49 protein-coding genes and 2 tRNA genes (2 of these 51 running past the window's edge) are annotated in these 57,671 nt (G+C 37.3%); 19 read left to right on the forward strand and 32 right to left on the reverse strand.

Features of this window, described 5'->3' with window-relative positions; genetic code table 11:
* From H3T44_RS00550 to H3T44_RS00565, 4 genes are all read left to right on the forward strand, one after another.
* Window positions 1-374, forward strand: partial view of an aminopeptidase P family protein gene (locus H3T44_RS00550; protein WP_198195539.1) — the end only. Its footprint begins 1,384 nt before the window's first position; 374 of the gene's 1,758 nt are visible here — the last part of the coding sequence; the start codon falls outside the window, past its left edge; the stop codon is at window positions 372-374.
* Between the two features lie 96 nt (window positions 375-470).
* Complete coding sequence (locus H3T44_RS00555; RefSeq protein WP_198195541.1) at window positions 471-1,499, forward strand: isocitrate/isopropylmalate dehydrogenase family protein; 1,029 nt, start codon at window positions 471-473, stop codon at window positions 1,497-1,499.
* 159 nt (window positions 1,500-1,658) lie between these two features.
* Window positions 1,659-1,994: a DoxX family protein gene (locus H3T44_RS00560; protein ID WP_110438064.1), complete on the forward strand. Its 336-nt coding sequence runs from the start codon at window positions 1,659-1,661 to the stop codon at window positions 1,992-1,994.
* A gap of 81 nt (window positions 1,995-2,075) precedes the next feature.
* A complete protein-coding gene (locus tag H3T44_RS00565) occupies window positions 2,076-3,092 on the forward strand; it encodes a HoxN/HupN/NixA family nickel/cobalt transporter (protein ID WP_198185290.1) in 1,017 nt (338 codons plus the stop codon).
* 6 nt (window positions 3,093-3,098) lie between these two features.
* Here the strand turns inward: H3T44_RS00565 and H3T44_RS00570 are convergent, their stop codons facing one another.
* Window positions 3,099-3,563, reverse strand: coding sequence for a hypothetical protein (locus H3T44_RS00570; protein WP_198195543.1), 465 nt, complete (start codon window positions 3,561-3,563; stop codon window positions 3,099-3,101).
* A 29-nt stretch (window positions 3,564-3,592) separates the two neighbouring features.
* Window positions 3,593-4,264 carry a glycine zipper domain-containing protein gene (locus tag H3T44_RS00575; RefSeq protein WP_232347464.1) on the reverse strand — a complete coding sequence of 224 codons (672 nt, stop codon included), beginning with the start codon at window positions 4,262-4,264 and terminating at the stop codon, window positions 3,593-3,595.
* Window positions 4,265-4,541: 277 nt separating this feature from the next.
* On the opposite strand from H3T44_RS00575, the gene H3T44_RS00580 reads away from it, so the two are divergent.
* Window positions 4,542-6,065 carry a carboxylesterase/lipase family protein gene (locus tag H3T44_RS00580; protein WP_198195545.1) on the forward strand — a complete coding sequence of 508 codons (1,524 nt, stop codon included), beginning with the start codon at window positions 4,542-4,544 and terminating at the stop codon, window positions 6,063-6,065.
* A 63-nt stretch (window positions 6,066-6,128) separates the two neighbouring features.
* Here the strand turns inward: H3T44_RS00580 and H3T44_RS00585 are convergent, their stop codons facing one another.
* The 7 genes from H3T44_RS00585 to H3T44_RS00615 are packed head-to-tail and all read right to left on the reverse strand — an operon-like array spanning window position 6,129 to window position 18,392.
* Complete coding sequence (locus H3T44_RS00585; RefSeq protein WP_198195552.1) at window positions 6,129-7,703, reverse strand: SUMF1/EgtB/PvdO family nonheme iron enzyme; 1,575 nt, start codon at window positions 7,701-7,703, stop codon at window positions 6,129-6,131.
* Window positions 7,700-8,926, reverse strand: a complete 1,227-nt coding sequence (locus H3T44_RS00590) for an ABC transporter permease (protein WP_198195554.1) — start codon at window positions 8,924-8,926, stop codon at window positions 7,700-7,702. The genes H3T44_RS00585 and H3T44_RS00590 overlap by 4 nt, the downstream gene beginning before the upstream one ends.
* The gene (locus H3T44_RS00595) at window positions 8,919-9,629 is read right to left on the reverse strand and encodes an ABC transporter ATP-binding protein (RefSeq protein ID WP_198195556.1); all 711 of its coding nucleotides are present in this window, start codon (window positions 9,627-9,629) and stop codon (window positions 8,919-8,921) included. Before H3T44_RS00595 ends, H3T44_RS00590 begins: the two co-directional genes overlap by 8 nt.
* Entirely contained in the window at window positions 9,629-11,581 is a 1,953-nt protein-coding gene (locus tag H3T44_RS00600; protein ID WP_370552712.1) for a vWA domain-containing protein, read from the reverse strand. Before H3T44_RS00600 ends, H3T44_RS00595 begins: the two co-directional genes overlap by 1 nt.
* Window positions 11,578-12,813: a sel1 repeat family protein gene (locus tag H3T44_RS00605; RefSeq protein WP_198195557.1), complete on the reverse strand. Its 1,236-nt coding sequence runs from the start codon at window positions 12,811-12,813 to the stop codon at window positions 11,578-11,580. The genes H3T44_RS00600 and H3T44_RS00605 overlap by 4 nt, the downstream gene beginning before the upstream one ends.
* 1 nt (window position 12,814) lies before the next feature.
* A complete protein-coding gene (locus H3T44_RS00610) occupies window positions 12,815-15,451 on the reverse strand; it encodes a virulence factor SrfC family protein (RefSeq protein WP_198195558.1) in 2,637 nt (878 codons plus the stop codon).
* 16 nt (window positions 15,452-15,467) lie between these two features.
* Window positions 15,468-18,392, reverse strand: coding sequence for a virulence factor SrfB (locus tag H3T44_RS00615; RefSeq protein WP_198195559.1), 2,925 nt, complete (start codon window positions 18,390-18,392; stop codon window positions 15,468-15,470).
* Window positions 18,393-18,658: 266 nt separating this feature from the next.
* On the opposite strand from H3T44_RS00615, the gene H3T44_RS00620 reads away from it, so the two are divergent.
* Window positions 18,659-20,026, forward strand: a complete 1,368-nt coding sequence (locus H3T44_RS00620) for an MFS transporter (protein ID WP_198195560.1) — start codon at window positions 18,659-18,661, stop codon at window positions 20,024-20,026.
* Here the strand turns inward: H3T44_RS00620 and H3T44_RS00625 are convergent, their stop codons facing one another.
* From H3T44_RS00625 to thiD, 3 genes are read right to left on the reverse strand one after another with little or no spacing between them, the layout of a single operon-like run.
* Window positions 20,027-20,950 (reverse strand): retroviral-like aspartic protease family protein, encoded by a 924-nt coding sequence (locus H3T44_RS00625; RefSeq protein ID WP_198195561.1) that lies wholly within the window; start codon window positions 20,948-20,950, stop codon window positions 20,027-20,029.
* Window positions 20,947-21,930, reverse strand: a complete 984-nt coding sequence (locus H3T44_RS00630; RefSeq protein ID WP_198195562.1) for a tyrosine recombinase XerC — start codon at window positions 21,928-21,930, stop codon at window positions 20,947-20,949. Before H3T44_RS00630 ends, H3T44_RS00625 begins: the two co-directional genes overlap by 4 nt.
* Window positions 21,931-21,976: 46 nt before the next feature.
* Complete coding sequence (gene thiD, locus H3T44_RS00635; RefSeq protein ID WP_198195564.1) at window positions 21,977-22,777, reverse strand: bifunctional hydroxymethylpyrimidine kinase/phosphomethylpyrimidine kinase; 801 nt, start codon at window positions 22,775-22,777, stop codon at window positions 21,977-21,979.
* Between the two features lie 153 nt (window positions 22,778-22,930).
* Between thiD and H3T44_RS00640 the strand changes: the two genes are divergently transcribed.
* Complete coding sequence (locus H3T44_RS00640) at window positions 22,931-25,180, forward strand: primosomal protein N' (RefSeq protein WP_232347465.1); 2,250 nt, start codon at window positions 22,931-22,933, stop codon at window positions 25,178-25,180.
* Window positions 25,181-25,332: 152 nt separating this feature from the next.
* On the forward strand, window positions 25,333-26,316 hold the full coding sequence (locus H3T44_RS00645) for an MYG1 family protein (RefSeq protein WP_155565528.1): 984 nt from the start codon (window positions 25,333-25,335) through the stop codon (window positions 26,314-26,316).
* A gap of 62 nt (window positions 26,317-26,378) precedes the next feature.
* On the opposite strand, the gene gabD is transcribed toward H3T44_RS00645, so the two are convergent.
* Window positions 26,379-27,845 (reverse strand): NADP-dependent succinate-semialdehyde dehydrogenase, encoded by a 1,467-nt coding sequence (gene gabD, locus H3T44_RS00650; RefSeq protein ID WP_198195565.1) that lies wholly within the window; start codon window positions 27,843-27,845, stop codon window positions 26,379-26,381.
* A 230-nt stretch (window positions 27,846-28,075) separates the two neighbouring features.
* Here gabD and H3T44_RS00655 point away from each other — a divergent pair, with 230 nt between their 5' ends.
* A complete protein-coding gene (locus tag H3T44_RS00655) occupies window positions 28,076-29,173 on the forward strand; it encodes a branched-chain amino acid aminotransferase (protein ID WP_198195566.1) in 1,098 nt (365 codons plus the stop codon).
* A 58-nt stretch (window positions 29,174-29,231) separates the two neighbouring features.
* On the opposite strand, the gene H3T44_RS00660 is transcribed toward H3T44_RS00655, so the two are convergent.
* Genes H3T44_RS00660 through H3T44_RS00675 form a run of 4 tightly spaced genes read right to left on the reverse strand, consistent with a single transcriptional unit; the run spans window position 29,232 to window position 33,497 of the window.
* Window positions 29,232-29,756, reverse strand: coding sequence for a hypothetical protein (locus H3T44_RS00660; RefSeq protein ID WP_198195567.1), 525 nt, complete (start codon window positions 29,754-29,756; stop codon window positions 29,232-29,234).
* 5 nt (window positions 29,757-29,761) lie between these two features.
* Window positions 29,762-31,024, reverse strand: coding sequence for a hypothetical protein (locus H3T44_RS00665; RefSeq protein ID WP_198195568.1), 1,263 nt, complete (start codon window positions 31,022-31,024; stop codon window positions 29,762-29,764).
* A 5-nt stretch (window positions 31,025-31,029) separates the two neighbouring features.
* Window positions 31,030-31,782 (reverse strand): hypothetical protein, encoded by a 753-nt coding sequence (locus H3T44_RS00670; protein ID WP_198195569.1) that lies wholly within the window; start codon window positions 31,780-31,782, stop codon window positions 31,030-31,032.
* Window positions 31,779-33,497, reverse strand: a complete 1,719-nt coding sequence (locus H3T44_RS00675) for a serine protease (protein WP_198195570.1) — start codon at window positions 33,495-33,497, stop codon at window positions 31,779-31,781. Before H3T44_RS00675 ends, H3T44_RS00670 begins: the two co-directional genes overlap by 4 nt.
* A 304-nt stretch (window positions 33,498-33,801) precedes the next feature.
* Here H3T44_RS00675 and H3T44_RS00680 point away from each other — a divergent pair, with 304 nt between their 5' ends.
* The 4 genes from H3T44_RS00680 (at window position 33,802) to H3T44_RS00695 (ending at window position 35,633) form a co-directional block, all read left to right on the forward strand.
* Window positions 33,802-34,299 carry a hypothetical protein gene (locus tag H3T44_RS00680; RefSeq protein WP_198195571.1) on the forward strand — a complete coding sequence of 166 codons (498 nt, stop codon included), beginning with the start codon at window positions 33,802-33,804 and terminating at the stop codon, window positions 34,297-34,299.
* Between the two features lie 2 nt (window positions 34,300-34,301).
* A complete protein-coding gene (locus tag H3T44_RS00685) occupies window positions 34,302-34,733 on the forward strand; it encodes a hypothetical protein (protein WP_198195572.1) in 432 nt (143 codons plus the stop codon).
* A 46-nt stretch (window positions 34,734-34,779) separates the two neighbouring features.
* Window positions 34,780-35,196, forward strand: a complete 417-nt coding sequence (locus tag H3T44_RS00690; protein WP_198195574.1) for an outer membrane protein assembly factor BamE — start codon at window positions 34,780-34,782, stop codon at window positions 35,194-35,196.
* A gap of 65 nt (window positions 35,197-35,261) precedes the next feature.
* Window positions 35,262-35,633: a DUF1499 domain-containing protein gene (locus tag H3T44_RS00695; RefSeq protein WP_198195575.1), complete on the forward strand. Its 372-nt coding sequence runs from the start codon at window positions 35,262-35,264 to the stop codon at window positions 35,631-35,633.
* Window positions 35,634-35,636: 3 nt separating this feature from the next.
* Here H3T44_RS00695 and H3T44_RS00700 read toward each other — a convergent pair whose 3' ends face one another.
* Both H3T44_RS00700 and H3T44_RS00705 read right to left on the reverse strand, forming a co-directional pair.
* Window positions 35,637-36,035, reverse strand: a complete 399-nt coding sequence (locus H3T44_RS00700; RefSeq protein WP_122123663.1) for a hypothetical protein — start codon at window positions 36,033-36,035, stop codon at window positions 35,637-35,639.
* Window positions 36,035-36,643, reverse strand: a complete 609-nt coding sequence (locus H3T44_RS00705; protein WP_162988587.1) for a hypothetical protein — start codon at window positions 36,641-36,643, stop codon at window positions 36,035-36,037. Before H3T44_RS00705 ends, H3T44_RS00700 begins: the two co-directional genes overlap by 1 nt.
* A 467-nt stretch (window positions 36,644-37,110) precedes the next feature.
* On the opposite strand from H3T44_RS00705, the gene gpt reads away from it, so the two are divergent.
* The 4 genes from gpt (at window position 37,111) to H3T44_RS00725 (ending at window position 38,182) form a co-directional block, all read left to right on the forward strand.
* Window positions 37,111-37,584 carry a xanthine phosphoribosyltransferase gene (gpt, locus tag H3T44_RS00710; protein ID WP_110438092.1) on the forward strand — a complete coding sequence of 158 codons (474 nt, stop codon included), beginning with the start codon at window positions 37,111-37,113 and terminating at the stop codon, window positions 37,582-37,584.
* Between the two features lie 67 nt (window positions 37,585-37,651).
* Window positions 37,652-37,729: transfer RNA gene (locus H3T44_RS00715), tRNA-Pro, on the forward strand.
* A gap of 59 nt (window positions 37,730-37,788) precedes the next feature.
* Entirely contained in the window at window positions 37,789-38,097 is a 309-nt protein-coding gene (locus H3T44_RS00720) for an NADH dehydrogenase ubiquinone Fe-S protein 4 (RefSeq protein ID WP_122123665.1), read from the forward strand.
* Between the two features lie 11 nt (window positions 38,098-38,108).
* A tRNA-Arg gene (locus tag H3T44_RS00725) sits at window positions 38,109-38,182 on the forward strand.
* A 23-nt stretch (window positions 38,183-38,205) separates the two neighbouring features.
* Here H3T44_RS00725 and H3T44_RS00730 read toward each other — a convergent pair.
* Window positions 38,206-38,868 carry a L,D-transpeptidase gene (locus tag H3T44_RS00730; protein WP_198185271.1) on the reverse strand — a complete coding sequence of 221 codons (663 nt, stop codon included), beginning with the start codon at window positions 38,866-38,868 and terminating at the stop codon, window positions 38,206-38,208.
* 523 nt (window positions 38,869-39,391) lie between these two features.
* Here H3T44_RS00730 and putA point away from each other — a divergent pair.
* On the forward strand, window positions 39,392-43,033 hold the full coding sequence (putA, locus tag H3T44_RS00735; RefSeq protein WP_198195576.1) for a bifunctional proline dehydrogenase/L-glutamate gamma-semialdehyde dehydrogenase PutA: 3,642 nt from the start codon (window positions 39,392-39,394) through the stop codon (window positions 43,031-43,033).
* Window positions 43,034-43,155: 122 nt separating this feature from the next.
* Here the strand turns inward: putA and H3T44_RS00740 are convergent, their stop codons facing one another.
* The 6 genes from H3T44_RS00740 to H3T44_RS00765 all read right to left on the reverse strand — a co-directional run bounded on the left by H3T44_RS00740 (window position 43,156) and on the right by H3T44_RS00765 (window position 50,383).
* Window positions 43,156-44,529: a 4Fe-4S binding protein gene (locus H3T44_RS00740; protein ID WP_198195577.1), complete on the reverse strand. Its 1,374-nt coding sequence runs from the start codon at window positions 44,527-44,529 to the stop codon at window positions 43,156-43,158.
* A 26-nt stretch (window positions 44,530-44,555) separates the two neighbouring features.
* A complete protein-coding gene (locus H3T44_RS00745) occupies window positions 44,556-45,386 on the reverse strand; it encodes an FTR1 family protein (protein WP_110438097.1) in 831 nt (276 codons plus the stop codon).
* A gap of 11 nt (window positions 45,387-45,397) precedes the next feature.
* Window positions 45,398-45,727, reverse strand: coding sequence for a cupredoxin domain-containing protein (locus tag H3T44_RS00750; protein ID WP_155568187.1), 330 nt, complete (start codon window positions 45,725-45,727; stop codon window positions 45,398-45,400).
* 130 nt (window positions 45,728-45,857) lie between these two features.
* Window positions 45,858-46,388 (reverse strand): iron transporter, encoded by a 531-nt coding sequence (locus H3T44_RS00755; protein WP_122123669.1) that lies wholly within the window; start codon window positions 46,386-46,388, stop codon window positions 45,858-45,860.
* Between the two features lie 479 nt (window positions 46,389-46,867).
* Window positions 46,868-48,094 carry an autotransporter strand-loop-strand O-heptosyltransferase gene (locus H3T44_RS00760; protein WP_122123670.1) on the reverse strand — a complete coding sequence of 409 codons (1,227 nt, stop codon included), beginning with the start codon at window positions 48,092-48,094 and terminating at the stop codon, window positions 46,868-46,870.
* 12 nt (window positions 48,095-48,106) lie between these two features.
* Complete coding sequence (locus H3T44_RS00765; RefSeq protein WP_198195578.1) at window positions 48,107-50,383, reverse strand: Hint domain-containing protein; 2,277 nt, start codon at window positions 50,381-50,383, stop codon at window positions 48,107-48,109.
* Window positions 50,384-50,929: 546 nt separating this feature from the next.
* Here H3T44_RS00765 and galE point away from each other — a divergent pair.
* Window positions 50,930-51,946: a UDP-glucose 4-epimerase GalE gene (galE, locus tag H3T44_RS00770; protein ID WP_198195579.1), complete on the forward strand. Its 1,017-nt coding sequence runs from the start codon at window positions 50,930-50,932 to the stop codon at window positions 51,944-51,946.
* Between the two features lie 66 nt (window positions 51,947-52,012).
* On the opposite strand, the gene H3T44_RS00775 is transcribed toward galE, so the two are convergent.
* From H3T44_RS00775 to H3T44_RS00800, 6 genes are all read right to left on the reverse strand, one after another.
* Window positions 52,013-52,495 (reverse strand): YbhB/YbcL family Raf kinase inhibitor-like protein, encoded by a 483-nt coding sequence (locus tag H3T44_RS00775; RefSeq protein ID WP_110438103.1) that lies wholly within the window; start codon window positions 52,493-52,495, stop codon window positions 52,013-52,015.
* 155 nt (window positions 52,496-52,650) lie between these two features.
* Window positions 52,651-53,400 (reverse strand): DNA repair protein RecO, encoded by a 750-nt coding sequence (gene recO, locus H3T44_RS00780; protein WP_198195580.1) that lies wholly within the window; start codon window positions 53,398-53,400, stop codon window positions 52,651-52,653.
* Between the two features lie 28 nt (window positions 53,401-53,428).
* Entirely contained in the window at window positions 53,429-54,334 is a 906-nt protein-coding gene (tsf, locus tag H3T44_RS00785; protein ID WP_110438105.1) for a translation elongation factor Ts, read from the reverse strand.
* Window positions 54,335-54,465: 131 nt separating this feature from the next.
* Window positions 54,466-55,254 carry a 30S ribosomal protein S2 gene (gene rpsB / locus H3T44_RS00790; RefSeq protein ID WP_110438106.1) on the reverse strand — a complete coding sequence of 263 codons (789 nt, stop codon included), beginning with the start codon at window positions 55,252-55,254 and terminating at the stop codon, window positions 54,466-54,468.
* 306 nt (window positions 55,255-55,560) lie between these two features.
* Entirely contained in the window at window positions 55,561-57,393 is a 1,833-nt protein-coding gene (recQ, locus tag H3T44_RS00795) for a DNA helicase RecQ (protein ID WP_198195582.1), read from the reverse strand.
* 26 nt (window positions 57,394-57,419) lie between these two features.
* Window positions 57,420-57,671 carry the 3' portion of an OmpA family protein gene (locus H3T44_RS00800; RefSeq protein ID WP_122123676.1) on the reverse strand. The gene runs 138 nt beyond the window's last position, so 252 of the gene's 390 nt are visible here — the last part of the coding sequence; the start codon falls outside the window, past its right edge; its stop codon occupies window positions 57,420-57,422.

Genomic DNA, 57,671 nt, shown 5'->3' on the forward strand with positions numbered 1-57,671 from the left:
ATGGAACAGGTCATGGTGTTGGAAGTTATCTTTCCGTACATGAAGGTCCCTGTCGAATATCATCACAACCCTTTCCTATTTCCCTAAAAGAAGGAATGATTCTTTCCAATGAACCAGGATACTATCTTGCTGGACATCATGGTATCCGTCTTGAAAACCTTTTACTTGTTTGCAAGGCTCCTTATGATAACTTTTTGAAATTTAAACCCTTAACGCTTGTCCCTTTTGACTGGAAAATCATAAATTCAACTTTGTTAACCCCACAGGAAAAAAATTGGTTAAACAATTATCATAAACAAATTACCGATTTGATCTATCCTCATCTGAATAAAAACGAGCAAACATGGCTCATGAAAATGTGCACGTTCATTTGATAGTTGATGCCTTTATTAACCCCGAGATCGATGATAAAAAATATATGAAATTAACATAGATTTAATTTTTATTTAGAATCATTCAAAGGTACAATCATGTCAAATCTATCTCTAATTCCAGCCACCCTTATCCCAGGCGATGGTATAGGTCCCGAAATTGTTGGTGCAACTATCGAAATTCTCGATGCCATTCAGGCACCATTCAAATGGGACAGACAACTTGCGGGCATGGCTGGCGTGGATGCATCAGGCGATCCATTACCTCAGTCAACAATCGAGAGTATTCACAAAACTGGCCTGGTATTGAAAGGACCCCTGACAACACCTGTAGGTAAAGGTTACCGTTCAATCAATGTTACCCTACGCAGGGAATTCGGACTTTATGCAAATGTTCGTCCCACCAAAACTCTTATTCAGGGTGGCAGATTTGATAATATTGACATTGTTGTAGTACGTGAAAATCTCGAAGGTTTTTATGCTGCCATGGAAAATCATATCCCTGTTGATAATGATCTGAAAGCTATCGCCACATGTGCAGGTTACACCTCACGTAAAGAATGCCGGAGAATTGTTAAATTTGCCTTTGATTATGCAGTGCAAAACAATCGTAAAAAGGTTACACTTGTTCACAAGGCCAATATTCTTAAAGAATTATGCGGTCTGTTTCTTGAAGAGGGTCGCAAGGTTGCCAAGGAATACGAAGGCAAAATTGCCTGTGAGGAACGTATTGTTGATGCCTGTTCGATGGAACTGGTTATAAAACCCGAAACCTACGATGTAATCGTTACAACCAATCTCTTCGGGGATATTTTATCAGACCTGACATCAGGTTTAACAGGTGGGCTGGGTCTTGCACCAGGCGCTAATATCGGTGAAAAAGCGGCAATGTTTGAGGCTGTTCATGGTTCCGCTCCAGATATAGCAGGTAAAAACTGCGCCAATCCTATCGCTGTGTTGAGAGCCGCAGCCTTAATGCTGAAACATGTTAAACGTGATGATCTTGCAAAAAGAATTGATAAGGCAATTCATAAGGTTGTTGTCGAGGATAAAATCAGAACCCGTGACCTGGGAGGTAATGTAACGACAAAAGAAATTACGGCGGCATTAAAACAAGCTGTAGCTTAATTTATCATAATCTTCGATTTATATAGATTTTCTTACAGGCATTTTGTAAAATATATTTACAGTTTTAAATAAGTTCATTTCAAATTTATTTACTTAATTTCTTGGAATGGTAATTGTTACACTTATTTACAAAATATTCATATTTAGGAGATTATAATTATGGCTAAATGTTGCAAAAAAATCTTTAAAACCCTTGTTGGTTTGGGATTTGCTGCATGTGGAACAAGCAAGGTTTTAGGCGCTAGCATCCAAGAAAAAAGATTTTCTGAAATGAATTGGTCTCAAACCAATATGAAAATAGTTGGTGGCCTTGAAGTTGCTGGGGCATCAATGCTTTTATGCAAAAAAACCTCTAAATTGGGCGCTCTTACCCTATTGGCAGCTGCAACATGCATGTTTGCTGCAGGTCTGAAACATAAAAGAAAACAGGATCTCGCTCTTGATGGCGTTGGTATCTTTGCCGCTCTCTCGCTTTTACGGTGTAAAAAAAATTAAAATCTGAATCTTAATGCCCCTTTTATTTAAGGTTAAATTACTTTAATAAAAGGGGCTTTAATGTATATCTCAAGGATTTTGATGCGAATTTCTCCTAAACGTCCGATAAAATCAGTCATTTCCATTTATTTTTTCTTGATACTTGCAAATATACTTGCATGGATTTGGGCGCTGAAATCATTTTACCAATCACCACTTCTTCTCAACACAGCATTTTTGGCTTGGGTATTCGGTTTACGTCATGCAGTGGATGCAGACCACATTGCTGCCATTGATAATGTTGTCAGACAATTTACCCAACATAAAAAACCTTCCCTTGCCACTGGATTATGGTTTGCTCTTGGTCATTCAAGTATAGTTATTCTTTTTTGTCTGCTCGTTGCAGTTTTTGCCAATCGGTTCAAAACACAAATTGATGAATTCCAATTAATTGGTGGCACCCTAGCGACTTTGGTATCCGGCAGTTTCTTGTTGATCATAGCATTTATCAATTTTTTTATATTTTTGAAAATTTGGAAAATATTCAAAGATTTTCGTGCAAATAAATCCTATTCAATCGAGGATATGGATAATATACTCGCTTCAAGAGGATTTTTATCGAGAATTTTAAAACCCGCCTTTCGCATGGTGTCCAAGGAATGGCATATGTTACCATTGGGTTTTCTTTTCGGTTTGGGATTCGATACCGCAACCGAGATCGGTTTATTGGGAATTGCCGCCATACAGGCAGCTAAAGGCATGGCCACGTGGGATATTATGGTTTTTCCGCTTTTATTTACTTGCGGAATGACCTTGATTGACACTACAGACAGTATTGTTATGACAGGTGCCTATAATTGGGCATTTAAAGAACCACTAAGGAAATTATGGTACAATCTAACCATGACTGGCCTTTCAATTTTTATAGCAACAGTCATTGGTGGGATTGAGATACTAGGATTGTTACAGGAAAAATTCAAGCTTTCCGGATTTTTTTGGGATCAAGTTCAAGAATTACAAGAAAATCTAGGGTCGGCAGGTTTCATAATTATCAGTATATTTATACTCTGCTGGATCTCATCCTTTACAATATTTCATAAATTTAGGAAAGCTACCTAATTTTCATTACATTTTACCCAAGATTGCTGACAGAGCATTTAGATCCTGTTGTGAAGGATCATCATTTACCCTGGATCTTCTTGCATTGTAATTATCCAGCAATTTTTGTTTCTGATTTAACTGCTGTTGCGTCAAACTATGATTCGCTCGAGCATCCTGCAATTTTTTCCGTACAGCCCAAGCCTGATTATCTATTTGAGTCAATTGATTGCGTCTTTGTTCTAACCTGGACTGCAATTCAATGGATTGTGAATGAGCCTGAGCCGCATTCTGTTGCTGGTTTACCGCATTTTGCTGTTCATATTGCAATTGATTATTCAAATTCTGGGAGCGTTTATTATAACCATTACCAACAGAACATCCCAATCCGCTAAAAAAATTGGTTTTATCAGGATCACAACTTTGAGGATTGGAACAGTTTGTCAATATCATGAATGAAGTTAAGGGTATGATAAATTGATAGAATTTCATTAATAAATCCTTTTGAAAATTTATTTTAATCAACCTGCAGGTTGATTGTTCATGCCATTCACTAGAATATTTTCAGCATATTTTAAACGGCTAACTGCTGCATCTGTTGATTGTGCTTCCTGCTCAAAACGATTATCATGAGCTATCTGAGCGTATTGGTGCATTTGTTCACTTTGTTTAGAATAATAATTTATCTTATTGTTTAATTGGGCTTTTTGATTATTAAAATGAGATAATTGTTGTTTATATTGTCTAACAGTAATTTTTTTTGACGCTATCTGTTTATTAAGGTTTGCCAGTTGTCTCTGTAACTGAGCAACCTGCAGCGATGCCTGTTGCGCGTCATTACTTGCATTCAAAGCTATCTGATGAGCAGCGGCAATTTGTTTGTTTAATTGATCTTCCTGTAACTGCTGATTTTCTGTACGATGTGCAACAGCATATCCAGCACCGGTTCCCAATGCCGCTCCACTTAATGAACCAATCAAAGCCCCCTTACCATGACCAGCCAAACCTCCCACCAAAGCCCCAAGAGCTGCACCGCTCAATGCTCCTGTCCCAAGCGTTTGATTGAATTGGGAATTTCTTTGCATTTGTCGATTTTGTTCGGGAGATAGATTTGGATTATAGGCAGGTGTACACGCCATTAATGAAAAACAGGAACAGCCAATAATAATTTTAGTAAAATAGGATCTGGACATACGTTACCTTAATATTTTATTAAATACAAATAATCTAAACCAAATGGGTTCATGATCCAATCCTTTAATAAATTTTGGAATCACGATAATTGTTGTAAGGTGATAATTATATCATAAAAGAGATATTTATTTATACTATTTGAGTTAACTGACCTATAAACATTCAGATTTGTTCATTTCATATAAAAGTACAATACGCATGTATGAATACCCTTTTTTAAAAAAAGTAATATTTCAATTTTTTCTCACATTTTTATCATCTTTGGCACTTATTACAATGACTTCAGCATCAACATCACATCCTTTTATTGAATTAAATAATCAAGGAAAACTTCAGGGATATTTTGATAACCAACTAGCTATTTTCAAAGGGATTCCATATGCCACGCCTCCTGTTCGTTCATTCAGGTGGTTTCCCCCACAGCCTGTTCAGCCTTGGCAGGGAATCAAAACAACCACTGAATATGGACCAAATTGCAGTCAGTATCCCAATCGATGGGATAAGAAAGAAACCTTTCCTATAACAAGCGAGGATTGCTTATATCTTAATATCTGGATGCCAAAATCCTTTTTTGAAAAAAACGAAACCCAAAAAAAATATCCTGTAATGGTCTGGATTCATGGCGGTGGTTTTGTGTCCGGCGGAAGTAATCAGGAAATCTTCGATGGCAGTTCAATGGCAAATGAAGGGGTTATAGTTGTCACTTTCAATTATAGACTTGGACGTTTTGGTTTTTTTGCACGTCCGGACTTGCAGCAAGAAAATGAGGAGAACAAATGGGCAAACTATGGAATTATGGACCAAATTGCAGCTTTACAATGGGTACAGAAAAATATTTCCTCTTTTGGGGGGGATAGCGATAATATCACCTTATTTGGCGAATCTGCCGGCGGCGCCTCAATTATATCCCTAATGACCATTTCAGAGGCAAAAGGTTTATTTAATAAGGCCATTATTCAATCTGGAACAGGGCATTCACGCTTTTTCTCACCCAGAACCATTAATGACGCAGAAAAAACAGGCCTAAATTTCGCAAAAAAAAATAATATCCAAAACGATGAATATGCTTTGGAAAATTTACGTAAGCTACCTGCTGAAACCATTGTCGATAAATTGAATTTAGATGATCTACAACCTGACTATTTTTCAGGATTGGTTATTGATGGTATCATGTTGAAGCAATCCCTTGATAGTGCTTTTGAAAAAGGTGATTTTTACCCTGTTCCTACATTAATCGGTGATACGAGTGGTGATGGTTTTATGATTAACCAATCCGGTTTGAAAGATTTGGCAGAAAAGCTGGGAATGAATATAAAGGATCTCAATAAAATTTATAATCCGGATGGAAAACTATCCGAAACCAGAATTTTGCATCAATTTATGGCCGATATTCAAATTCTTGAACCGACCCGGTTATTGACACAACAAATTGCCAGTAAAAATGTTCCTGTCTATCGCTATCGTTTTTCCTATATTACCAGTTCGGCCCGTCCTTATACTTCCTATGGGGCACCACATGCATCAGAATTACCCTATGTTTTTGGAACGTTGAACAAAGTATACTCATCCTTGACACCTCAAGACAATGCCATGTCAGAAGCAATAAAAAAATACTGGGTCAATTTTGCAAAATATTCAAAACCTAAAGTAGACGGATTATCGGAATTTTCCGAATTTAAAATTCATCCTGATAAATTACTCAATTTTTCAACAACCGGTATCAAATTTGAAACTGATCCATTTCAATCGAGATTGGATTATATTGAAAATGCATTAAAAAATAAAAAAAAACCTGACTAAGAGATCAAATCCGTATTGTCTTATAATTCTTTCTCGAGGTCTGTAAAATTAAATTTATAGACTTCAATTATTGTTTTTATTATTGATGTTCACAGAATCTCTTGCCTGATTTGACTGAATATTTTTCATATCTTGCAGCACATATACATTTGTCCACTTACTCTTTGGTAAAGAGAGCAATACCTGTATTCGATTGGCAAAAAACGCCAGATTATTGAGTTTTCTAGCTTTATATGCTGTTTCAATCATGGTGAATTGTTTTTTTCTATCAATAATCGATGATGAATCTGCTATTTTACGGATAGTTTCCAAATACCCGTCAATTGAATTATTTAAGATTTGTTTATGATTGATAATATTTGATTTTATATCGTTTTTTTGTTTTTGGCTCAACATATTCAAAAGCGATAATTCCTTTTCCAAAATCAATATTGTATGTTGATTCTCCCAAATATTTAATGCCAAAGCGGATGCCGCTTCAATTTGGGCACGCATGGTTGCCGCCAAGAAATCATTACGAGCTCTGGCATCCTGATCCAGTTGTGTTGATATCTGTTCAAGCCCAGCCTTTAAGGATGCCTCTGTTGTCTGTTTCTTAAGCTTATCAATCAGCTGATGCGTATTGGCTGTCACTTTTTGGGATTTTTGCAATAATTGATCAAACTCAGATGAAGCCTGATTGGTTTCTTGCAGGCTACCCAATGTAGGTGCGGAAATAACAACTCTAAAACCCATGGTTGCGAGATGTGTCGGTTGATTGGTATTTTGGTCATACAAAGGGATCTCCTCACGTAATGCCGTATTGAGATCCGATGGATTAAATGTATAATTTCCACCTTTTACTATTATTCCACCTGTTAATCCATGCTGACGTCCCACACGATTCAAATGATAATAATCCTGCATCATTTGCCCCACTTCTCCCAACATATCATATAACCCCAAAGGATTTGGTTTCATGCTACCTACCGTTTGAACCTGACCATTTGCCAGTTCCGAACCAGCCATAACATATTCTTCAATTCCTTCTGGCATTGGCCATGTTGGTGCAAGAAAATCCGTTTCGCTAACCTTGTTGCCTCCCTGAGCAGCATAATACCATTCCGCTTCTGTAGGTAAACGGATATAACCATATTTATTACCACGTTTTGGCAATGAATTTTTAGCATGTTGCAATAGCCAAACAGACCAATTTTCCGCAAAATTTTGAGCCTCAAACCATGAAATATTATTGACTGCTTTCTGTCCTGACTGATCGGGTTGTTTACATGAATCCTGATCTAGAATGGCATCATATTGATTTCTTGTAACGTCATATTTCCCAATATAATAGAAATTACTTCCATTCACCCTGCTAGAAAATGGTGCTGCAAGCTGCGCTTGCCTTATATAATCGCTATAACCTTGCTGGGTTTCAGATTGTCCTATCTGAATTGGTAAATCATCCAAAACTCCACCTTCTGTCGGCACTTCAACCTTACGAAAAACCATTTTACCTCCACAAGGCAATGGCAAGACAAAATCATCCTTCATTGGATGGATATCTATAAATTTACTTGGCCATGATGCGTTTATTGCTTTTGAAATAGTAGGAAAAAATCCAATACCAAGTCCAATAATCAAAACAATTTGTTTCATAAAGCAATTACCCCTTCCCATGGCTGTATTTTGGCTGCTCTCTTTCCCGATAAAAAACTGATTATTAAACTTGCCCCAAAGGTTAAACAGATAGTTGCCAAAATCAATTCCTTATTCAACAAAAATAAAACATGATTTTGTGGTAGAATATTTTTAAATAAATGATTGATCAGTTCTCCTGCTCCTATCGCGGCAACGAACGAAATCGCCAGACCGCAAAATGCAAGAATAAAAGATTGAAAAAGTGGAAAAAAAATTAAATCCAATGAACAAAACCCAGAATAGCGCAATAAAGCCAGAGATCTGTGTTTACGTTCGGTATTTGCCCAAAGGCCAGATCCCAATGAAATACATAAACCGCCCCCTCCTAATGACGCAATTAAGATGAAAAGATATTGCAAGCGTTGTGTTAACGATAATAATCCAGAAACATCTCCTGCTCTTGATATGATATCTATATTGTTATTACGTAGATTCCTGTCTAATTTTGGCACATCAGTCAAATTTTTGGCATATAACCGGAAACCAGAATACACGATATTTGGCGGTATTTTGAAATTATTAACTTGAACGGGCCAGTTTTCAATACCATCCTGATAGGTTTCAACTGCAACAGCCAATGACAAGGATACAAAGGCGCAATCCTTATCTGTAACGGAGGGTGGCAATACAGATACGACTTTCAAAGGAAAATTTACTTGCTGTTTAGTATTATGATATATTCTTTCAAGAATGGCATTTACTTGGTCTCCCTCATGAATATGCAAATAGCTGGCCGCTGAGGCTGATAAAAAAATTGCATCATTTTTTTGCATAAAAGCAGAAATATTACCTAACAAGGGGTCACCTTTGGCTGAAGGTACTAACATGATATGCCTGCCATCACCATTATTCTTGTCAGCCATATTTTCCATAAACAAACTTGCTGCCAATGTACGGGTTCGAGGGATGATAAATGCAATATCGTTATTTGAATTAATGTTCTTTATATCACCAAGGGAAAAACTACGATTGGATATTGTGACTATTTCCCTGACATGAGGATCTTCAAGCAATGATTGCCTAATACTGGTTAATACACCACTTCTTAATCCAGCAATGACAATTAAAGGGGCCAAAACCGCGACAATGCCCAGAATATGGCATAATGATAAAATTGGTTCATTTTTCAAGTCTTTCCAGGCAAGTTTAGCGGATAAAAATAAATGCAGATTTTTATGCATGGATCCGTAACCGAGTTATTTTCGTTTCATTGTCAATATAACACGCCATCTCCTTTAGACCATATTGTAACGCCCTTTTAACATCATGTGAGGTCATGATTAAAACGGATCCAGCCTCTGTTACTGTCTCAACCAATAAATGTAAAATTTCGTCGGCTAGAGTGGGATGAACAGAAGCCGTGGGTTCATCCGCCAAAACAATCATGGGTCTATTGATTAATGCTCTTGCAACAGCCACCCTTTGACGCTGGCCAACAGATACCTGACATGGCTTTTTAGATAAAATTGGTCCAATTTCAAGAAAGGTAATCAACTGATCAAACCAGATTTTGTTCTTTTTTCCAATAATCGATAAGGGTAGAGTTATATTTTCCTTTACAGTTATAAAAGGAATTAGGCCCGCTGTTTGCGGAACAAAACCAAAATATGCTGACCTTAAATAAGCCAATTGATCCCGTCTGTAATTATTCCATAATTTTAAAATATCATTTTGTTCAAAATAGAAATTACGTCCTTTTGTCGGTTTCAAGGATAAGGATAACATTCCCAATATCGTACTTTTACCACATCCTGAAGGACCGGAAATGATTATACGATCACCATGTTTAATTTCTGCATGATCAATATTGATTTTGATTCCGTCAGAAAATTCATATGCAACATTATCAAGAAAAATAAAGGGATTTCCCGAAAATTCTCTCATCAAGGCAAGGCTTCCAAGGGAACAGGATAAACCGCATCACCAGGATCTTTGCTTCCAGTTAACTGTACCCAAAGATCAGGATGAGACTCATATTCCTGATAAAGTCGTAAACGGCTTTCAACATTATTCAGAACTGTTCTCTGCGCAATTGCTCCCATTGCAAGCCAATCCTGTTCCGAAATGTTCATGATATCCGACTTATAAGGTAAACCTTGCAAATATTCTCCCAGTAATCCGCCAATATTTTTAGATTGGGAAATTTTTTGCGGATCACGGGCTGCTGTTGCAAAAGCTGAACGAAGTTGGGTAAAAAACGTCTGTGGTTCGGTTCTTCCCGCTAATCCTGTTTTCAAGATGATCTGTAAGGATTGGGCTAAATCTGACAACTGGTTTTTGGTTAAGAGAACACGTACTTCAATGGCCTTTTTAACTGGATTAGTCAAATCCCGATCTGTTGTATAACTTGAAATCACATCAGGAACGGAAGTATTTTCCTCCTTACCCATATAGGCAAGACGCATAGCCTGGCTGACAACTTTGATTTGATCCTCTGCTTTTTTAGATTGAGCATTTTTCTTTGACGGATTCAATCCTGCTATAGGTCTACCTGTTGTATCCGCCACCTGTTGCAATAATGCCATTGTGAGGGTCTGAATCACTTCTGAAAAAGCCTCTGGTGTCCCCCCCCTAACAGGAAAATATAAGGATCCAGCCGTACCAAACTGACTTAGCTTTCTATATTGGCTTGCGGCCCTGGTATGATTATTGATTTTCTGACCTGCAGGCGTTAATAAATGAACAACAAATACAGCAACACCTTTTGATTCAGCAAGCTGTTTGATTTCTTCAATTCCCAGTTTAGTTATACTGTGAGGATCATTTGCCTCCCTTGCACCTGCATCCGTCACCAGAATAATATATTTACCAGCTGATTGATTCCAGTCAATTTCATCAAGTGCGGTTTTAATTCCAGCGATAGCATCCTCGTCAAAAGACTTTGACGAAACTTTTGCATCATGAACAGAAGCTATGGCATTGTTAACACTATCCACAGGTTGCTTGAAATCAGGTCTTGCAAAAACCTTTGTTTCATATTCCAGTGACGGATTATCTTTTAAACTGTCCCGAAAGGCAACCAATCCAAAACGAAAATTATTTTTAACCGCTGTATTTTTTATTGAATTAATCAATGATTTAACCGCTGCCTGAGTTTGTTCAATATAGGGTTCCATACTTACAGTCGTATCCATAACAAACACCAAACTGGCCTTGAAATTCCTCAAATTCGCTGGCGATGAATCAGGTTTATTTTTTTGTGACGGAGCGGAAACAACATGAAGCAAACGTAATGGAGGACCACTTGGACGATCTATCTGCTGGGCATCAAGAATTGGCAACAAATAGAAATTATGAGTGATATCTACATATGTTTCAGGTTCCATGGCTATCACCGGGCCAGGATTACCGGCCAGCGCATTTTTTGCTAATTCCTTGGCTTTATCCCCACCAGATTGATCCAGCAATATCTGTTTTTCATCCTGCTCATTTTTCATGAACAATGAACGCTCTCGTCCAGCCGGATTGGTAAAGGCACCAACCATTGTATGCGCCCAGTTAATTACTTTATCAGCTGGCACCCATCCTACAATATGACCCTGGGTATCGCTTCCAACCTGCAACCAATCTTCATTTCCCTGTGTATCTTTCTGACGTTTATAAACATAAAAAACCTTAAAGCCCTCAATCGGTTTCGCATTCTGATTTGAGGGTGAATCTGATAAGACAACACCAGGTCTAGTTATGATTTTTTGATAAAGATTATGTTTTCCTTCCATAAGCAATGGTGTGGAGGATGGGGAAACAGCAGGATCAGCAAAAATAACTGAGGAACTTTCTATTGCTGAAAAATACAATAGCGAAAGAATTAATGATTTATTCAGAATTTTTCTCACTGCCAAAAATCCTTTAACGTAAGACGAGCCATTTCATCCCCAGTTTCAGCTTTTTTACTTAACCAGTCGTACAATGCCTGACGTGGGGCAACAACTTCTCGAGAGCCTTTTTGGGCAGCCATCTGGAAATATCGTGCCGCTTCACGCATATCAGGACTGGGAATGGGACCATCCACCTTGAAATTTACAGGACTGTAAAGTAAACCCAACTTGACCATTGCTTCACTTTCCCCCTTGGATGCTGCATTTTCCAGTAACAAAATTCCATCATCAGCCTGCTTATTTTCTAACCGCCTTTCCCCCTCTTTAGTAATAGCCAATGTGCTGGGTGCTTTGCTAAGAACATCCTGTAGTGGCATTACTTCCAAATTTTCCGCCTTGTTTTGGGAATTGGATTTGGTTGATTCAGGAAAAGATTGCTTCTGGGAATTTTCAGATTGTTTTCCATCATCATTATTCTTTTTATCATTACTCTGTTTTATTACAGGTTTGTTTTCTATAGTTTTTTCCTTAACAGAAGGATTTTTATTGGGAACATGATGTTTTTTTATATAAATTCCTGTTCCAATGCTGAATAACGACAAAAGACCCAAACCTGATCCTAAAATTATCCAGGGTAGTTTGCTTCTGGTCTTGTTTGATTCTCCATGCAGATTTTCACTATTCAATAAATCCTCTTTCTGTGGAAAAACGGAGCGTTTCTTTTGTATCTCTGGATTTATAACCGGTAAATCAGGTTTGTTTTCATTCTGATTAACTCGATTATTTTCAGTATCCATTACAACAGTTTCTATATCCGGTTCAGCTCCCGATTGATCCAGGGAAACAGTGGGGTCTTCTTGTTGCCCATTTATTTTATTAACTATTTCTAAATTTTCTTTCTCTTTCCCGGGACTGCTGACATCATCTATTTTTTTATTTTCAACAACTTTTCTGGAAACACTTCGTTTGCCGATAATGGGAGGCCAGATTACGGTTTGGACAAGATCCAGTTCCGGAACCTTGATCTGGCATGGGCTCCCCGCCTCCAGTAAATCACATAAACGGTCAGCTTCAATAAATAAAACTAGATCATTTCCTTGTTGTTCCTGACGTATAACCTTTTGAACAGGAATTGAGGGAAATTGTGGAAACGTAATATTAAAATTCTGTCCCTTCAAATCTGCCTTACTTATTACGGTAATAGCGGCTTCACCTGGTCCTGATGCTGAAATTTTTAATACCGAATTCATTTTATAAACCTTTTAATACGGTTATGATACGCCCCAGGGCTTCATTTGCAGCTGGATCAATTCCATCAAGACTGGACGCGCCAGCATTTTCTTCAAATCGCTGTACCATGGCTGAAATCCAATCTCGAACAAAACGTTCGTGATATGGAACGGGATGTTCAGGTAAAATCAATATATCATTGGGTGCCTCTCTTGGTTCGAATACATGATGCTCACCCTTTAATCCTCTTGTCATGGGTCTTTCGGATAATGGTACGGAATGATAACCCAAATAATAAACAAAATTACCAATTTCCATTTCTGCCAACAAAACCTGTGTTTCACCCTTTAATGAACCACTGGTGAAAAGCGCCGCATTGCGTCTTAATTGTTCAGCAAGCCTATCCCTGAGATTTAACCGTCTTGCAAGCAAGGATATCTCTGCCGTTAATGCGGTTAATTGTTCTGTTGAAATATAAAAATGCTGTTCAACCTGATCATTACGAGAAAAATCATCCATAATATGATTCCATTTGGACAATACTAAATCGGCATATTGTTCATGACGATCTTTTGCCTGTCCCGTATCCACTTCTTTTTCCTGTTTTTGATCCGATAAATCGGCATCTGGAAACATATCCTGAAAAAGATCGTCTACATCACTTGTTCGACCGATCAACAATCTCTGGTTGGAAAGCTGCATTTCCATACTATGCCATGCTTCCATCATATCCTCTCGCCTAACCTGGAGTGACCGTAACAAAGATCCAAACATTTGTGATTTGACTGATTGCATCAATGATAGAGCTATTGATTGAGCCTCCGATGAAGCCTTTTTAATAGCTTCTTCCGTATTGCCACTATGATAATAAGGTGAAATAAAACGTGCCAGGTTAACAGCAAGATGTTCGATCTGTCCATTAATCTGTTCAACTTTTAACCGTGCGTCACATACTTTTCCCAATGCACCGGCAAGATAGGTGATACCTCCATCATTTGGCTGCAAAACAGCATTCCATGCCTTTTCAGGATCAGCCACATAACGCTTGATTTCAGGATTGCTCAAATAAGCCTGTTTCATCGTTTCAACTAAATTTTTTGCCCGTTCAGCAATTCCAGCTTCTTCCTTATGTCCGTTAACGACCGTATAATCCATAACAGCTGGGAAACTTATAGAGGGACTGCGTAACCAGTAAAGATTATTGAAAGGATGATTATCTCTCCAATTCTCAATCCAACTGCACGTTTTAAAAAAGTCAATTAGACTTGCATTAATTCTGGCTGTCCATCTTGTGCTTGATGAAGGAGATTCTCCTGCTTTTTGTTCAAACTCCCGATCAAATTTTGTTAAAACAACAAACAAATTATCTCTTTGTTTATTACGTTCTTCTTCCGTCGCACCTATACTGTTTTTTATCCATCCATCAATCATACCTGGCAGGGTTGAAACATTCTGTATGGAATCACCAATACACAATAACATTGCCGAAATTTCACGTTCGGCTTCATAGCGTTGAAAAAGATAGGCCACCTTTCCCCGAAGAAATAAACGCCCCAAAGCTTCTGGTGCCTGGAGAAACGCTTGTGGATCGTAAATCATTTCTCTTGATCTTGCGCCAGGAAAATCAAGCAAATCCGTTTCCTTGAGAAATGCCCATGGAGCATCACTTCCTATTGGAACGGTTAATTCTGCCGTCAATGCCGTTACAATTGAACGGTCAATTGATTGTCTTTCCCCTTTTGAAGTCAAAACGGTAATTTTATCCTGGGAATTCATTCCAAGCGTGAATAGGGTTTCAACATTCAATATACTTTTCTCTCTTGGCTTCAGTGCTTCTGTAGAGCAATAGACATTTTCCGTTTTTCCCAAATTTCCTAAAACTGTAAATAAATTTCTTCCTAAATTAGTAAATTGTCCCAGATTGTTCCATAATGGTGAAAACAAGACAGCCGATTCATGAGCTGGAATATACGGAACGGTTTCCCTCAGTTGCTGCCAGTAAATTTCTCTTAATTTTTCAAATCTATGATGGTCGGGATATTGTTTTTTTAAATATTCGTATAGAACCTCTATATCATCAATATCTATAATTGAATTAATGATCTTGTCTTGCATAAAAGGTTTCATGGACTGAAACAAATTCTGTAGTGACTGATCGTCAATTTCGGCATCTTTTGTCTTAAAATCCTCAATTGATGTATTGGTCAATATTTTTATGACATCAACCGCTGACAACAATCGTAATGGAACAGGCATATTTTCATCAATAACGTCAATTTTCCGCGTCGTAAAACGAGATACAAGCCCCGTTGATTCATTACCCCCTTGTGGATTCATATCTGTTAAGAAATTAAGATTCTCTTTTTGATAATACGCTATCAATGCCTGTCCTGGTTCTGTCGCCAAACTTGAAACAAGATAGGATTTACCTGCCTGAGACGCTCCAAAAACCGCCACGGCAGGTGGCTGGTAAGCTGCATTGTCAAGTTGTCTGGCCTGCCGACGAAATCGCCTAAGGGTATATTTGACTGCATCCCCATCTCCCCTAATGGCTTTTGGATTATCTTCAAACCAGTGTAAAGCCATATCAGCAGAACATAATACATTCCCGGTTCTTTTTTGCAGATGCCTGGTCATTTCTTGAATATCGTTTGGCATATTAAATAATCTTTCTCTAGGCTAAGGTAAAGCGACCTGTATCACGCCAATAACCTTCGGAATTCATCATGGTTTGCAATCTCAAGACCAAAAGCCGGGTGGGATATTGCTCGCCATTCCGATCTGTTATTTCAACAATCCTGAATTGTTCGCGATCTGAATAATCATTTTTTAGATTTTCCTTTTCTTGATCGATATCCTGACGCTTAATTGTTACCGTCAAAGGCAGGGCAATTTTATTGAGAGCATTGAAATTATTTATTTCCAAAACATATAATGGCGACGCTGGCCATCTTTCAATTCCAAGCTGACGAAAACCAATCTTGGTGGTATTTTCAAAATCATCAATCTTGAAACCTACATCTTCTTGAGGCTTCCTTTCGGGTAAATCTATATTTGAAAGCCAAACATTTTTATTCCTCAACTGACCATTTTTTTCCAAACGACCAATAAAACGTACAGTGGAATACATATGCAAATCACGTGATCGTAATACAAAATTCTGTAACTTCCCTTCCGCCTGTAAACATAAAGATGCACCAACTACAACGGTGGTTTTTGGATCACTTATACGGTTCTGAGCATCACGGAAAGGATAATATGCACCAACGCGATAATGGTACATACCTATAATACGGTGAACCGGAACCGGCATGGCGGCCATAATCATATCAACAATTCTGCGTAATCTTGAAGGTCTACCTGAAATCAACAAGACATCACAATCATAGGTCCAAATTGCTTCGCACAATTTCGCTATGACATCACCCATAACATATGTGATCGAGGCCTCAACCTGTTGCACCTTGGCTATGATTTCCAAGTCGGTTATTTTAAAATTTTCTGCTCCTGCCTTTTTGGCAAGGGTCTGAATGTAATTTTGGGATCGCTCGATATTTTCCTTGTCCTCACCAAGAACATCGCCAATATGGAATGCATCAAGTATATCGATTGTTCGATCAGTTACATTTTCATAACGGGACAATATTGCCAATGCAACCGGCTCCAAAACATTATTGACAAAAAGCTGTCTTAAATGACGCTCCTGTTCTGATTGCCCTCCCCAGTCCTGTCCAATGGCGGAACTAAAAAATGCCTGGGTGTCAATTACGCCCGCTTTACGTAGGGAATTTTCCATTATTGGTAAAATGATATGCGTTATGATATGTTCAAGAATATCATCCCCTGCTATTTTAAAGCTTTCCCTAAATTCCTGATGTGGACAAATTGTCTCACCCACAGGCACAGAATAGGAACTTATCATCAAGTCAGTCGTTCCACCTCCAATATCCAAGCTTGCTATCCTAATTTTCGGTATCCGGTTATCAGTTTCCCTATCTTTATCGACATGACCGTTTAATTGCATGAACTCATCCACATTTCCACCGAGACGTTCGGTAATCTCGTTATATAACCAAACGATTTGGGTTGCTGTTGCCTCATCAAGATGCGTGTGAATTTTTGGCCGTTCATTTGTAGATATACCCAGCATTTCGCAATATAAATCAATGGCTGCAATCGCACGATTACGTAAGATTTTCTGTTCCGCTACCGGCATACCGGGAGGTAAAGTCAATGTTACAGACCGAAGATGTCTCATTAAAGTTTTATTTTGTCTTTGTTCACGATTTTGAGGCGAATTCATCTGTAATCTCGCTTGAAACAAAATTTCCACAAGCATAAAGGTAAATAATGAACTCCGTGAAAAATTTGGTTGTGTGGTGATATTCTCCCCTATTAAACGTTCCTCCTCAGTCAAAACACGACCATCCGGTGAAATCATTGCCATAAATGCCCCCGTAACTGGAGGATCGATTATTCTGCCCGAAATACCCATGGAACGGCTATTGTAACGCCAGCTTTGCAAAGATAAACGCGTGTCCCATATATATCTTTTAGGAGATGTGATACCGGTTATACCTTCATTTCCAATTCTTGTCCCTGCCAAATGTGCCGCCTCATAACCGACCCTGACCGGACTTGGCCAATAAAAGGCAGACACCCTTCCGGAACGACGGGAGAGAAGATCACTTCCAAAATTTGCACGAGCAAATTCTATACAGCTTGGAAATGGTTTGTCATATTTAAGATTGGGACGTGAAAGATCTCTAAGAATCAAAGGATAGCTATTTGAAAAATTAACATCCTGTCCCGGATGATCCTCAACTAAAATTCCACAGCTCCTTGAATTTCCCAAATCCAGAATTAGGTCTACCTCAACCGGGACTTGTGATGTTATTCCCTTACCACCATCCAGCAAATGCACTGATGGTATGATTTGCAAGGAGGTTAAAATCTGCAGGAATGCCTGATAGACAGCGTAATGCCAACAATATCGTTCTTCATATAAAGAGCTATTGACAACATTTTCCTGTTTGATTTTCAAAAGCCAATCACCAACCCATCCTTCATTCAAAAACCATGCCACATCAGTAAAATTAGAAACGAATTTATAACAGTCCTGTCTTTGGCTATCTTCTATAGTGGGTGCATTATAAATTTCATTATTATCCTGTGTTTGCAAACTTGTATCAAAGACAAGATCAAATTGATACAAATCCTCCTTTATCTGTGTAAGATATCCACGTACCCAATTTGCCGGTCCATTTCGAAAATGCTCATCACCTGTTTCTTCACCCGATATGAGCGCAAAAAAAGGCAGAGGTATCCATTGATGCAGAAACATTTGCATCATCCCTTTCCAGGAAACCTCATAAATCTGATTTTCAGGAGGAACCTGACCGGATTGAACATCCCTCAACACACCTGTTTCGGGATCCTCCCTAAGGGAATGCAAGATATAACGTGGTGTACCATCATCATATTCACCATTACGCTCTTCCCAAAACCAGCAACGAACATTTTTTAATTGCGCAACAGGAATTTTAATAGACCAAAACTGTATTCCACTGTCAGGAATTAAAGTGATGATACGAGACATATGATTCTCAATCCCCTGAGAAATATTAGGACACAAATTGATAGATTAAACTATAACAGCTATTATAAAATAAAAAATAAATAATTGAATTGTTTTAACGACCGAGTTTTTATGAAATAATTTTGAAAATCTATTTAAATATAAATTTCAACCAATTAAAAAATAAATAATATTCTGAGTATGATTGAACACTATATTAATTGAGCTTCATATCTTGACTATATAAATCAAATACCGTACCTAAATAACTAGGTATATTAATAATCATGAACATTCCGATTGAAAACAATCAAAAACGGTTTTTACCCATTGTCGCAGCAATATCATTTTTCATGGCTGCACTTGATTCAACTGCCGTCAATACAATAATTCCCTACTTATCCAATTTTTTTAACACACCTTTATTCAAAACAAAAAATATCATTATTTATTATATGGTGGCTGGGTCTCTTTTCATTCCCCTTACGGGATATCTATGCCAAAAATATGGATGTCGCATAATTTTTTGTCTTTCACTGGCAATTTTTACATCTGGTTCTCTTTTATGCGGACTTTCCCATAACTTGAATGAATTGTTAATCGCAAGGATTATTCAGGGTTCTGGAGGAGCACTTATGCTGCCGATTGGTCGATTGGCAATTATCCAGACCTTTTCCAAAGACGAACTGGTAAAAGCATTAAGTATGGTAACCCTTCCCGCTTTGACTGGTCCCTTGATCGGTCCCATAATTGGGGGGATGATCACTTCTTATTTTCATTGGTCCCTAATATTTTTAATCAATATACCCTTCGGTATTCTTGGAATTATATTTGCCTTACGAATTTTCCCCGATATCAAGGATAAATCAATTAAAATGGATTATACAGGGTATGGAATATTTGCCATTTCAATAGCCTTTCTTACCTATGCGCTCAGTCTATTTAGTGAAACCAAACAATATAAAATTCCAACCCTGATTCTCGTTCTGGGCATTCTTTTAATGATATTTTACTGGATAAAATCCTATAATCATAAACACCCTCTATTTCATCACAACCTTTTTAAAGTAAGAAGCTTCACAATTGGAATTTTCGGTAACATCGTTGCACGTATCGGATGCGGCGCCGTGCCATTCATGCTGCCATTGATGTTACAAATTCTATTGGGACTTTCACCCGTAAAATGTGGTTTTGCAATGTTACCATTGGCCATTGCTTCTTTTGTAGGAAAATCTTTCATCGATCAGATTATAAAACAGACCGGTTACCGACGTTTTCTGTTTATCAACACTATACTGCTCAGTTTTTCATATATTTCGTATGTAGCTGTAACAAGTTCATCCAGCTGGACATTACTGGTTGTTCTCATGCTCATTACTGGATTTATAAATTCCATTCAATTTACAGCCATGAATACAGTTACCGTTATTGATCTATCTTTTCGTAAACAACCTTCAGGAAGCGGTCTATTATCCACAGTCATGCAACTTTCCATGGCTTCTGGTGTTGCCGTCTCTGCAATACTTTTAAATGTAGATCAATCTTTGCATCCCAATTCCGCTCCTGCAATGCATTTTCATTTTACATGGTTTTGGTTGGGTATAACGACACTTTTCAGCTCTTTTATCTTTTGGTTTTTGCCAAAAGGAAAATAATTATTCTTCCCTATTATTTATAAAATACAATTTTTCACGTTTATAGGATATCCATATTTTATTTAGTGCAAACCAGTCTGAACCAATCAGCATATCTGCTTCATCATGCAATGGGGATACGGTCAATGTAGGTTTGATTTCAACCTGTCCACCAATTTCGAAACGCTTAAATTGATACCAGTGATAAACAACCTCTTTTGAACCAATCGAGCTTGCCAGTCCACCCGGACGTGTGGCCAGCTCATCTTCATGAATTCCCATTTCTTTTACTTTTTGAAGGGCAACTATTCGGGATCGTGCACCACTGTCAATTAGGGCTTCTAGGGGAAACTGATCAATTCTTACCTTTGTAAACACACGAAAACCTTTTTTGTCCAAATCAGTAATATGACCTTTTTCTTGCCAAAAAGGTGGTACCATACATAATAATGAATGGCTGTTCACCTCCCATAAATTCAGCTTTCCTGTTTTTAATGAAAATTCAACATCAAAATTTGATAATATATCTCCACCGATCAATCCTGTAATGGCAGGTTTAATTCTTGGAAATTGAGGTAAATTACCAACTGGTATAGATAAAGCGCCCAGATTGTACGTTCCTATGTGCATATTTCGGATAAAAACATTTTGTACTGTTTTACTTCCCCCTTTTGAACCCAGTATTACTGTTTTTTGGCCTGGATCCACAGGTAAATGCAACCTTGAAGCTTCATCCAAAGAAATAAGACTTCCTTCTGAACCTGTGTCAATAATAAGGGAAACCATTTGTCCATTAATTTGAAAATCCCCTATTATATAACCTCCTATATTTCTGAGAGGAATTTGCGCAATTTTTTCATAACTGCATAAATTCCTTTCGGCTTTGGCAGAATCAAAAGACCATAAGCCTGTAAAAAAATAAAATGTCAGAATGAGTTTTTTCATATTTTTCTATTTATATTCGCTTTGGGATGGGCTTTATTCCATACTTCCAGTAAATGAGATTCATCCATCAATGTATAACGCTGCGTTGTAGACAGGCTTGCATGTCCTAACAACATCTGTATTGTTCTTAAATCTCCTCCGTTTTGTAAAATATGGGTGGCAAATGAGTGACGTAGGGCATGAGGTGTTGCCAATTCTGACAATCCCGTAATGCGTCTGTATTCACGCATATTTTTTTGGGCAATCGATGGATTTAACCTTTTGCCTTTAACACCGACAAAAACTGGTGATCGAGATTTAATCATAAAAGGGTAATGTTTTTCCCATTTTATTAATGCGTCAGCCACATAGGACAAAATCGGCACAAGTCGTTCCTTGTTTCCTTTACCGGTTATCCTTAGGGTTGCACCCTCACGGGTCAGATCTGCATTTCTGAGATCCCCCCAATTTAAGGATAAGGCTTCAGACAACCGCAAACCACAACCATACAACAATGTAAATAAAGCGATGTCACGATTTTGAGTCATTGGAGACTGATCAACAATCGCAATATTCCTAGTCAACTCTGAAGCCTCTTTTTCCGTCAATGGATGAGGTAAAGGTTGATTGACCTTTGGAATCTTTATTAATGAAGCAATATTATTCTCAATATAATAAAACCTTGCCAAAAAGCGATAAAATGACCGCAATGCGGATAAACGTCTTTTACGTGTACGGATTGCGGCATCTTGCGTATGTCGACCCTGACCAAGATAATGACTTTTAAGGGCTTTGTTATTTTCGTCCGCCATCCATGCCCTGACATCCTTATATGAAAGATCGGCAAGATCATGCCCGGTTATTTCTTTACCCCTATAATTTGCAAAAAATTGTAAAAAAAGGGTTAAATCTTGTTGATAGGCAATAATACTATTAGATGAGGCTCTTTGACTGTCCCTCATCCATTTCAAGAAATGCTTTAAATAATCTTCTGCCAGCATGATTGGATCCTTTTCAACACGATTCTGTCACTGAAATGATAATTTATTATAAATTCCATATTCTGTAAAAATGATTGACCGGCCCATGTCCCTTACCCACTTGCAGCTGATTGCCAGCCTTAAGTGCATGCCCTAGATAAGTCTTGGCCTCTCTGACCGCATCAGGAATTTCCATAACGGGAATCAAGGCTGTTATGGCAGAAGACAACGTGCATCCTGTACCGTGATTATTATTTGTCAGCACTCTTTCATCCTCATAATTGAAAATTTCATTCTTATTACATAATACATCTAAACAGTTAAATCCCTCGAGATGTCCCCCTTTTAACAAAACCCAATGAGATCCAAATGAAAGTAATTTCTGTGCCTCCTCTTTCATTTCCAGCATTGTTATTGGATCATCTCTATTCAATAAAACACATGCCTCCGGGATATTTGGGGTAATAAGGGTGGCAAGAGGAAATAGTTCGTCTTTCAATGCATTAACTGCCGCATCATTGATCAAATGATCACCGCTTTTTGCCACCATGACAGGATCAATAACGACCTTGGCAACATTATATTCTCTCAGTTTCTGGGCTACAATCCTGACAATAAGCTCATTGCCAAGCATTCCGATTTTGACAGCGTCAACATGGATATCCTGAAAAATCGCATCGATCTGATCTGCAACCATATTAGGATCCATAATCTGAAAAGATCTTACCCCTTGGGTATTTTGCGCAACAACCGCCGTTATAACTGACATTGCATAAGTTCCCAATGCGGAAAAAGTTTTGATATCAGCCTGGATTCCCGCCCCTCCACTTGGATCGGTTCCAGCAATTGTTAAAATATTTTTAATCATGTAGATCCCAATTTATGTCTAATATTTTATGATTATAGTTTTAATTCATTCTAGAGATATATTTTATCTTAAATCCAGAACATATAGTTTCAAACAATGCTATACTATCCTCGTAAAATAAGATTTTGCCTCAATTTCAATTGAGTTTGTCAAATGAATCCTGATATTTTATCTGATATGCCTCTATCTTACCGTAAAATAGTCCCGGTTCTTCTTCCTTACCCATTCAAGGAACCTTTTGATTATATAATTCCACACGACCTAAAAATAGAAAAAATCATTCCTGGTACCCTGGTTATTGTACCGCTCAATCAACGTAAGGAAATAGGGGTTGTCTGGCAAGATCACGTTCTATCAGGCAATTTGTCTTTATCACTCACCCCAAAAAAAGAAAAAAGAAAATTAAAAGAAATTATTTCCATTTTACCCATTCAGCCCCTACCGAGAGTTTTAATGCAATTCATTGATTGGATGGCAAATTACAATTTTACAGAATCAGGTTCCGTTCTGGCAATGGCAATCCGTAATATCAGAACTCTCACCGTTCCCTTAAAAAAAGAATATGGATGGATAAAAACTTCACCTTTGCCAACAAACTTGAAAATTACCGAAAAAAGAAAGAAAATTCTGGATTTCATGAATATTCCAGATCAAGCCTATACAACAAGGGAATTGACAGAAAATTTACATATAAAACCTTCGGTTATTTATGGACTGGAAAAATCAGGGGGCATTTTCAAACAACCCCTTACCAATTTTACGCAATTTTCAAAACCTGATCCCAATTTTCATCAACCTAGCCTTTCCGAAGAACAAACCAAAGCAACAACTTTTTTAAAGAAACAAGTCGATAAGAAAAAATTTTCTGTTACTTTACTGCAAGGCATTACCGGTTCAGGAAAAACAGAAGTTTATATGCAAGCCATAGCTTCCTGCATCGAACAGAATAAACAAGTTCTGGTTTTATTGCCCGAAATCGCTTTGTCAGCTCAATGGACCAACCGGTTTTACAAACGTTTTGGCGTAAATCCTGCACTATGGCATTCCGATCTAGGTTTGAAACACCGTAAACAAACCTGGATGGCTATATTAAAAAATGAAGTTTTCGTGTTAGTTGGCGCGAGATCCGCCCTATTTCTACCTTTTTATGATCTGGGATTGATAATTGTGGACGAGGAACACGAATCTTCCTTCAAACAGGAGGAAGGTGTTATCTATAATGCCAGGGATATGGCCATTGTCAGGGCTAAACTATCCTCGTGTCCTATTATTTTGGTTTCCGCCACCCCTTCAATGGAAACCCTGATAAATGCGCATCAGGGAAAATATTTTCATCTCACCTTAACCAAACGACATGGTGGGGCTATCATGCCACGAACCGAACTGGTTGACATGAAAATACATCCACCAGAAAAAGGACATTTCCTGTCACCACCTCTTGTAAAGGCAACACAGGAAAAACTTGACAAAAACGAACAGGTCTTGTTTTTTTTGAACAGGCGCGGTTACGCCCCTTTAACTTTATGCCGTGCTTGTGGTTACCGTCTTGAATGTCCACATTGTTCAGCATGGTTGGTTGAGCATCGCAGCACTAGAAAACTGGTATGTCATCATTGCGATTATTCTATACCCGTTCCGCTGGAATGTCCCCATTGCAATACCAAGAATAGTCTGGTTCCCATTGGTCCTGGAATTGAACGCATTACCGAAGAGGCAAGAGTTACCTTTCCTGACGCAAAAATCCTTGTCATGTCCAGTGACTGTTTAAACAGCCCCAAAATGACAGCCGAAGCCGTTCGCCAAATTATGCGAAAAGAAATCAACCTTATTATCGGCACCCAAATTGTTGCCAAGGGATGGCATTTCCCTGATCTTACTCTTGTTGGAGTTATAGATGCCGATTTGGGATTAACCGGCGCAGATTTACGTGCGGCTGAAAAAACATTACAGTTATTGCATCAGGTCGGGGGTAGAGCCGGTCGAGCCAGATTTCCCGGTACAGTTATAATTCAAAGTTTTTTAACAGATCATCCCGTAATGGAGACGTTAATCAAAGGTGATTTCAATCAATTCATGATCGAAGAGGCGCATGAGCGTAAAGCCGGATTTTGGCCTCCTTACGGTCGATTGGCCGCCATAATCGTAAGTGCGGATACAAATCAGGATGCTTTGGAAACAGCTCAAGAACTCGGTCTAAATGCACCCAGCAGAGATGGGGTCATCGTTTTGGGACCTGCCCCAGCTCCCCTATCTCTGCTTCGTAACCGTTATCGACAGCGTTTATTGTTAAGAACACATAAATCCATCGCCATACAGCCGATCCTACATCAATGGTTGGATCCAATTAAACCCAAAAAAAACGTAAAAATAACCGTGGATATCGATCCAATATCGTTTTTGTAAAATCGATTAAGATTTATAGTCTGAATATTTTCATAATTAGAATTCATATAAAATATTCTGTATGAAATCCTAATTAATCGCTCGCATCCAATGATGTTTTTATTTATTATGTTTTTTCGTTATTAATTTATTTGTACTGATCAGGAGATCCCATGCCTAACTCCCCTACAATTCATTCTGATTCTCTTACAGAAGGATTGATGGATTATTCAAAGGAACTTTTAATCGTCACACATAACGGACGTTTTCATATTGACGATGTTTTCGCCTTTACAACCTTATTTCTTGCATTGGATTTAGAAAATAGACCCTTTCGGCTGGAAAGAACACGTAACCCTGAAATCATTGAAAAAGCTGATATTGTTTTTGATGTTGGGGGAATTTTTGATGGTAAGCGTTATTTTGACCATCACCAGATTGGTGCTCCTGAAAGAGATATCAAACAGACACCCAAAAACATGGAAGGAACTATTCCCTATAGTTCTGCCGGTCTTATATGGACCGCTTTTGGCTTGGATGTCATTAAAAAACTAGCCCCTGACCTGGATGAGAAATCACATCGTGTTGCGCATAGTGTAATTGAAAAAGCGCTAGTCATTCCCATAGATGCAATCGATAATGGAAAAATGCAACCTGAAAACGGATTAAATTTTTCATCAATCATAAATATTTTCAATCCTGCGTGGGATTGCGACGACCCGTCAAACCAGCTGGAACGTTTTTTTGAGGCAAGTAAAATCGTTCAAACTGTTTTGATTTATCAACTTAATATTGAATTTGCTCGTAACAGAGCCATCAGCTGTTGTGAAGAAGCATACAAGAACAGCCCCGATAACCGTATTTTGATGTTGCCTCGCTGGATGCCACATATATATCCGATTTTTGCCAATGGTTGGAATACACAACTGGTAATTTACCCTGCAGAAAATGAATGGCGTGTCGGGACAGTTCCGATCCGTATGCACGGAAACGATCGACGAAGATTGTTTCCTGCCAGCTGGGGAGGACTAGAAGGAGAAAACCTAGAAAAAGAAACAGGAATTCAAGGGGCGAAATTCGTTCACAAGGGATTGTTCATAGCTGTTGCCACATCAAAAGAGGCAGCAATTGCACTTGCGCACAAAACCCTGGAATAATTTATAAAAACTATAATTAAGGATTAGAATTCGTGTTAATCCTTAATCTTGTCTAGTCTGATTTACAGGTGAATACCCAAGCATAAATATTTGATTTCAAGATAATCATCTATACCATATTTGGAACCTTCCCTTCCAAGACCTGATGCCTTTATTCCGCCAAAAGGTGCCATTTCATTTGAGATCAAACCAGTATTAATTCCCACAATCCCGTATTCCAAGGCTTCTGATACACGTGTTATTCTTGAAATATCATTGGCATAAAAATAGGATGCTAAACCAAATTCCGTATCATTGGCCAGATGAATAACTTCTTCTTCAGTTTCAAAGCGATATACAGGCGCCAAAGGTCCAAAAGTTTCCTCTTTCGAAACCAGTGCATTAAATGGTACATTCGATAAAATTGTCGGCTCGAAAAAACATCCTTCAAGAGCTTTACCACCCATGACAACAGTTGCGCCTTTATTTACAGCATCATCAATATGTTCTTTCACCTTTTTCAAGGCATTTCGATCAATCAAGGGGCCAATGGTTACATCTTTATTCAATCCATTGCCAACCTTGAGCTTGGTAACGGCATGTTTAAATTTTTCAATAAATTGATCATAAACTGAATCATGAACATAAAATCGATTTGCACAGACACAAGTTTGACCCGCATTTCGGTATTTGGACATCATTGCCCCTTCCACCGCCGCATCAATATCTGCATCTTCAAAAACGATGAAGGGTGCATTCCCCCCCAATTCCATTGATAATTTTTTTACCGTACCGGCTGATTCCTGTATTAATTGAGCGCCAATTTCTGTTGATCCTGTAAAGGTTAGTTTACGAACTATTGGATTTGAGGTCAACTCTCCACCAATTTCCCCTGAGGATCCTGTAATGATATTGAAAACCCCTGGCGGTAATCCAGCTTCTTCAGCAAGCACACCCAGGGCCAAGGCAGAGTAAGGGGTCATACTTGCGGGTTTAAGTACCATTGAACATCCAACTGCCAATGCTGGACCAGCCTTGCGGGTAATCATCGCGTTGGGAAAATTCCAGGGGGTAATTGCTGCCGTAACCCCAATTGGTTGTTTGATAACCGAAATCCGTTTATCTGCCGCGTGTCCGGGAATGGTATCGCCATAAACCCTTTTTGCCTCTTCGGCAAACCATTCCAGATAAGACGCGCCATATTGAATTTCCCCCTTAGCCTCCGCCAAGGGTTTCCCCTGTTCAAGTGTGAGAATTAATGCAAGATCATCCTTGTTTTTTTCCATTAATTCATACCAACGACGCAAAATGACAGATCGCTCTTTTGCGGTTTTTTTTCGCCACGCAATCTGGGCGGTTTGTGCGGCATTGATAGCCTTTTTTGTTTCGTTACCACCCATTTTCGGAACAGTTCCAATAATTTCATCAGTTGCAGGATTGACAACCTGAATTACTTGACCATTATCTGCATTCAACCATTGACCATCAATGAAACATTGCTGTTTGAACAATGACTTGTTTTTTAAATCGTCAAGACTTTTTTGAACCATGCCTGTTGCTTTCTATCATATGGAATAATTAATGTTATTGAGATTATAACAAAGCGAATTCTGTTTTGTTATAATTTACATTATCATAACAAAGAATTGTTTTTGATTTATATTTTATAATAGATCCATATTAAAATTTTACTGAAAACAACTTGCATAACAATCTATTTTGCTGTTGTATATTTTGTAACAAAATTACTTAAAACTAAAGATAAAAGAAAGATAAGAAAATGAATTCCGGAAAACAATTTCCGATTAAATTCTCCCAAAATCCAAACAGCCTGTCAAAAAAGGAACGTGAGGCAATTTTAAAAAAACCTGGTTTTGGGCAAAAATTCACAGACCATATGTTGGTAATTCATTATAATGATGAAAAGAAATGGCATGATGCGGAAATCAAGACTTACGGACCAATTAGTTTGGATCCTGCCGTTTGCGTTTTTCATTATGCACAAGAAATATTCGAAGGCATGAAGGCCTATAAGGCAAATGATGGTCGTATTCTTTTATTCAGACCAGAAGCCAACGCAAAACGTTTTGCCAATTCGGCCAAAAGGCTTGCCATGGCCCAACTTCCTGAATCACTCTATTTACAAGCCATTAATGAATTTGTTAAAGCGGAAAAGAACTGGATCCCAGACCAGGAGATAGGTTCTCTATATCTCCGTCCTTTCATGATTGCCAGCAAACCTTATCTTGGTGTTAAACCTTCCCCGGAATATCTATTTATGCTGATTGCCTCGCCAGCCGGTTCCTATTTTTCCAAAGATGCGCAATCTGTATCTGTATGGGTTTCTGAATTCTATACAAGGGCGGCCCCCGGTGGAACTGGAGAGGTTAAATGTGGTGGAAATTATGCCGCCAGCCTTGCCGCCCAACAGGAAGCTACGAAAAATCAGTGTGACCAACTTATTTTTCTTGATTCTGTAGAGCATAAATGGATTGAAGAAATGGGAGGGATGAATATCTTTTTTGTATTCAAAGATGGAACTTTATTAACCCCCCCCTTAAGTGGAACCATTCTACCTGGAGTAACCCGTGATTCTCTTATTACCTTAGCAAAAGATAAGGGACTGACCGTTAAACAGGAAAAATATTCAATCCATCAATTGATTGACGATATACAATCAAAAAAAATCTCTGAAATCTTTGCCTGTGGCACTGCCGCTGTCATTACGCCTATTGGAAAAATAAAAAATTCAAAAGGCGAATATATCATAAATGAAGGTAAATCAGGAAAAATTACCCAAGACCTTCGTAAAAGTTTGATTGACATTCAATTCGGAAATGTCATTGATCCCTATCAATGGGTAAAAATAGTAAAATAAAAACTTTTTATTTTTCTTATCTTTAATAACCATTTTCCAAACTAAATAGATATATATTTTAGGGAAAATGGTTTTCGTATTCTGAAAATCCGAATTTAGCCTGGCTTATACAATAATTAAACTTACTTAACATGGATGGCAATCCAAGCAAATCAACAATATTTACGGGTTGTTGACCATATTCAACAACAACCAAATCTGCATAGGATAATTTTTGCAACAAATAGTTGAAATCCTTTAAATTCAAACGATTCATCAACATATTTTTATCCATCGCTTTCATCGTGAACAAAAAATGTTCCTTATTAATTGTCAAGGCTATATTTTTATTTCTACCCGGAATTTGCTTACCTTTTGAATCCCATAAAATCAAACCAACATTATTTGCATCCCTTTCAAACCCAAGAACCAGATCATTTGAAAGAACATGACATGAATTAATTTGCTGTTTCATATGTGAATAATGAAACGCTGTCCAATTTCCTTCATGTCCATCCAGATAATATGTTTGTTCCGCAGCATTCACTTGCAAGCAAAATAAAAATAAACTGTAAACTAGAAATAAATAATTACGAAACATCATCTTGATTATCGTTTAAATATACCTGTGGACTGATGACCATTTGCGTCTATATATGTACATCTTGCTTCGCGATCATTCAATCTTGTACAAACATTTTTACCACTGATAAGATGAAAATCCCCCTGACAGTCCTCTGGTTGATTCAGTACAAGCTGTTCGCCCTGAAACCCGGCATATAAAGGTCCCTGACATGTCCCACCATCACGCCTTGTTAAAACCTGATGACCCGCCGCGTTCGGATTAAAACACAAGGACCAGTTTGTTACAGGTTGATGAGAATTGAAAAATAAACCGTGCGTATATAATTCTAGATGTGTTGTCAAATGCCAACATCCCTTTAACATTGTCGTGTCTTTCTTGTTCCATGATTCCTTTGGAAGATCAACATTGTTATTGGATTTATCATCTGTTTTTGATGGAACAGTTGAATTTACGGGAGGTTTTGGAACATTTTTTTTCTGCAAAGTGTCTATATCAGGTAAATTCGAATTATCTTTCAGGGATGGTATTTCAGGTAATTGTTCAGGAGGTGGTAAAGGGTCAATTTTTGTTGGATCAATAGGTACCAAGGGTTTTACCGAAGGAATTCGACATTGATTTTGTAAAATATTCCACTGTTCAAGCAACTTATTTCGTTCATCCGCCAATTGATCCTGACGTTTTTTGTCATTCATTACATGCCTGACTTTATTTTCCGAAGGATAAATGATTTCACATTTTTTTCCATTTAAATCTTCATCCGTCCAAAATATTGACGTCAATAAACCTAATGCAAAAGCACTCAATGCTGTAATCCAAGGAAATCTGTTCCAAAAAAACAAATGATTTCTCTTTTTTCTCACAACACCCATCAATGGATCATAGGTTTTCTGGTCACATGAAAAACCCCATGCAGTGATTACAGGTTTTCCATCAACGGCATACAAAAAATCCAAGCCAGGAAATTGACGGCATTGATTGAAAAATCTTGAAAGCGTGAGACCAGGATAATGTTGAGTTAATTCCTCAATATCCAGCAAAATTGAACGTGTTGCCTGTAATAATTTTTGCTGCTGATTTTGATCAAGTTCTTTCCATGAAAAACTTGTTTGTCCCTCCGCATTCCAACGAACGATATCGTTATTGAATTCTGGCTGAGCAAAAATTCTTGCGTGATCCGCATCACTATAGGTTAATATTTCATTATATATCTGATGATAAAAATTCTGCTGTCGATTAAAAAGAGGTTTTAACCGATTGATTTTTTGTCGACTTAATACCAAAACCATCAGGTTCATTCCTTATTGACCAAAGAATGAAGATCATTTTGTTTTTTTAGTATCACGCCAACAACAAGCAATGTCAAAAAAAACAACACCAAAGGTAAAAGCCAATAATAACGACAATAATTTATTGATATGATTCCTTTCCACCATGGCAATATCATTAATAATAGTAAAATGAGACCACTTGTTATCCATGGCCAAAAATTTTTGTTCTCAATGCGATTATTAAATGGTGAAACTGGAGGAGAAAGAATTGTCATAACTTTCATATTCCTCTCCTTTCCCTTGGCGGACAAAACTTCCTTTTTTGAATAAGGCTGATTTGATTCATGTCCCCATTCCAATATGGCTGGTCCATGAGGGGTTGCGATTATGAATTCGTCATTGGGAAATTGTAATGCATCCAAAAGAAGCTTGCCTCTTTGCTTTTGCAATGAATCTGGAGAGTTTATCAAACATTGAGCGTATTTTTTCCCTTTTTCGATATAATCATACGCCTCTTTTAAATTCTCCTCTTTTGATAAATGTTTGACAGGGAGATTTTGGCTGTCGACAGGCAAATACCAATCAACCTCTCCTCGTCCCCGATCCAATTGAGGTTCAAGCAATAAAGCGGCACATTCAGGACCGACATTCTTCTTCAAGAGGTCATACAGAATATGCCAGTTTTCCAATATCAACTGACCATTCATTCCAAGGGGTTTTGCCTTATTGAAATTGGTTGTAACAATCGGTCTTCCTGGAATAAATTGTAGTTTCATTTTGAATTATCCTTTTTAGATTCAATAGGATCAGAAGATGATTGATTATTATTTTGCTCGGATTTATCAGTTTTAGATGCGGGCTTGTCAGCCGATTGGTCTTGCTTTACAACCGGTTCAGGCTGGCAAGCTCCCAATTGAACCTGGATAGGAAGATTTGAGGATTGTAAGACTCTAACAATCATGTCGGATTTTTGGGCATAATTACCATGGGAGGATGTATACTGATCCATCGTTACAAACGTGTTTACTCCAACTACCCTTCCACAAAGATCAACCAGTGGACCTCCAGAATTACCCGGAGAAACCATTGCGCTATGAGGCATTATTTTTTCTCCATTGTGATTATTTTGAATTCCGTTAATCTGTCCCTTGGTCAATATAACACCAGGAATTGCTTGTAGATCACCCTTCATCAGCCTTTGCATCGCATCATCCTGGCTTATCATGATTCCCGGATAACCTGCAGCGACAACATCCTGTAAGGGTCGTGCATCTAATGAAAAACTCAGAGGTTGTTGCGGTGGCGCATTTTCAACCTTAAGAATTGCCAGGTCCAGTCCTCCATTTTCTGTAGTCTGACTTACAGAAACAACATGAGCAAGTTTCAACTGTCCCAAGGACTTATTGGTAACCATTACAGAATTGTTCTTGGCATTTTCAACCACATGTCGATTAGTCACGATTGTGTCGGATGTAACGAAAAATCCTGTACCCGAAGCGGCAGATACATCATCGTCCTTTAACACCATTATAAAAACAGTACTTTTTTCAAGCAGTTCCGGTAAACTACCTTCAAAAATTTTTCCGGTTGAAGTCATTGGTGTAAATGGATGTTCTAAACTTTTATTTAATGATGGATCTGCACGAGATTCCCTTATGTTACAGGGTGGATTTTTTAACCTATCCTTCAAAATCTTAATTTCTGTTTCCAGATCATGATTGGATTTCTCTATTTGCGGATATTGTTTAACAAGATTATGAGCTTCCCGAACTGTAATTCCATTAATTTTGATTGGATGTTCAGCAAAAATTATTCGCCAACCCAACAATAAACCTATAAAAAAAAACAAAATCGCCGCTATTAATCGAGATAAAACAAATTGATTATTGAAATTTGTCAAAAACCGAAAACGTAATGATATTTTAGGATTTACCGTAGAATTTTCTCGTGATTTAATAGATGACTTTATTTGTCCATTTACCTTTTTTTCATCAGAGAAATGTGAAATAGCGTCTTTTGCAGGTTTGGGCTCAGATGAAAATTGAAACAATGATGGTAAATATATTCCTGATTTTTTATTGTCCTGAAAAGAATTTGCTCCCCAATTCTTAATAATTATCTTATCCCCGCTTATAAGAATATCCCTAAAATCCGTAATATGTAAAACAGCTTCAACAATTTTTCCGCTCGAACTGTCCCTGGATATATTTTCAAACAAATTTTTAAATGAAATAGCCATTTTCTGATAAATTTGCTGCTTTTGCGGCCCAGTTATTATTTTTGGCTCTTCAAAGGTATCCACATACCAGGAAATCAATAACGTATCTTTATTTTGATTTTCTGTAACAACAGGTTCAGCCAATTGTATATCTGGACAATACTGAGAAAAAATTTTGATGATCAAATCGTATTTTTCATAAATAATTTGATCATTTATAGTCATTATTTCTGATTTTTTTAGATTCTGTTTGTCAAGAAGAAATAATGTCATATTTGCTCGCAAATTTTATGAAATAGCTTTTAAACTTAATGATAGTAATCCAATGTTATATTCTTGCCAAGTATGGCATAGCAAAGCCAAGCTTTGAGTCCCGTATAACAAGTAATTATCAATAAAATAAAATCAGGCAAAACTTGCCAAAACTATTCATTTTTAAAGACAAAAAACAAAAAATAATTTAAGATAATTGAAAAAATCAAATTGAGATTTTTAAATAAACCTTTTTACCAAATTATATTATAATAATTTCGTATGTAAAAAAATAACGGAATGATTTTCCAAATCGGATACACCAATGCTAACTATCAAAAATTATTTGAATTTGAATATCATTATCGGAATTACATTGGCATTAATCCCCTTATCTGTTCATGCAAAAAATGACAAATCTTTGACAACAATGGAAATTCGGACTTTACAGACAAGGGAATTCCCGAATTTATCTTCTTCTCAAGCCTATCAAATTGCTTTGTCTACCTTTCAGGATCTTGGATTTATTATTACAGAAACTTCACCTGCCATGGGGCTTGTCGCAGCCAACCAGACTCACCCTGATTTAAATCAGGTTATTTTGGCAACTTTAACTTTAAGTTCAAAAAATGATTCTGTTCATACAATCATTGCACGCCTATCCTTAAGTGCCTATCCACTTTATAATGGTGAAGAAGGTGCAAATTTAAACGGTGGTCCTCCAAGACAATCTGAAATCATTCGATCCCCTGTAACATATCAACAGTTTTTTGATGCCTTTTCCTATTCACTATCCCTTCATCAAAATTACACATCTCGATGAAAATGACACTTAAATTTTTTCTTTGCATATTAGGGTTGTCATGTTTCTCACTGACAGCTTGTTCAAACAATAATGAATCTGTGCTTCCCGCCACTCAAAAACGTGTAAATGAAACGCGTACATTCGAGGCACCTAATCGAGATATTTTGTTGAAAACCATTATTACAACACTGCAGGATCAAGGTTTTAATATTGTAAAAGTCAATTTGGACAGTTCCGAGGTAACGGCACAACAAAACAGCAATATAATATTAAGTGTAATGACATATTCCATTGATAGAAATGAATTTGCTGTAAGAGTCAATGGACAAATTTACAATAATTTCAGCGCTTCCTCAACCGGATATGAAAATATAGCAGACCCTGTTTTTTATCAAAAGAATTTTTTTGAACCACTATCCCGGTCACTATTCTTGCAAAACCATCCATTTTAACCTTACTGTAAATAATGGCTTCTCTATTTAATAATGGACAAACATCATGCGCTTTCTCAAATATGTGATTATTCCCACCACAGTTTTACTCATGGCTGGTTGTGAATCAGCATCAAAACAGGCCCAAGATGCTCAGACGGCTCAAAATACAGATGCCCATCTGACTCTTGGAACCATTGAAAGCCAACTTCATAAAGGTATGAGTAATGCCTCGGTTATTGAAATTTTTGGGCCACCCAATATTGTAACTTCCGATGATCAACATCAGGAAGTATGGGTGTATGATCGAATTTCAACCATGCGTACACATTCCAGTTCTGGAGGATGGGCAACCATTGTTATCCTCGGGTTGGGAAACAAAGCCAATACATCCAGCACGTCACAACGAACACTCACCTTGATTGTTAAATTTGACCATAATCAAAAAGTTAGAGATTATTCTTATAGATATAGCAATTTCTAGGAATGCAAACACTTTCTCGTATATATATTTCTATATCCCTTTGGGGCCAAATCTTCATTGGGATCATGGTTTTATTAAATCCGCTTCAAACTGTTTTAGCAAAACCGCAACAGACTCTTGCACTAAGGGCTGTTCAGAGTCGATCATTTGAAACTACGGATCAGCAAAAAATGATCCAGGCCATTTCATCTACGCTGCAAGACATGGGATATATCATTGTGAGATCAAATGATCAAATCGGTTTTGTCACGGCAACCCATTTTACAGATGACATAATTGAAATTACCGTTACGACACAACCCAATAAAGATCATATTATCGTCAGGGCTACGGCTCGTATGAATAACTTGCCATTGAACAAAAACCCTGAATTCTATCAAAATTTTTTCAATCAGTTATCTCAAGCCACATTCTTGAACACCAACGCCATTTATTAGAGATCAGGATAAATTACGTGACAACGTATCAAAAAATTCCTGATAAACTTGGGGTGACGTTACAGGATATTGATTGTAGCGCAAAGCTATACGAACTGTCGTACCATGGTTCACCATTGATATTATATTTGCCTGCATGATATGTCCGTTTTCCAGACGTATGACTTCAATCAGATGGCTTAGATCATCCACCCTGACAATTTGAAAATCCAGACTGACCAGTGTTTTAATTACGGCTTGATTAACCCTATTTATATCTGACTGATCAAATTGCCGCATTTGCATATTACGAAGCTGACCTGTCGGTAAATCAGTTAATCTCAGGCTTGTTGGTATGGAATTCCCATTACATCCTGCCAACAATAAAACCACGACCACAGAAAATAAATGAAAAATTTTCATTAGGATTGAGCCTGTAAATAAATTGCTTTTGACAAAGCTTCAAAGAAATTCTGATAAATTTTTGGATCCCGGACTAACCAGATTTCACCGACATGTCCGTCATTGTAAAAATCACGCATTTCAATTGAAACATGAATTTGAAACCCTTTTTTATTATTTTCCAAAGGTAAAAGCACAACAGAAACAGAACTGTTTTTCTTGGCAACATATAAACTATTTTGTCCACCAGCCAGTTCAAACGGTCCCAGCTGAATTGCCAAATTTCCACCCGCCCACGGTTTTTGATGAAAATGAGTGATCGGAATTCCAAAAAAACTCAAAGGCTGACCAATATCATATGTCTGGTCTGCATATAAGGTGCCAACCCCCGCATTCACCTCTCTTATAACATAATGCTGATCTTGGACAACATTCATTACAGCACGCATAAGCTCTGATCTATCAGTTATATCGAAATCCCTGCTTTGCATCGAAAAACGAGCGACCCTGTCTGAAGTTAACCTCATACTATTTTGAGGAGGTGTATCAGAAGCTGAACATGCACTTAAAAAAATTAAGATGACAACCAAACTGTCTAGACAATAAGAAATTAGGTTTTTCTTATTCATATTCACATAATCCGTCTTGACTTCTGAAATCTTGAAACGAATTTCCAATATTTAAAAGCCTATAGTTAATATCTGTAACAAATATTGTAATAATAAAATATACAGTTTCATTCTACATTAATATTTTCCCATATTAAAATAAACAAGATATATTTGTTTGGATCGTTTCGTTATAAATTCTTTACCGTTTAACCAAGGATAACTCCTAACAATAAGCAGGGAAGTTTTCTTTTAAAAATTGATTTTGATTCAATCATTGGTTCCAAAAATACTTTTTTACTTAATTAACCCACTCTTTTGCCAGAATCCCTCTTGGAAAAACATGTTTGTGCCATTATTAATTTACCTTTCAACAATCAGGGATAAAATGCATTCGACACGATAGTGCTTTTTATGCCTGATTCCAAAAGTTATTACATTCCTATTCGGCCAGATTACTCAATTCCAAATGGAGGTTCTTTATTTTAATGGCTACCAAATATATGACCGTTTCCTGGGATCAATTACACAAAGATGCCCGTATATTATCTGAACGCTTGAGCAATTTTAATTTCAGAGGAATTATCGCGATAACCCGTGGTGGGTTAATTCCCGCGGGAATTATTGCACGTGAATTGGAACTTCGTTTGATTGATACAATATCAGTTGTCACTTATGATGAGGAAAAAAGAGGTGAATTAAATATCATTAAAAATCCCTCCATTACCGAAGATGGTAATGGTTTTCTAATTATTGACGACCTCGTTGATTCGGGAATTACTGCCAAAGCTATTCGTAAGTTGTTACCAAAAGCTTATTTTGCCTGCCTTTATGCCAAACCTGCCGGCAAGGAATATACTGACCAATTTATCATGGAAGTTCAACAGGATATGTGGATCCTGTTCCCATGGGATATGGCCCCCGCCTTTGCACCCCCTCTTATCAAATCCCAAAAAAAATAAAAAAAAGCATATTTTATAAAAAAATAACTTGCCTTATAGCGCAGAACAGGATAGCTATAGGGCCATTCGGGGTGTGGCGCAGCCTGGCTAGCGCGCTTGTTTTGGGTACAAGAGGCCCCCGGTTCGAATCCGGGCTCCCCGACCATTAATAAAGACCTTGGGTTAAAATCCTTGGGTATTTTTTAATAAGCAAAAGAGGTTTTCATGACACGGGCGCGAATTTATAAATGCCCTCAAAAGGCTACACAATCTGGTAAAATTCGCAGTCATAGATGGATTCTTGATTATGGACAATCCTCCCCTCGATCACACGATTCCTTAACTGGATGGGTAGGATGTAGTGAGACACAAACTGAAGTAAAACTCAGTTTCCCTACAAAAGATCAAGCAATTCAATATGCAGAAAAAAATTCAATTGCTTATGATTTGGAAGAACCAGGTAGTCATCATTATGTTGTCAAAAATTATGAAGATAATTTTCACAACAATCGGAAAATGAACTGGACTCATTGAAATTATTTTTTGCGCCCTTAGCTCAGCTGGATAGAGCAACAGCCTTCTAAGCTGTGGGCCGCTGGTTCGAATCCAGCAGGGCGCATTTCCAATTTTTCGCAAAACTGCTTAATCATTTTTTATAGATGGCAAATTCCAAACCTGTTGTTTCTGATGATAAACAACTTTAGGTAATAATACATAAATTGGATGATAATCAGGATCAAGCCATCTAAGAATTTGTGTCATATCCTTTTCATCCATTGCTGTACAACCTGAAGTCACCGCATTCGCATTTTTTCTTAAATGTGCAAAGATACAGCTTCCATAATGAGGAATATTCTTCTCATTATGTTCAATAACAAAACCTAATTTATAAAGTTGGTCCCCTTTAAAATGAATATCCCTACGCATAGGTTCAGACAAAATAAATTTTTCTTTTAAAGAAAAAATTTGTTTATCAATAATTTGATTATATTGAGACGATGTAGGATCATCAATACAGTAGTCATATTGTGTCATGACATGGTAAGGATAATTTATAGAAAGATTATTCCTATAACCAAATGCAAAACCTATTTTGAATATTCCAACAGGACTGCGCTTATCACCCTCTTTTTTGTAAAGACCTTCTTGGATAAATGGATGCAATCCCCTGCCCCAAGCCAATCCTTGACTACCTAGAGATACCGAAACACCATTTCCTTTTTTGTGCCATTTTGAATGCAAATATTCAAATTTGTATAACTTTCCCCTATTACTATACCATCCATCAGTTATAACAACGATCATTTGCTGTTTTTTTTGCCAGTGATACAAAATTGATTTTTGTGAATGATTACAACTTGAAAAAAATAAACAACCTATTAATGGAATGATTTTTTTTGAAAATAAATTAAACAAATTATTCAATATCCATTTTTGATGAACACCATATTCTCAAACAGAATCGAAAACAATTTTTACTATAAAAATACAATAATAACGTATCACCAAATATACGATTCATTAAGCTGCCACTTTCAATCAATATCTCAAATAATATGTAATATTTTCAATTATTTCCCTAAGGTAAAGCTAACCATCTCCGATTAAATTACAATATAATAATTTCGTTGCAGTTAAATACATAATTACGTAAACATAGTTCATATCCTGTTTTTTTCATTATTAAATTAGAACAATATCGCAATAAATAAACATAAAATTTATAATAAAATTATCATATTTATATAATTCTTGTTTTATTCAATGGATAAATTATGTAAGAAGCGACATAATCTTAAATATTATATTTTCAGTTTCGAGGATTTTTATGTCTGTTTTTTCTCAATTTGACAATAATATACGCACTCAGAACTCTTTAAGAGATAAAATTACGGCGACAATACGACTTCCAGAAACGGAATGTGTCAAAACCCTACTTCCACAAGCTACCCTATCTGATGAAATGAACAGACAGATATCGGAACATGCAAGATCATTAACACAATATTTAAGAGAACATCGCAACCTGAAGGGTGTCGAGACTCTTGTTCAGGAATTTTCATTATCTTCCCCCGAAGGCGTTGCACTTATGTGCCTTGCCGAAGCTCTTTTACGCATTCCTGATACTGAAACACGTGATGCATTAATCAGGGATAAGATCAGCACTGGTGACTGGATATCACATGCAGGTTTCAAGAAACCTATTTTCACCAATGCCGCCGCATGGGGACTTGCTTTGACAGGAAAACTCGTTACACCTGTAAAGGAAAAAAATCTTGCAGCAACCCTTACAAAATTGGTTCAGCGGCAGGGTGAAAGCATAATCCGTATCGCCCTTGATCGGGCTATGCGCATGATGGGTGAACAATTTGTTCTTGGCCAAACAATGGAAGAGGCTTTAAACCAAAGCAGAAAAATGGAGGATATCGGATTTCGTTATTCGTACGATATGCTTGGCGAGGCTGCGATAACAGAAGAAGATGCGGAACGTTACAGGGTTGATTATGAAAATGCTTTGCATGCAATCGGCCGTTCAACACATGGTAACTCGGTTTATGAACGTGCTGGATTATCCATTAAATTATCCGCTTTACATCCTCGTTATTCTCGTTCCCAATATGACCGAGTCATGAAAGAACTCCTTCCGACTTTAACGAATTTGGTTCTTCTTGCACGCCAATATAATATTGGCATCAATATTGATGCAGAAGAGAGTGAACGCCTTGAAATCTCTCTTGATTTGATGGAAGCCTTATGTAATCACCCAGATCTGAAAAACTGGAACGGTATTGGTTTTGTTGTCCAAGCATATGGCCGCAGGGCTCCCTATGTCCTGGATTATTTGATTGATCTGGCTCGTCGAACAAACCGCAGATTGATGGTGCGTTTGGTAAAGGGTGCCTATTGGGACAGTGAAATTAAAAAAGCGCAGGTTGAAGGTCAATCCGATTTTCCTGTCTATACACGCAAAATTCATACAGATATTAGTTATATTGCATGCGCGAAAAAATTATTGTCCAATAGAGACGCAATTTTTCCACAGTTTGCCACACATAATGTTCGAACACTTGCAACAATTTATGCACTTGCAGGAAAAGATTATGATATTGAACAATATGAATTTCAGTGTCTCCATGGTATGGGTGAACAGTTATATAGCAAAATCGTACAAGCGGGTGATCTTTCACGACCATGTCGTATATACGCCCCTGTAGGAACACATGAAACTTTGCTTGCTTATCTTGTTCGCAGATTATTGGAGAATGGAGCTAATTCTTCATTTGTAAACCAGATTGGCAACAGTGACATTTCAATTGATCAACTGATTGCAAACCCTGTGGATGAAGCTCTGAAAATAAATCCTGTTGGCAGTCCTCATCCAGCCATCCGTTTACCACGCTCCATTTATGGTCAGGAAAGACTGAATTCAAGAGGCATTGATTTCAACAATGAATTTATTCTAAATGATCTTTCTAAGGCCCTTAAAGATTCTCCAGCATCTTGGGAAGCATTTCCAATTCTTGCAGGAAAGAAAACTAAGTTCAAAAACAAACCATTGGATGTTTTAAATCCTGCTGATCATAACGATAAGGTAGGGACAGTTATCGAGGCATCACAAGCGGAAATTGATCGTGCGTTCAAATCGGCAGTAAAGGGTGCCAAGGACTGGGCTGGATTGGATCCTGATAAAAGGGCCGTTCCCTTGTTGAAAGCTGCAGATCTTTTGGAAGAGCAATTGTATCCTTTATTGGGATTGATTATTCGTGAAGCGGGAAAATCTTTTCCCAATGCCCTGGCTGAAGTAAGAGAAGCGATTGACTTTCTCAGATACTATGGTTCAACAGTTGCCAGAACTTTCAATAATAATACTCACGCACCATTGAGTGGACCCGTTGTTTGCATCAGCCCATGGAATTTCCCACTGGCCATTTTTATCGGGCAAATTTCTGCAGCTCTTGCTGCCGGAAATCCTGTTATTGCCAAACCAGCCGAGGAAACGCCTTTAATTGCCACTAAGGCAGTTCAAATTATGCATGAAGCGGGTATACCGGAAGAAATTCTTCAATTATTACCCGGTAAGGGAGATATTGGAGCATCTCTTATTTCAAATAAGGAAGTCCATGGAGTAATGTTTACAGGATCAACAGCAGTTGCCCGTGAAATTTCTAAAAATCTTGCCAGCAGAAGATCTCCATCAGGCAACATTATTCCTTTTGTGGCTGAAACAGGCGGCCAAAATGCACTTATCGTTGATTCCTCTGCCCTCGCCGAACAAGTTGTTGTTGATATCATCAGTTCTGCATTTGACAGTGCCGGTCAACGATGCTCTGCCCTAAGGGTATTGTACGTTCAGGAAGATTGCGCGGATCGGGTTATTACCATGTTACGGGGTGCAACCAAGGAGCTTATTATAGATAATCCTCTTTCTCTCAAAACCGATATAGGTCCTGTAATCAGTCAGGATGCATTAAATCGTCTAAATAATCATGTCGAATATATGAAAAAGAAAGGATTTAAGATCTGGTCCCTACCTTTACCTGAAAAAACAGAAAATGGTACATTTATGATGCCGACCATAATCGAAATCAATCAGATATCCGATATTCCTGATGAAGTTTTTGGTCCTGTCCTTCATGTTGTTCGATTTAGACGAGATCAGATTGACCATATAATTAAATCGATAAACCAAACAGGATTTGGGTTAACGTTTGGTATTCATTCCCGTATTGATGAAACCATTGAGGATGTAACAACAAAAATTAATGCAGGTAATATCTACATTAACCGTAATATTATCGGGGCGATTGTTGGCGTACAACCTTTTGGGGGAAAAGGTCTTTCCGGAACAGGTCCAAAGGCAGGTGCACCCTTCATTCTAAGAAGGATGTTGCAACAAAGCCCCGTTTTCGATGAATTCCCCAAACAATCTCTACCCCCCATTGCACAGCAGTGGCTGGACTGGTTGACTAGCAATCAAAAGAATTTTGTTTCTACAGCAAAAAATCTGTTATCCCATACAATAGTAGATTCAAATATTGAATTAAATGGACCAGTAGGTGAAAAAAATATTTATTCTCTCTCACCACGAGGAACAGTATTATGTATCGCTAAAACACGAGATATCTTATTGAGACAAATTTCCTTATCCCTGAAATGTGGAAATTCAGTCCTGATTTTTGCACCTGATCAGATCACAGAATGGTATTCACAATTGCCCCATGAATTGTCATTACACATCAGAAAGGTAAAATCAATGAATGAGCAACCTTGCACGATCATTCTGGGTGAAAAAGATGTTCCCGAATTTGAAGAGGCTCGTCAGAACATGGCATTTTCAGACAATGGAATTATTTCTGCACTAGATGTAGATGAAAATTTCGAAAATACGGATCTTCTCATGGAAGAGATCTCCATAAGCAATAACACGACTGCTGCAGGGGGAAATGCCTCTTTAATGACAATAGATTAATATCAATTTTGATTTATAAAACACAAACCCTTATCATTTTATATAATAGGGGTTCAATAAAGACCGACCCTATTTACAGAATAAAAAAGATAGGGTTTTCATTTATTAATGTTTTCAATTATTTACCATATCCAAAACATTAAAACCCATGCCCCAACAACGGGTATTACAGATACAGTATAAAGGGTAAACGATAAAAACATTTGATAAAAATATTTATTATATTTCCGAAGAATTTTATAGCCCAAGTATAAACTCCAAATACTGGCGCCCCCCAGAATAATCGCACGCATATCCTTTAGCCACCAAAAGACAACCCCCTCATATTGAAGTAATTTGACACTTGTTGCGTTGAGACCGAGAAAAAGACCTGCCGCTGCCAAAGGTATGAGTGCTTGGGAAAAATATAGATAAAAATCAGGTTTATGATAAAGTCTGGCCAAAAATTTGTAGATCAATGTTAACCACACGCCATAAAGGATTCCGGATCCAAGAATGTAGAAACTGACACAAAAGCCATCCAGCAAATTGAAACTATCATTGTTGGCAGGGTAATTCGTTAAAATCCACCAGGGGGCCGTTGCATTCAATGGCCAAAATATTTCATGATTAACCAACCATTCTGCCAAATATTGTTTAAAATAAACGAACCAAGGCGAAACCGTCCACGTAAATGCTCCAATAGCAACGCCAATCATACCGAATAACAATAGTCTGATCTGCCAAATATTTTGCTGTTCATTACCGTAAACAAGAATTTCTTCATTCACGGACCTCGTCTGCAAACTGACAGCATTTCTATAGCCTGCACAACGTCCACACATATGGCAAGCTGAAACGCCATGAAGCTGTCGAATATTAATCATTGGTGGACAATGCGGATTTGAATGCTCTTTTTCTTGAAATTCTGACCATTTTTGCTGATCTGTCTTAAAAGTAAAAGGAGAAAGCCGAGAAAGAAGATTAAACACACCATTAACCGGGCACAGATAACGACACCAGACACGGTTACCATTTCCATATAGATAGCCTATAACTATTGCTGCTGCTGTTGAACCTCCCAGTATCAATAATGCAGGTATCGCATAATCATAAACACTTATAAGTTGTCCATACAAAGTGGTTAATATAAAAGCAATCGCTGGCCAACCTCTCCATTTGAGTAAACGGGGGATTTTCTTGTTTCGTCCGAAATTTTTGGATGTCCATTCCGTCAAAGTTCCCTCTGGACAAAATACACCACACCAAATTCGTCCTATAAATAACATTGACAATATTACAAAGGGCCACCAGATCCCCCAAAAAACAAATTGGGCAAATAAAACAATATTGTTAAAAATATGCGAATGTTTTGGGGGTAAATGCATTAAGGCGGGAATAATCAGAAGCAAAAAATAAATTGCAACAACAAACCATTTAATTCCCTGAATAATGGTTTGATGACGTTGCATAGCAATTCCCGTTTGATTAATTGCCTTTTTCAGCAAAACCCTCATTATTTGTTCCAATGTTATTTATTGTATTAATAAGTTTTTTTAAAAGTTACGTTGCACAATAAAATGGCAATGAACCAGTAAATAACAAGAGCTGAAATTTGCATTAATGAAGGTTCCGCATGATAACCTGTCAAACCTGTTAAGGTACTGTTGTCAGGAATAAACCCTGCTGTACTCCATACAGGATTATCCATAAAATTATAAATCCATTCCGGAATATCATAAGCGGCAATCTGGACAGAGGCTTTATCAATGGCGCTTATAAAAAGTCCACCACCAATTAGAAGCAAAAGAAATTCACTGACAATGAAAAACCATTTCCATGAAATGAATTTAAATGATTTCTGTAAACACCAAAATGTTAGCAATGCCAAGATTAATCCCAAAAAACCGCCCAGTATAAATAATCCCAATGAAGATCCCTTTTGTTCCGCACCAATACCTGCCAAAAATACAACTGTTTCTGATCCTTCTCTTGCGACTGCCAGCATGGATAAAAGAAGAATCCCTATTCCACTTCCGGATTTCTGTACACTTTCGGCTGCCTCCTGTTCAAGATGCTTTTTCATACCTCTACCATGATGATGCATCCAGATTACCATTTGCAATATCAAACATGCCGCGACAAACATCATAATGGTAAAAAACCATTCTCCACCTGCACCGGCAAACCAAGTGCTGGCGATCCAAAATGCAACAGCCAATAATCCTGCAAGCGCCAGACCAAGTCCCGTCCCAATCCATAGCTGTCTTGTCAGGGATACCAGATTTTCCCTTCTCAGCCATGCATATAAAATGCCTATAACCAGTAATGCCTCAACGCTCTCACGCCATACAATAAACAAAGGCGCACCCATAATAAAAACTCCTATTTGGAAATAATGTCAAAGCCTGGCATATTGACGTGAAAATCATCGATAAAATGATATTTCCCGGTTTTAAGCGGATGTATAACCACGAAAGAGGTCACATCAGGCCCCAAGACCTTTTCAACCCTTAAAGAAAGATTTTCAAATTCAGCCGGTACTTTACCTGTATTTTTAATGGTAATTTTAAAACGCTGGTTTGCCGGCACTTCTATTGATGAGGGTTTAAAAACACCATCCGTGATGGTGATATCATAATTTTGAAGTGGTGCACCGAAAACGTGTACTGGCCAAATGGAAAACAATGACAAAACAGCATAAAATTTTTTCATTCTAAATATCCGAAAATATGCTTTTAATGATTGGATTATCAATAAACAATCTCAAATTATTAAGATGTAATATTTATTTATAAATATGTTGAACGTCTTAATAATTTATATTTAATCGCTGGTTTAAATATTAATATCCACCCTTTTTACCAGTTCCGGCATATGTAAAGTCATATTGTGTGACACATTCCCCAAACCAGGGTGCAACACCCGTTTCCTTGTCAACATGACGACCAAACATGGATTCTCTGGCCGGTGGAAGAAGCGTGAGTTTTAAATGATATTTTCCCGCTCCCAGAAGTTTGATATTCTCGCCATAATGCGGTCCATCATTTGCAACCATTGGATGAAGTATACCTTGTAATTTTTTCTCATCACCAATTTTGGTTAACTCATAAGATACTTGTAGATAAGGCATCCAGCTGCCTTCTTGAAAACCATTTTTATTATTGGCTGTTGCATGAATATCCGCTTCAAGATGAACATCAGATTTTGCCGCTGACAACATGATACCGTCAGGCTCCATTTCAATTGGCTGCAGATAGACAGCCGCAATTTCCATATTTCCACATATCTGTGGTTTGCCAATGGGATATTCTACGGCAAAGGCTGGTGTTGACAATAGGATCGTACAACCTATCAAAAGATATTTCTTAAACATTATAAATTACTTTCCTTAATCAAATATGTGATCGAATCAATGAGTTAGAGCATAAAATGAGAATAGAAATCAATTTTATATGCAAATAAAAATTAATAGCAACTGTTTATATTAAAATATCAATTTTATTCATAAAAGTTTATAACAATGCATTCATATGGAAGTTTGACCAGAACTGTATATTCAAAAAGAATTGCCTGATTATCAGAAATCTGGGAACAAATACAACCTAACATCTTATTTCAATAAGAAAACAATTATTAGCATTTTACAAAATATAAAATGTGAATTACTTAATAAAACTGATGTAATGTAAAAAAATTATTTAACAAGATATTTATGTAATTTTTTATTATTGATATTAGGAAAATATTTTAATTAATTTATTATATATAATTAGGAACAATTTAATTGTTTTTAAAATTTATTATCAGGGATTTTTTATATTTCCATGATAATAAATTTATTTTCTGGTAGAATCATTCTTTATTTATATTTGAAATCAGTTTTTGAATGACTTGAATAACAAAAGTTGAAGTTATTGATTTCGTACATTCATAATGTCTGGGCGTATCACGATGTCGCGGACACCACGTATAATTATCATGTTCGAATTCATATTTCATATCATTCCAGCAGGAATTACAGACATGCCAATTTATAATCCGATAAGGCGTATAGAATTCGTTCATGGGATGGGTAAATCCGGAAATCATGACAACAGGAATATTCATTGTCCACGCCATCCAGGACAATCCTGAACTCAATCCAACAAAAAATTCGGCATGTTTCAACCACCTTGCGCGTTCTGATAAAGGCCGGTTTCCTGTTTCATTTTCCGCATTGTAAGGTATGGAATTAAATATTATACCATGTCCCGAAATGGTATTCTGATCAATGCAGATCACCCTGTAGTTTTGACTTTTCAAATAATCAACAACAAGTTCCCAACCTTTGGGATTGTTCCAATATTTACATTGAGAGCTTGCTTGAACGGCAATACATACATATTTTTCTTTGATAGGCCTGGATTCATCAGGTAATCTAAGGGTTAGTTTCTCATCTTTTTCTGTCGATAACCCCAAAATGTAAGCTGCTGTTTTATGCAACCCCACTAACCTGAAATCACATGGCTGATATAAGTTTTGCTCGTCCTTGAAAAACAGACCAAAATAATAACAGGCATAACTATCAGAAAATATGTTATTTTCCTCGGCCTTTTTCATTGTTGTAAAATTGATTTCTGGATATGATCTTTTTAAAAGATCAATAAATTTTTCATCAATTATACAGTGCAGCTTACACGAATGTTTTTTCTTGAATTCAATGGCGTAGGGTAACCAGGCAAAAGTATCACCGATTGTTCCAACCGGACATTGAATGACAACCTTTTTATCTTTTAGATCAAGTTGATGATTGAACAATTGTCTGGTTACGTTATTTTCTATTTCCTCCACAGTAATTTTAAAATTGACATAAAAACGTTTGGAGGAACTGACCGTTCCCCCAGCGACTTGACCTTGGAACAGGATATTGCCGGTATCAAGATCTTGCAATGTAACTTTCCATAATCCCTTTTCTCTTTTGGGAAGCATTACTCTGGCACCCAAATTGAAATCATATCGGATTTCTTTGGGTGCCGACTGAGTAGGTACAGGTGTCACATTTACATAGGATTTTTTATCCTTTGATGATGCAGACGTCATGTAAATCCGATTTTACTGTTGTACCGCTTTTTTGTGTTCTTCATTTTCCTCAAGAACATAGGGACCTGCAGAAACAATTTCCAGAACGAGAACACATTTATCGTCTTTGCAATAATCCTCCAAAGGTAAAAAGGCATTGCCATTTGTCCATCTGACTGAATCACTGTCCAGTGCATGCCATCCATCAAGATTTTCTTCACTGAGATGAATATCAATATCAAAACTCTTATTTTTATTGAAAAGCTTAATGCTCTTGATCAATAGACCGAGATAGCGTCTATCATCAACAAATGGACCAATAACATCACTTGGTCGGCTTGCACGGGAAACAATCCGGACATTCTTGGTATTTTTTGGAATAATGAAGGTTACTTTTCCATTATCAATTCGTTTTTCAATAACATTGCCATTATCGGCTATAAGGCAAATATCATGATCATTTGTAATTAGGGGTTTTCTGCCTTTTCTATCAATATGTTTGGCCAAAGCCTGATCCAAGAGGGAATTATATACTTTTTCCACACTATCACGATCAACGTTTAATGGAGCCGCGGCATCATTTACCCAATTTTTAGGCAACCGGATAACATTATTTTCAATATCCTTGATGGTGTCCCTAGTATTCAAATAACTTTCAGTAAGCATTCCATTGGCCGTGATGACAGAATGTTCTCCTGTTTCAATATGATAGTATCTGTACATTTTTTGTGAATGATCATAATAAATGGAATGATTATTGACCAACATACGCACGGGTATAAATTTACCATCAATAAACAGGCAATGTTCAGGTGTTACATAAGTATCTTGATACGGAATATTCTCGGAAATGGCATCTTTCAAAATACAGACAGGATATCCACCCTCATCATCGGGCAAATGCGTGTTAACAAAATGTGTATCACTGACTATGGAGGTTATGGGCTGTAATTGCAACCCGTTTTCTGTGTGAATATAAACTCTGTCATTCACTCCAAGATTTTCAACCGCGATATCACCCCTATCAGTTTTGATTAAAGTTCCGGCTAAAAAGCATGGATATGTTTCATCACCTTTAACAGGTAATGTTACATTGGCTACACTATCATTTTGTGAATTATCAATATGAGGATTAATAAACCCTGCGCCATTTGCTATATTTAAAGGACCTGGTCCGTCTGTTGTACGAAAAGAACTTGAACCATTTGCTAAATGGCGATTAATTAACGTGCCTCCCTTTTCTTTATCTGCACCATTTTTAGGATTATAGAAAGTATCATTATCAGATATTCCACCATTTTGAATTGTGGTTTCTTCTGATATATAATGATTGTTTTGTGAAATTCCCCCACTGGATACGGTAAGATAACCATTAAAAACTGTGGAATTTGTTAATTTGCCACCCGACTCAATGATTATTATCGGATTTGATTTACCATCAAAGCCACTCATATTAGCTATTTGATAGAGACCATCCACGATTGCCCCGCTATGAATAGTCAAGATGCCATGAATCATATCTACAGGACCATAAATCTTTTCGGAGTTGGGCTGTCCTTCCCGTTGAAAATAGGTTTTACCTTCTTCATCCACATCCGCGATCCATTTTTCCCCTGTTAATAGAGGATAGTCATTTTTTATCTCAATATTTGCAAAATCTGGCGGGTCATAGTTTTCAGGTTCATTATATACAGCCCCACTTGCTATATGTAATTTAACATTTTGAGCGCCTGAATTAATGGAGGTAATATCAGGCATATGATGATCGGTCATAACGGCACCTGACGCGTAGTAAATGTCTGACCTGTTTGCCGCAGTTCTGAAAGAGCTTGATCCCCCCTTCAAATTGCTATTAATTAATGTACCGCCACTTTCTGCTGTATCACCTGGATTGTAGAATGTATCATTATTTGAAATTCCGCCATTATCTATCGTCACTTTTTCTGATACCATAGAGTTATCGGATGAGATACCGCCATTATAAATATGAATATCACCATTTATAAGATTGGAATCTTTAATCACACCACCTGACTTAACATTAATTAATGGATTAGCATGATCACCATTGAATCCACTCATATTCGCTATTTCATTTAACCCACTTACGACAGCACCACTTTCAATATCCAATATGCCATGAATCATGTTTACTGGCCCCTTGACACTGATACCACCGCTTACATAGACAGTATTCCCGGCATCATCTAGTTTTGCGGTCCAATGGCCACCGGATAATATTGGATAATCATTCTGAATAACAAGATGCCTAAAATCCGTATCACTTGAAATAATATTATTACCAGCCATAACAGTTTTATCCCTATAAAATAAAAAATTAAATATTCTAAATCAATCTTTCCAATTGTTTAATATTTCACTTAAGCAATATGAAACCAATTTTCAATATATAATTATAATTTTACCACAATTATAATTATGATGTAATTAATGAAATTATTAACATAATAATTATTTTTAAGATACTGATTTTATTCAGAATTAAAATTCAACTTAAATTTATATAGGTAAATCGGACAAATTCTGTATAAATTTAACAAATTCATGACGTTTTGAAAACGTAAATAATCCTAAACAAAAATAATATGTGAATAATACATATATATTATTGATAAATATGTAAAAAATTTAATAATCGATCATATCAAAAAATTAGTTAGCATTTTTTAGCCTAGAATATATTAAAACATCATTAAAAAATTTTATTCTTTTTTGAATTGTAACATTTCATGGGGCTAATTAATTTCTTTATTTACAAATCCCAGTACAGTAATATGCTGACCGATTTAATTTGAATAGTAATATACTTTAATTTTTAAATATAGGGCCATATTCATGACAATATTAGTTACAGGTGGTTGCGGTTATATTGGAAGCCATACTTGTATTCAACTAATAAAACAAGGTATTGATCCAGTTATCATTGACAATCTTTATAACGGCAAGGAAATCGTTCTTGATCGCATTAAAAAGATTACTGGAAAACGACCAAGATTTTATCAAGGGGATATTAGAAACAAAGATCTTTTAGACACCATATTCAAAGAAAACAATATAAAGGGAGTTATTCATTTTGCAGGACTGAAAGCCGTTGGTGAATCGGTACGCAAACCATTGGAATATTATGATGTCAATGTTTATGGTACTATCAATTTGCTTGATGCCATGAAAAAGGCCAACGTCAAAAAATTTATTTTCAGTTCATCCGCAACTGTTTACGGAACCCAGCCGATTATTCCATATATCGAAACCATGGAAACCGGAGAGCCAACCCAACCTTACGGTCGCAGCAAGCTCTTCATTGAGAAAATTCTTCAGGATCTATCAATCGCGGACCAGGACTGGTCAATTACAATATTAAGATATTTCAATCCCGTAGGAGCGCATCCATCAGGATTGATTGGCGAGGATCCTCAGGGTATTCCCAATAATCTCATGCCTTATATCACTCAGGTAGCTATTGGAAAATTGGCCTCCCTCGCAGTATTCGGCAATGATTATGAAACCAGAGATGGAACGTGTATCAGGGATTTTATTCATGTTATGGATTTGGCTGAGGGACACTTGGCCGCACTCAACTTTAATGACACCCAATCAGGAGTGAATATTTTCAATTTGGGTTCCGGTCAGGGAAATAGTGTACTGGAGGTTATAGCCACTTTTGAAAATGTGTTCAGAAAAAAATTGCCATATCATTTTGCCCCACGCCGTGATGGAGATCTACCCGCATATTGGGCTAATGCTGATCGCGCCAAAAAATTATTGAATTGGGAAACGAGATTGAATCTGCATGATATGGTACAGGATTCTTGGAACTGGCAAAGTAAAAACCCCAACGGTTTTGAAGGATAGCTTTTAAATTAGCGATATATTGATCAAATTATCACAATCTGTAAAACAATGATTGTGATAATTCATTCAACCTTTTAAATGACAGATCAATTGTGCAGAAGCCAATGAATGATGATGCACGTTAAAACCGACGAAAGCTGGGGTTGAGGAAGGTGTCACATCTATTCTTGCTATATTTAATGCATGAATCGTAATTATATAACGATGCGGTTTTCCAGGTGGTGGTGCTCCACCCCCGTATTCCTTTTGACCAAAATCATTTCGAATCTCGATTGCACCTTCAGGCAGCAATTTATTGGAGGAAGCCCCTTCAACCAGATGTGTTATGTTGGGTGATATATTGACAACAACCCAATGCCACCATCCAGACCCGGTTGGAGCATCAGGATCGTACATGGTTATAACAAAGCTTTTTGTATTATCTGGAGCATCCTCCCAAAATAAAGAGGGGGAAAGATTACCTCCATTCTGTCCCATGCCATGATAACGTTGGGCATTGGGCATTTCATCACCTTCTTTATAGGAATGGCTCCAAATTCGGAAAACCATATCAATCTCCTTAAATATGTCATTATATGACAGTTATATTTTATTTTTCTAAGGCTGTATATGGTTTTAATTTTGCAGAGATTACAAATAATTTGATATTACATGCAAATTCTTCTCATTTTTTATTTCATAAATCTAAAAAATGAAATTGAATATCAAAAATTGTCAATATTTGCCGCCACTCTTTCTTCAAAATTTTTTCTTGCCCTGGGCAAGTCTTTATTTATTAAGGAAAACACATTTTTCTCTAGAAAATAACGGGATAATTTCAAACCATTCATCCAATCTTTCTGATTGCCATTTTCTTCCTCATTCAGAAAAAAAGATGGAAAAGGGAATAATTTCGGCTTCCACTTTCCTGCCATAACTTCCGTAACCACTTTTCCCGTACGTGGAGACACAAAAAAAGATTGACACTTGTCAGATTCATAACAGATTGATATATCCAACGCATACCCCAGTGCCGCAAGAAAATTTAATTCCCATCGTAATAGCCGAGGAACAATTTCTTTATTTGAATCTGCAGGGTTTTCCGCGACAAAATCAAGATATTGAAAAGATGATTTTGCAATATATTCCACCGGTTGACGCTCGAGTAATCCACTTTCGGCTACAGCACATAAGGACAGCATGGCTGAAAATGCCAATGGACAAGGCGATAGAATTGCAAAATTCGAACGTATCAATTCGCCTTTGAAATATCCCAACTGATCTGATAGTTTCGCTGACCAATCGACATTGACAAAATTTCCCGTCTGCCAAATGGAAATTTGACGACGGGAAATCATACCCTTGACAAGCCCCCTGAATAATCCCTGCTCTAGCGAAAGAACAGACACTATTCCATCAGTTTCTCCATAAGGGCGTGTATTCAAAACAATAACCGGGGAAGACCATTCCTGCATTCTATCTCCCCCACCCTGTTAATTGTAATCAACCCTTGGCAGCTTGGGCAACTTCAGCAGCAAAATCGCTTTCTTCTTTTTCAATGCCTTCACCCAGATGGAAACGTTCAAAGGCAACAAGTTTTGCTCCATTTTTGTCAACAACAGCCTTGACTTTGCTTTCACCATCATGAATCCAGGTTTGTTCCAAAAGAACAACTTCTTCATAGAATTTACGTAAGCGACCTTCAACCATTTTTTCAATGATATTGTCCGGTTTACCTGATGCACGCGCCTGTTCAATAAAAATGCTTTTTTCACGTTCAACAGCGGCAGGATCAATTTCTTCAACACTTAATGCAATTGGACGTACAGCGGCTACCTGCATACCAATTTTACGACCGAGATCCTCAATTTCATCAGATGCTTCAGGTGCCTCCAAAGCAACCAGTACACCAATTTTTCCTAAACCTGGACGCAAGGCGGAATGAACATAGCTTGCTACAACACCAGAAGAAACTTCAAAAACACGCACACGTCGAATGGTCATGTTTTCACCAATTGTGGCAATCAAGTTGGTTAGATTTTCTGCAACAGTTTTTCCATTTTCCATTGTGGCATTTTTCAAGGCCTCGACATCTTCACCCACTGTCAATGCAACTTTGGCGACATCCTCAACAAATTGTTGAAACTGTTCATTTCTGGCGACAAAATCGGTTTCAGCATTAATTTCGACCATGGCGGCCTTGTTACCCGCTGTCGCAATTCCTACCAATCCCTCAGCAGCCACACGGCCGGATTTTTTTGCAGCAGTAGCCAATCCCTTTTTACGTAACCAATCAATAGCTTCCTCGATATTGCCAGCTGTCTGATTAAGCGCCTTTTTGCAATCCATCATGCCGGCACCGGTTTTTTCACGTAATTCTTTTACTAATGCAGCTGTAATCTCTGCCATCATTTTTCCCTTTTCTTAACACACGAACGTCTCGATCAATATCGAGACGTTATGCTTGTATCATTTAATATAAATTGATTTTTTGACGAATTTCATATTGAATCGTCAACAATCAGAAAACTTATTGGCAATTAAGCTGGAACGTCTGGTGTCTCTTGTACAGAAACAGATTCCATAATAATTTCAGGAGGCAATTCCTCTGCCGCACCAATATCTTCACCTGCGGCACCTAATTCCTTGGAAATACCATCCAACACAGCACCGGCAACCAAATCACAATATAAATTGATTGAACGTAATGCATCATCATTTCCTGGAATTGGATAGGTAATCCCATCAGGATCTGAATTGCTATCCAGGACAGCTACAACAGGAATACCCAATTTGTTAGCTTCCTGTACAGCCAATTTTTCCTTATTCGTATCAATGATAAAGAGTATGTCCGGCAAACCACCCATTTCCTTGATACCGCCAAGTGAACGTTCCAATTTATCTCGTTCACGGGTCAACTGAAGAATCTCTTTCTTGGTCAACCCAATTGTATCGCCATCAAGCGTTTCTTCGATCTGGCGTAAACGCTTGATAGAATTGGTAATGGTCTTCCAGTTTGTCAGCATACCCCCTAGCCAACGGTGATTGACATAGTACTGCCCACAACGTTTGGCTGTTTCCGCAACAATCTCAGAAGCTGTACGTTTTGTGCCAACAAACAATACTCTTCCACCATTGGCAACTGTATCACGAACGGCATGCAATGCGCGATCCAACATAGGAACCGTTTGTTGAAGATCAATAATATGAACCTGGTTACGGACACCAAATAAGAAAGGTGCCATTTTAGGGTTCCAGCGACGTGTATGATGTCCGAAATGAACACCCGCTTCCAATAACTGACGCAAAGTAAAATCTGGCATTGCCATAAATATTATCCTTATAACTGGTTAAACCTCCGTAAAGTACCGATTACCTTTTTCAAGCACCAGCGGTCGAACCTTTACGTGTGAATTGTCGAACAATTTCGATCATATCGTATATGATAGATTTTTGATAAAAATTCAAGTAAATCTTTAATAAAGTAACATATGCAAAAATATTGATCTTTATGAAAACATTTTTTAAATTTCTTTATTCTTGATTATCAAAAAAAATAATGAATAATTAGTGTAAAATAAATGACTTCATTATCGTTTAGTCTTATGCGTAAAATCATCCAATATAAATAATCATTATCTATTATTTTGAAACTCCTTGATTATTTCTAATAATTTCAATCCATAATGTTCCAATTTCATATTCCCTACACCTTTTATATCCTTAAAATCTTTCAAGGTTTGGGGATTACAAAGAGCTACTTCCCTTAACACCGAATCATGAAAAATGATATATGGAGGAACCTGTTGTTTACGCGCCTCATCTGATCGCCATTTTTTTAATTCATCAAATAATTTATGCCGGTTTTGTGTTATTAGCAATGTATCGTCTGTATTTTGACATTTATATATTTCAGATTTTTCAATATCTTCACGCAGAAATAAACTCTTTTTCCCCCTTAACAACGGACGGGCTTTTTCCTGGTTTAGAAACAAATTTGAAAATTCCTCTCCCTGACGCAAAACATCTCGGGCCATCAATTGGTGAATAACAGAACGCCAAAAATTGTGTGATTTATCTTTCCCAATACCAAATAAAGAAAGTCGATCATGCTGGAAATTTTCAACTTGAATATTATATTTGCCTCGCAATACATTAATAATATGCATTGCTCCAAAACGTTGTCCGGTGCGGTATACTGCAGAAATCACTTTCTGAGCCGCTATAGTTCCATTTAACAGTCTTACAGGATTTTTACAATTATCACAGTGATTACAAGACTTATCCAGGTTTTCTCCAAAACAATGCAACAAAAGTTTTGTTCGGCATTCAGCCGTTTCAGATAATGCCACCATCATATCAAGTCTTGAACACGCGATTTTCTTCTGTTCATCTGTAATCGTAGAATGTTCAAGAAAATATCGCGCCTTAGCAACATCAGCACCATTATAGAATAAAACGGTTTCGGCAAGATCACCATCCCGTCCAGCTCGACCTATTTGTTGATAATAATCTTCTGGTCCCCTGGGCATATCCAAATGAACAACCAATCTGACATCCGGACGATCGACTCCCATTCCAAAAGCAACCGTCGCAACGATAATTAAAGGCTCTCCTGATCGAAACCTTAATAGGATACCTCTTTTTTCAAGTGCGGATAAACCGGCATGATAAGCCACAGCGGTAAAACCATAACGAACAAGATTATAAGCTATCCGTTCAGATTTATTACGACTTCCACAATACACGATACAAGCCGCATCACGATATTTTTTTAATAATTCCCTTAGCTGTTTGGATTCGGTATTTTTTTGTATTACACGTATAAATAAATTAGACCGATGAAAACTGGATCGCAGAATTTTGGCTTCAGGCATATCCAAAGCCTGAATGATATCTTTTTGCGTGACTGGATCAGCTGTTGCTGTAAGGGCAATTCTTGGAACAGAAGGAAATATCCGAGGTAAATCACATAAAAGGCGATATTCCGGACGAAAATCATGCCCCCATACGGATATACAATGGGCTTCATCAATTGCAATCATGGAAATTTGAATTTTTTCCAAAAATTTCAATGTATCGTTTTGGAGCAAGCGTTCTGGGGAAACATATAAGAGCTTGAGTTTTTTTGAAGCAATATCATGACGGATATTGTATGCTTCCTCATTTTCCAATTCAGAGTGTAATGCACCTGCACTCACACCTAATTGCCTTAAAGCTGCTACCTGATCATCCATCAACGCAATTAATGGTGAAATTACCAAGCCCATTCCAGAACGACACAAAGCCGGGATTTGATAACAGATACTTTTACCTCCCCCGGTGGGCATCAATAACAAAACATCCTGATTTTGCATTACAAGATCAATCGCCTGTTTTTGCAAACCACGAAAACACTGATACCCAAAAACTGTTTCTAGTATTTTTTGGGGGTCTCTCTCATCATGTAATCTAACTTTATCAAACAAGTTAAAAAAGATTATCCAGATAGAATTTATTGAACTATAATTTCCACACGTCTTGCCGCCACTTGACTTTTACGATTTTCTGGCGGACGGGGAATATCATGAACACGATTTGACAGAACTCCATCATCCACAACCTTTTGTGCAACAATTTTGGCACGCTGAATTGCCATCATTTCATCTTTGGATAAATCGCCATAAATTGCTGCATAACCTTTGACATAAACCTGTTTTTCAGGAAATTTTTTCGCATAAGTAGCAGCTTGAGAAATGGTTTTGTT

Source organism: Commensalibacter sp. M0355 (assembly GCF_016101365.1).
GTDB lineage: Bacteria > Pseudomonadota > Alphaproteobacteria > Acetobacterales > Acetobacteraceae > Commensalibacter > Commensalibacter melissae.

Excerpts from the sequence above, each read along its gene's own strand:
- H3T44_RS00555 (WP_198195541.1), top strand. The coding sequence starts at position 471 with ATGTCAAATCTATCTCTAATTCCAGCCACCCTTATCCCAGGCGATGGT.
- H3T44_RS00560 (WP_110438064.1), top strand. The coding sequence starts at position 1,659 with ATGGCTAAATGTTGCAAAAAAATCTTTAAAACCCTTGTTGGTTTGGGA.
- H3T44_RS00565 (WP_198185290.1), top strand. The coding sequence starts at position 2,076 with ATGCGAATTTCTCCTAAACGTCCGATAAAATCAGTCATTTCCATTTAT.
- H3T44_RS00570 (WP_198195543.1), bottom strand. The coding sequence starts at position 3,563 with ATGAAATTCTATCAATTTATCATACCCTTAACTTCATTCATGATATTG.
- H3T44_RS00575 (WP_232347464.1), bottom strand. The coding sequence starts at position 4,264 with ATGTCCAGATCCTATTTTACTAAAATTATTATTGGCTGTTCCTGTTTT.
- H3T44_RS00580 (WP_198195545.1), top strand. The coding sequence starts at position 4,542 with ATGACTTCAGCATCAACATCACATCCTTTTATTGAATTAAATAATCAA.
- H3T44_RS00585 (WP_198195552.1), bottom strand. The coding sequence starts at position 7,703 with ATGAAACAAATTGTTTTGATTATTGGACTTGGTATTGGATTTTTTCCT.
- H3T44_RS00590 (WP_198195554.1), bottom strand. The coding sequence starts at position 8,926 with ATGCATAAAAATCTGCATTTATTTTTATCCGCTAAACTTGCCTGGAAA.
- H3T44_RS00595 (WP_198195556.1), bottom strand. The coding sequence starts at position 9,629 with ATGAGAGAATTTTCGGGAAATCCCTTTATTTTTCTTGATAATGTTGCA.
- H3T44_RS00605 (WP_198195557.1), bottom strand. The coding sequence starts at position 12,813 with ATGAATTCGGTATTAAAAATTTCAGCATCAGGACCAGGTGAAGCCGCT.
- H3T44_RS00610 (WP_198195558.1), bottom strand. The coding sequence starts at position 15,451 with ATGCCAAACGATATTCAAGAAATGACCAGGCATCTGCAAAAAAGAACC.
- H3T44_RS00615 (WP_198195559.1), bottom strand. The coding sequence starts at position 18,392 with ATGTCTCGTATCATCACTTTAATTCCTGACAGTGGAATACAGTTTTGG.
- H3T44_RS00620 (WP_198195560.1), top strand. The coding sequence starts at position 18,659 with ATGAACATTCCGATTGAAAACAATCAAAAACGGTTTTTACCCATTGTC.
- H3T44_RS00625 (WP_198195561.1), bottom strand. The coding sequence starts at position 20,950 with ATGAAAAAACTCATTCTGACATTTTATTTTTTTACAGGCTTATGGTCT.
- H3T44_RS00630 (WP_198195562.1), bottom strand. The coding sequence starts at position 21,930 with ATGCTGGCAGAAGATTATTTAAAGCATTTCTTGAAATGGATGAGGGAC.
- thiD (WP_198195564.1), bottom strand. The coding sequence starts at position 22,777 with ATGATTAAAAATATTTTAACAATTGCTGGAACCGATCCAAGTGGAGGG.
- H3T44_RS00640 (WP_232347465.1), top strand. The coding sequence starts at position 22,931 with ATGAATCCTGATATTTTATCTGATATGCCTCTATCTTACCGTAAAATA.
- H3T44_RS00645 (WP_155565528.1), top strand. The coding sequence starts at position 25,333 with ATGCCTAACTCCCCTACAATTCATTCTGATTCTCTTACAGAAGGATTG.
- gabD (WP_198195565.1), bottom strand. The coding sequence starts at position 27,845 with ATGGTTCAAAAAAGTCTTGACGATTTAAAAAACAAGTCATTGTTCAAA.
- H3T44_RS00655 (WP_198195566.1), top strand. The coding sequence starts at position 28,076 with ATGAATTCCGGAAAACAATTTCCGATTAAATTCTCCCAAAATCCAAAC.
- H3T44_RS00660 (WP_198195567.1), bottom strand. The coding sequence starts at position 29,756 with ATGATGTTTCGTAATTATTTATTTCTAGTTTACAGTTTATTTTTATTT.
- H3T44_RS00665 (WP_198195568.1), bottom strand. The coding sequence starts at position 31,024 with ATGGTTTTGGTATTAAGTCGACAAAAAATCAATCGGTTAAAACCTCTT.
- H3T44_RS00670 (WP_198195569.1), bottom strand. The coding sequence starts at position 31,782 with ATGAAACTACAATTTATTCCAGGAAGACCGATTGTTACAACCAATTTC.
- H3T44_RS00675 (WP_198195570.1), bottom strand. The coding sequence starts at position 33,497 with ATGACATTATTTCTTCTTGACAAACAGAATCTAAAAAAATCAGAAATA.
- H3T44_RS00680 (WP_198195571.1), top strand. The coding sequence starts at position 33,802 with ATGCTAACTATCAAAAATTATTTGAATTTGAATATCATTATCGGAATT.
- H3T44_RS00685 (WP_198195572.1), top strand. The coding sequence starts at position 34,302 with ATGACACTTAAATTTTTTCTTTGCATATTAGGGTTGTCATGTTTCTCA.
- H3T44_RS00690 (WP_198195574.1), top strand. The coding sequence starts at position 34,780 with ATGCGCTTTCTCAAATATGTGATTATTCCCACCACAGTTTTACTCATG.
- H3T44_RS00695 (WP_198195575.1), top strand. The coding sequence starts at position 35,262 with ATGGTTTTATTAAATCCGCTTCAAACTGTTTTAGCAAAACCGCAACAG.
- H3T44_RS00700 (WP_122123663.1), bottom strand. The coding sequence starts at position 36,035 with ATGAAAATTTTTCATTTATTTTCTGTGGTCGTGGTTTTATTGTTGGCA.
- H3T44_RS00705 (WP_162988587.1), bottom strand. The coding sequence starts at position 36,643 with ATGAATAAGAAAAACCTAATTTCTTATTGTCTAGACAGTTTGGTTGTC.
- gpt (WP_110438092.1), top strand. The coding sequence starts at position 37,111 with ATGGCTACCAAATATATGACCGTTTCCTGGGATCAATTACACAAAGAT.
- H3T44_RS00720 (WP_122123665.1), top strand. The coding sequence starts at position 37,789 with ATGACACGGGCGCGAATTTATAAATGCCCTCAAAAGGCTACACAATCT.
- H3T44_RS00730 (WP_198185271.1), bottom strand. The coding sequence starts at position 38,868 with ATGATCGTTGTTATAACTGATGGATGGTATAGTAATAGGGGAAAGTTA.
- putA (WP_198195576.1), top strand. The coding sequence starts at position 39,392 with ATGTCTGTTTTTTCTCAATTTGACAATAATATACGCACTCAGAACTCT.
- H3T44_RS00740 (WP_198195577.1), bottom strand. The coding sequence starts at position 44,529 with ATGAGGGTTTTGCTGAAAAAGGCAATTAATCAAACGGGAATTGCTATG.
- H3T44_RS00745 (WP_110438097.1), bottom strand. The coding sequence starts at position 45,386 with ATGGGTGCGCCTTTGTTTATTGTATGGCGTGAGAGCGTTGAGGCATTA.
- H3T44_RS00750 (WP_155568187.1), bottom strand. The coding sequence starts at position 45,727 with ATGAAAAAATTTTATGCTGTTTTGTCATTGTTTTCCATTTGGCCAGTA.
- H3T44_RS00755 (WP_122123669.1), bottom strand. The coding sequence starts at position 46,388 with ATGTTTAAGAAATATCTTTTGATAGGTTGTACGATCCTATTGTCAACA.
- H3T44_RS00760 (WP_122123670.1), bottom strand. The coding sequence starts at position 48,094 with ATGACGTCTGCATCATCAAAGGATAAAAAATCCTATGTAAATGTGACA.
- H3T44_RS00765 (WP_198195578.1), bottom strand. The coding sequence starts at position 50,383 with ATGGCTGGTAATAATATTATTTCAAGTGATACGGATTTTAGGCATCTT.
- galE (WP_198195579.1), top strand. The coding sequence starts at position 50,930 with ATGACAATATTAGTTACAGGTGGTTGCGGTTATATTGGAAGCCATACT.
- H3T44_RS00775 (WP_110438103.1), bottom strand. The coding sequence starts at position 52,495 with ATGGTTTTCCGAATTTGGAGCCATTCCTATAAAGAAGGTGATGAAATG.
- recO (WP_198195580.1), bottom strand. The coding sequence starts at position 53,400 with ATGCAGGAATGGTCTTCCCCGGTTATTGTTTTGAATACACGCCCTTAT.
- tsf (WP_110438105.1), bottom strand. The coding sequence starts at position 54,334 with ATGGCAGAGATTACAGCTGCATTAGTAAAAGAATTACGTGAAAAAACC.
- rpsB (WP_110438106.1), bottom strand. The coding sequence starts at position 55,254 with ATGGCAATGCCAGATTTTACTTTGCGTCAGTTATTGGAAGCGGGTGTT.